This window comes from Microcoleus sp. bin48.metabat.b7b8b9.023 (assembly GCF_013299185.1).
Taxonomy (GTDB): Bacteria; Cyanobacteriota; Cyanobacteriia; order Cyanobacteriales; family Microcoleaceae; genus Microcoleus.
This window is the reverse complement of the sequence record NZ_JAAFKG010000002.1, coordinates 1-57671: the sequence shown is the minus strand read 5'-3', so window position 1 is coordinate 57671 and position 57671 is coordinate 1. Positions and strand designations below refer to the sequence as shown.

At 45.8% G+C, this 57671-nt stretch carries 45 protein-coding genes, 1 tRNA gene and 1 CRISPR repeat array; of the genes, 24 read left to right on the top strand and 22 right to left on the bottom strand.

Annotated elements, in window-relative coordinates:
* Positions 1–474 precede the first annotated feature (474 nt).
* From QZW82_RS01550 to QZW82_RS01540, 3 genes are all read right to left on the bottom strand, one after another.
* The gene (locus QZW82_RS01550; protein WP_293143474.1) at positions 475–1524 is read right to left on the bottom strand and encodes a folate-binding protein; all 1050 of its coding nucleotides are present in this window, start codon (positions 1522–1524) and stop codon (positions 475–477) included.
* Positions 1525–1749: 225 nt separating this feature from the next.
* On the bottom strand, positions 1750–2148 hold the full coding sequence (locus QZW82_RS01545) for a hypothetical protein (protein WP_293143471.1): 399 nt from the start codon (positions 2146–2148) through the stop codon (positions 1750–1752).
* A 271-nt stretch (positions 2149–2419) separates the two neighbouring features.
* Positions 2420–2491, bottom strand: a tRNA-Val gene (locus QZW82_RS01540).
* Positions 2492–2562: 71 nt separating this feature from the next.
* On the opposite strand from QZW82_RS01540, the gene QZW82_RS01535 reads away from it, so the two are divergent.
* The gene (locus QZW82_RS01535; protein ID WP_293143470.1) at positions 2563–3153 is read left to right on the top strand and encodes a metal-binding protein; all 591 of its coding nucleotides are present in this window, start codon (positions 2563–2565) and stop codon (positions 3151–3153) included.
* 209 nt (positions 3154–3362) lie between these two features.
* Positions 3363–4190 carry a nucleoside triphosphate pyrophosphohydrolase gene (gene mazG, locus QZW82_RS01530; RefSeq protein WP_293143469.1) on the top strand — a complete coding sequence of 276 codons (828 nt, stop codon included), beginning with the start codon at positions 3363–3365 and terminating at the stop codon, positions 4188–4190.
* A 123-nt stretch (positions 4191–4313) separates the two neighbouring features.
* Here the strand turns inward: mazG and QZW82_RS01525 are convergent, their stop codons facing one another.
* Positions 4314–4715, bottom strand: coding sequence for a helix-turn-helix transcriptional regulator (locus QZW82_RS01525; RefSeq protein ID WP_293143466.1), 402 nt, complete (start codon positions 4713–4715; stop codon positions 4314–4316).
* 58 nt (positions 4716–4773) lie between these two features.
* Positions 4774–5175: a helix-turn-helix transcriptional regulator gene (locus QZW82_RS01520; RefSeq protein ID WP_293143464.1), complete on the bottom strand. Its 402-nt coding sequence runs from the start codon at positions 5173–5175 to the stop codon at positions 4774–4776.
* 173 nt (positions 5176–5348) lie between these two features.
* On the opposite strand from QZW82_RS01520, the gene QZW82_RS01515 reads away from it, so the two are divergent.
* A complete protein-coding gene (locus QZW82_RS01515; protein ID WP_293143461.1) occupies positions 5349–5729 on the top strand; it encodes a hypothetical protein in 381 nt (126 codons plus the stop codon).
* A gap of 215 nt (positions 5730–5944) precedes the next feature.
* Here the strand turns inward: QZW82_RS01515 and apcD are convergent, their stop codons facing one another.
* A complete protein-coding gene (gene apcD / locus QZW82_RS01510) occupies positions 5945–6430 on the bottom strand; it encodes an allophycocyanin subunit alpha-B (protein WP_293143458.1) in 486 nt (161 codons plus the stop codon).
* A 469-nt stretch (positions 6431–6899) separates the two neighbouring features.
* On the opposite strand from apcD, the gene rlmD reads away from it, so the two are divergent.
* The 10 genes from rlmD (at position 6900) to QZW82_RS01460 (ending at position 21552) form a co-directional block, all read left to right on the top strand.
* The gene (gene rlmD, locus QZW82_RS01505) at positions 6900–8324 is read left to right on the top strand and encodes a 23S rRNA (uracil(1939)-C(5))-methyltransferase RlmD (protein WP_293143451.1); all 1425 of its coding nucleotides are present in this window, start codon (positions 6900–6902) and stop codon (positions 8322–8324) included.
* A 451-nt stretch (positions 8325–8775) separates the two neighbouring features.
* Positions 8776–9825 (top strand): aldo/keto reductase, encoded by a 1050-nt coding sequence (locus QZW82_RS01500; protein WP_293143448.1) that lies wholly within the window; start codon positions 8776–8778, stop codon positions 9823–9825.
* Positions 9826–10910: 1085 nt separating this feature from the next.
* Positions 10911–12212, top strand: a complete 1302-nt coding sequence (locus tag QZW82_RS01495) for a glycosyltransferase family 1 protein (RefSeq protein WP_293143445.1) — start codon at positions 10911–10913, stop codon at positions 12210–12212.
* 113 nt (positions 12213–12325) lie between these two features.
* Positions 12326–13567: a UDP-galactopyranose mutase gene (gene glf / locus QZW82_RS01490; protein ID WP_293143442.1), complete on the top strand. Its 1242-nt coding sequence runs from the start codon at positions 12326–12328 to the stop codon at positions 13565–13567.
* 233 nt (positions 13568–13800) lie between these two features.
* On the top strand, positions 13801–14157 hold the full coding sequence (locus QZW82_RS01485) for an STAS domain-containing protein (RefSeq protein WP_293143439.1): 357 nt from the start codon (positions 13801–13803) through the stop codon (positions 14155–14157).
* Positions 14158–14978: 821 nt separating this feature from the next.
* On the top strand, positions 14979–16859 hold the full coding sequence (locus tag QZW82_RS01480) for a glycoside hydrolase family 2 TIM barrel-domain containing protein (RefSeq protein ID WP_293143436.1): 1881 nt from the start codon (positions 14979–14981) through the stop codon (positions 16857–16859).
* Between the two features lie 194 nt (positions 16860–17053).
* Positions 17054–18172: a beta-glucosidase gene (locus QZW82_RS01475; protein ID WP_293143433.1), complete on the top strand. Its 1119-nt coding sequence runs from the start codon at positions 17054–17056 to the stop codon at positions 18170–18172.
* A gap of 631 nt (positions 18173–18803) precedes the next feature.
* Positions 18804–18992: a hypothetical protein gene (locus QZW82_RS01470; RefSeq protein WP_293143430.1), complete on the top strand. Its 189-nt coding sequence runs from the start codon at positions 18804–18806 to the stop codon at positions 18990–18992.
* A 175-nt stretch (positions 18993–19167) separates the two neighbouring features.
* Positions 19168–20253, top strand: coding sequence for a galactose-1-phosphate uridylyltransferase (galT, locus tag QZW82_RS01465; RefSeq protein WP_293143427.1), 1086 nt, complete (start codon positions 19168–19170; stop codon positions 20251–20253).
* A gap of 201 nt (positions 20254–20454) precedes the next feature.
* Positions 20455–21552 (top strand): M24 family metallopeptidase, encoded by a 1098-nt coding sequence (locus tag QZW82_RS01460; protein ID WP_293143425.1) that lies wholly within the window; start codon positions 20455–20457, stop codon positions 21550–21552.
* A 133-nt stretch (positions 21553–21685) separates the two neighbouring features.
* On the opposite strand, the gene QZW82_RS01455 is transcribed toward QZW82_RS01460, so the two are convergent.
* Both QZW82_RS01455 and pdhA read right to left on the bottom strand, forming a co-directional pair.
* The gene (locus QZW82_RS01455) at positions 21686–22132 is read right to left on the bottom strand and encodes a clan AA aspartic protease (RefSeq protein WP_293143422.1); all 447 of its coding nucleotides are present in this window, start codon (positions 22130–22132) and stop codon (positions 21686–21688) included.
* Positions 22133–22353: 221 nt separating this feature from the next.
* On the bottom strand, positions 22354–23382 hold the full coding sequence (gene pdhA / locus QZW82_RS01450) for a pyruvate dehydrogenase (acetyl-transferring) E1 component subunit alpha (RefSeq protein ID WP_293143419.1): 1029 nt from the start codon (positions 23380–23382) through the stop codon (positions 22354–22356).
* 422 nt (positions 23383–23804) lie between these two features.
* Between pdhA and QZW82_RS01445 the strand changes: the two genes are divergently transcribed.
* Entirely contained in the window at positions 23805–26129 is a 2325-nt protein-coding gene (locus tag QZW82_RS01445) for an IMS domain-containing protein (protein WP_293143416.1), read from the top strand.
* A gap of 308 nt (positions 26130–26437) precedes the next feature.
* A CRISPR array of direct repeats spans positions 26438–31356; the repeat unit is 37 nt; unit sequence GTTTCAATCCCTAGTAGGGGTTTAGTTTGATTGCGGC.
* Between the two features lie 253 nt (positions 31357–31609).
* Here the strand turns inward: QZW82_RS01445 and cas2 are convergent.
* The 8 genes from cas2 to cas3 all read right to left on the bottom strand — a co-directional run bounded on the left by cas2 (position 31610) and on the right by cas3 (position 42290).
* Positions 31610–31885 (bottom strand): CRISPR-associated endonuclease Cas2, encoded by a 276-nt coding sequence (cas2, locus tag QZW82_RS01440; protein ID WP_293143413.1) that lies wholly within the window; start codon positions 31883–31885, stop codon positions 31610–31612.
* A 2-nt stretch (positions 31886–31887) separates the two neighbouring features.
* Positions 31888–32889, bottom strand: a complete 1002-nt coding sequence (gene cas1d / locus QZW82_RS01435; protein ID WP_293143410.1) for a type I-D CRISPR-associated endonuclease Cas1d — start codon at positions 32887–32889, stop codon at positions 31888–31890.
* Between the two features lie 27 nt (positions 32890–32916).
* Positions 32917–33510, bottom strand: coding sequence for a CRISPR-associated protein Cas4 (gene cas4 / locus QZW82_RS01430; protein ID WP_293143407.1), 594 nt, complete (start codon positions 33508–33510; stop codon positions 32917–32919).
* Between the two features lie 367 nt (positions 33511–33877).
* Positions 33878–34717 carry a CRISPR-associated endoribonuclease Cas6 gene (gene cas6, locus QZW82_RS01425; protein WP_293143404.1) on the bottom strand — a complete coding sequence of 280 codons (840 nt, stop codon included), beginning with the start codon at positions 34715–34717 and terminating at the stop codon, positions 33878–33880.
* 159 nt (positions 34718–34876) lie between these two features.
* Positions 34877–35584 (bottom strand): type I-D CRISPR-associated protein Cas5/Csc1, encoded by a 708-nt coding sequence (cas5d, locus tag QZW82_RS01420; protein WP_293143401.1) that lies wholly within the window; start codon positions 35582–35584, stop codon positions 34877–34879.
* Positions 35585–35589: 5 nt separating this feature from the next.
* Positions 35590–36645, bottom strand: coding sequence for a type I-D CRISPR-associated protein Cas7/Csc2 (gene cas7d, locus QZW82_RS01415; protein WP_293143398.1), 1056 nt, complete (start codon positions 36643–36645; stop codon positions 35590–35592).
* Positions 36646–36666: 21 nt separating this feature from the next.
* Entirely contained in the window at positions 36667–40044 is a 3378-nt protein-coding gene (gene cas10d / locus QZW82_RS01410; RefSeq protein ID WP_293143395.1) for a type I-D CRISPR-associated protein Cas10d/Csc3, read from the bottom strand.
* A gap of 65 nt (positions 40045–40109) precedes the next feature.
* Positions 40110–42290 (bottom strand): type I-D CRISPR-associated helicase Cas3', encoded by a 2181-nt coding sequence (gene cas3, locus QZW82_RS01405; RefSeq protein WP_293143392.1) that lies wholly within the window; start codon positions 42288–42290, stop codon positions 40110–40112.
* A 97-nt stretch (positions 42291–42387) separates the two neighbouring features.
* Between cas3 and QZW82_RS01400 the strand changes: the two genes are divergently transcribed.
* Positions 42388–43254, top strand: coding sequence for a WYL domain-containing protein (locus QZW82_RS01400; RefSeq protein ID WP_293143389.1), 867 nt, complete (start codon positions 42388–42390; stop codon positions 43252–43254).
* Between the two features lie 379 nt (positions 43255–43633).
* Here the strand turns inward: QZW82_RS01400 and QZW82_RS01395 are convergent, their stop codons facing one another.
* Positions 43634–43843, bottom strand: a complete 210-nt coding sequence (locus QZW82_RS01395) for a hypothetical protein (protein WP_293143386.1) — start codon at positions 43841–43843, stop codon at positions 43634–43636.
* A gap of 256 nt (positions 43844–44099) precedes the next feature.
* On the opposite strand from QZW82_RS01395, the gene grxC reads away from it, so the two are divergent.
* Entirely contained in the window at positions 44100–44414 is a 315-nt protein-coding gene (gene grxC / locus QZW82_RS01390; protein WP_293143384.1) for a glutaredoxin 3, read from the top strand.
* 175 nt (positions 44415–44589) lie between these two features.
* Here grxC and menD read toward each other — a convergent pair whose 3' ends face one another.
* Positions 44590–46899, bottom strand: a complete 2310-nt coding sequence (menD, locus tag QZW82_RS01385; RefSeq protein ID WP_293143359.1) for a 2-succinyl-5-enolpyruvyl-6-hydroxy-3-cyclohexene-1-carboxylic-acid synthase — start codon at positions 46897–46899, stop codon at positions 44590–44592.
* Positions 46900–47171: 272 nt separating this feature from the next.
* Positions 47172–48602: an isochorismate synthase gene (locus tag QZW82_RS01380; protein WP_293144007.1), complete on the bottom strand. Its 1431-nt coding sequence runs from the start codon at positions 48600–48602 to the stop codon at positions 47172–47174.
* Positions 48603–49167: 565 nt separating this feature from the next.
* On the opposite strand from QZW82_RS01380, the gene menA reads away from it, so the two are divergent.
* The 5 genes from menA to QZW82_RS01355 all read left to right on the top strand — a co-directional run bounded on the left by menA (position 49168) and on the right by QZW82_RS01355 (position 54389).
* A complete protein-coding gene (gene menA, locus QZW82_RS01375) occupies positions 49168–50064 on the top strand; it encodes a 2-carboxy-1,4-naphthoquinone phytyltransferase (protein ID WP_293143356.1) in 897 nt (298 codons plus the stop codon).
* Positions 50065–50211: 147 nt separating this feature from the next.
* Positions 50212–50457 carry a hypothetical protein gene (locus QZW82_RS01370; RefSeq protein WP_293143353.1) on the top strand — a complete coding sequence of 82 codons (246 nt, stop codon included), beginning with the start codon at positions 50212–50214 and terminating at the stop codon, positions 50455–50457.
* Positions 50458–50482: 25 nt separating this feature from the next.
* Positions 50483–51283: a 2-succinyl-6-hydroxy-2,4-cyclohexadiene-1-carboxylate synthase gene (gene menH / locus QZW82_RS01365; RefSeq protein ID WP_293143350.1), complete on the top strand. Its 801-nt coding sequence runs from the start codon at positions 50483–50485 to the stop codon at positions 51281–51283.
* 200 nt (positions 51284–51483) lie between these two features.
* Positions 51484–52635 carry an o-succinylbenzoate synthase gene (menC, locus tag QZW82_RS01360; RefSeq protein WP_293143347.1) on the top strand — a complete coding sequence of 384 codons (1152 nt, stop codon included), beginning with the start codon at positions 51484–51486 and terminating at the stop codon, positions 52633–52635.
* A complete protein-coding gene (locus tag QZW82_RS01355; protein ID WP_293143344.1) occupies positions 52620–54389 on the top strand; it encodes an AMP-binding protein in 1770 nt (589 codons plus the stop codon). Before menC ends, QZW82_RS01355 begins: the two co-directional genes overlap by 16 nt.
* Positions 54390–54697: 308 nt before the next feature.
* Here the strand turns inward: QZW82_RS01355 and QZW82_RS01350 are convergent, their stop codons facing one another.
* Complete coding sequence (locus QZW82_RS01350; RefSeq protein ID WP_293143341.1) at positions 54698–55669, bottom strand: putative 2-dehydropantoate 2-reductase; 972 nt, start codon at positions 55667–55669, stop codon at positions 54698–54700.
* Between QZW82_RS01350 and QZW82_RS01345 the strand changes: the two genes are divergently transcribed.
* Entirely contained in the window at positions 55656–55841 is a 186-nt protein-coding gene (locus QZW82_RS01345) for a hypothetical protein (protein WP_293143338.1), read from the top strand. The two genes, QZW82_RS01350 and QZW82_RS01345, sit on opposite strands and share 14 nt — an antisense overlap.
* Positions 55842–56181: 340 nt before the next feature.
* On the opposite strand, the gene QZW82_RS01340 is transcribed toward QZW82_RS01345, so the two are convergent.
* Positions 56182–56595, bottom strand: a complete 414-nt coding sequence (locus QZW82_RS01340; protein ID WP_293143335.1) for a thioesterase family protein — start codon at positions 56593–56595, stop codon at positions 56182–56184.
* 52 nt (positions 56596–56647) lie between these two features.
* On the opposite strand from QZW82_RS01340, the gene QZW82_RS01335 reads away from it, so the two are divergent.
* Positions 56648–56782: a hypothetical protein gene (locus QZW82_RS01335; protein ID WP_293143332.1), complete on the top strand. Its 135-nt coding sequence runs from the start codon at positions 56648–56650 to the stop codon at positions 56780–56782.
* Between the two features lie 113 nt (positions 56783–56895).
* Here QZW82_RS01335 and QZW82_RS01330 read toward each other — a convergent pair whose 3' ends face one another.
* Positions 56896–57342: a tellurite resistance TerB family protein gene (locus tag QZW82_RS01330; protein ID WP_293144004.1), complete on the bottom strand. Its 447-nt coding sequence runs from the start codon at positions 57340–57342 to the stop codon at positions 56896–56898.
* Positions 57343–57373: 31 nt separating this feature from the next.
* Between QZW82_RS01330 and QZW82_RS01325 the strand changes: the two genes are divergently transcribed.
* Positions 57374–57550, top strand: a complete 177-nt coding sequence (locus QZW82_RS01325) for a hypothetical protein (protein WP_293143329.1) — start codon at positions 57374–57376, stop codon at positions 57548–57550.
* Positions 57551–57671 lie beyond the last annotated feature (121 nt).

Sequence of the window (57671 nt, the reverse complement as noted above, 5' to 3'; positions counted from 1 at the left end):
TATTTCAGCCTCCTCATTGTTCTGAAGTAAATCCAACAGAAAGAGTGTGGGAATACATCAAAGAATTTTAAGCGAAAGTTAGTTTTTAGTGATCTTGACAAACTCCGCGTAAAAGTTCAGGAAATCTTAGCATCTTTAACGAATCATGTCATTGGTTTTCTCACAGGATGGTCTTTGATTTTACATTATTTATCTCTAGTACATCTTTAAAAAAAAATCGTATTACGCGACAAAAAAGCAGGATATCTAAGCACTTGAATCACATCTGAAAGCTTATCGGGAAGGTTTTATTAAACATATTGACACTTATTACAGCGACCCTGTAGAGCCGGAACCGCAGGTTAGTGAAGCTGTTTTAAGGGAGGGATATGTCATTATTTAATGTCCACTAAAACAGGCGCTCTGGGTTCGTAGTGAGGATTTCAGTCCGCATAAATTCAGAGGACTGAAGTCCTCACTACGAACCTATGCTGATTAACTTAAATAAGGTAGGTTTACTACTTCTCCGGCAATTTCTCCTAGCTGCACTTTCAGTCCTTCGCCTCCGGCTTTGGTGCGGATGTAAGCAAGTCCAAAATAGCCGGATTCGGTTTTGACAAAACTGGTGAGTTTGCCGACTTTTTCTTCTCCAATTGTGATGACTGTTCCGGGTTCAACGGGGCCGCTCAATTGCACGCCCCAAAGTTCCTGTTTGACTCCTTGGTAGGTGTTCAACCGGGCAATTGTTTCTTGGCCGATGTAGCAGCCTTTGTCATAGGTAATTGTGTGTAAAAGGCGCGCTTCTAGGGGGTTGTAATCGTCTGTGAGTTCAAAATCGGGTGCGGGGCGTCCTTGTTCGATTCTCAGTTGTTCCCAAATTCGATCGCCCATTGGTACGGCCCCAGCTTTAACTAACTCAGTCCACAAGCGGGCTGCGTCGCTGGCTGGCGCAATTAACGTGTATCCAGGAGTTGCTAAACCGCTACCAACCGCAACTCGAACTTCTATACCTGCAAATTCGATTGATTTGTGAGTAGCGTAGGATTGATTGTCTAGTTCGGTAACTCCGAGTTTTTCTAGTAGTTGAGTGCTTTCGGGGCCGAGGAGACTGAAAGCAACGGTTGTATCGGTTATATCTGTTAATTCTACGCGATCCATTGGGAAAATATAGCGATCGAGCAATTCGAGCAATTGGTGGCGGCGGTTAGCTGAAACTAGCAATATTACGGCATCTTCTGTAGCATAGGCTGTCGCGAGGTCGATCGTCCGTGCGGTGGATGTGACGAACACGGTGTCGCAACCTTGACCGGGTTTGAGTATGTTAAAGTTATTGGTACTTTGATTGTGCAAGAACCGCAGGCGATCGCTATCGGAGATTTGAATGCGTCCCCAGTGAGTGCGATCGCACAAAGCCACACCTTTTTTAGTTGCTGCGATGGCGGCAGCGTCGTTACCAAAACTGATAGGGACTGTTTCTGTGGTTGCTAACTCTGCAAAAGTAGCGCCTGCTGCGGCTTGAATGTCGTGCAATTCTTGAATTAGCATAGGATTTGAGATTTGAGATTTAAGCTTTCAGCGTGTATTGAATTATTAATGCTTGGTTTTGAGTTTGCGATCGTACTCCGAGGCCGAGAAACCGGGTTTTTTACATAATCTTCTGCTGTAACGCGTTTTGTCATGAAAAAACCCGGTTTCTGACTACCCATGACAACTGTCAACTTACAACTAAGAGGGCTCTCCCGGGGGCACTGCCCCTACAACTGTCAACTGTCAACTGTCAACTGTCAACTGACTCAAATTAGCAAAAACTTCTTGTATTAATTGACTCGCTTTGGCATCAAGACGATTCCAGTCTACATCGCCAGTGTCCTCGTCTATTAAAAAAGTGTCAATTACAACTTCTTGGCTTTGCATTGGAGTGTGGGCTGGCTGGTAGTTGACAAAGCAGACTCGATAGCAAAGTTCCCAAATATCGACGGATCTGTGCTCGCCTTGATGCTCTAAAATTAGTTGATAGCCGGGAATCGGAACCTGTACTTCTTGATAAGTTCCTGTCCAGACTGACTCCTCTAGTTGTTTGCGGATGTTGTCTAGCACTCGGATCATCGCCGGCTGCATGAGAAGTTCAGCTTGTTTCCAGGCGATCGGGCTAGTTATTTTAGGCTTCATATATCTGACGATGTTAAAAAGGAAAATCAATCAATAGATTAATTTTCCAGCATTGAGTGCCTACTTGTGGGACATCCGCCACAAAATGTTAAGTTTGGTCGATCGCACATCTTGCACCATTCCCAATAAGTTTTTTAACAACAGGCTGTCCGGCCTGTTCCACAACAGATTTAATTTCTTGTGGAATAGGCATCTTGCCTGTTCCTAAGGAAAGGCCCAGAGCCAATGGTTTAAAAATTCAAGGCTTTGGTAATAGCTTTTCAATTGGATATGGGCGATGTAGGATTTGAACCTACGGCATCCTGCGTGTAAAGCAGGCGCTCTACCACTGAGCTAATCGCCCAATTGCGCTTACAGGGACTTATCATATCACAGTATCCCAGAAAGATCAACTAAAAAAATCATAAACTTTTAATGCCCTCTGGCCGCACGCACGATCGAATCACCCTATGGTGTTTGCCCCTGGTGGCAGGCGTCACCTTTGGCCATACTCAAAACAGCAACCTGACTTTGCTCGTTTCCGGCAGCTTCCTAGTCGGCGGACTGATGTTTGGCCCGGATTTAGATATTTACTCCTGTCAGTACCAGCGCTGGGGATGGTTCAAATTTATTTGGCTGCCCTACCAAAAAAGCCTGCGCCACCGCTCTTTTTTGTCCCACGGGCCTCTGATCGGCACAGCTTTGCGAATCTTGTACCTCGCTACCTGGATCGCCGTTATAGGAGTCTTGGGATTGACGATCGCCGAAAAAATTGGCAACTTAGCCGGAAATTGGCAGGAAGCGGTTTTGGGTTACGGTCGATCGCTCTTGGAACACTATATCGAATTTATAGCCATCTACGTCGGTCTGGAATTGGGCGCGATGAGCCACTATCTCAGCGATTGGGGCGGTTCGGCTTACAAACAGTTCAAAAAGAAAGGATTGAGCGGGTTACACCCTCCTAAGACTATTAAGAGGCGCAAAAGCAAATCTCCCCGCCGCACGTCTAGCAAATCTAAGAGGTGAACAAGTAAATCCACCTAATAAAATGTAAAATATCGCTCGCGATCGAGCTGGCTGTCTATGTATTCCTTCTTCCCTCTTCCTTCTTCCCTCTTCCTTCTTCCTTCTTCCTTCTTCCTTCTTCCTTAGGAGTGACATCCGTGACATCCGTTACATCCGTTACAGAATCCGTTGCCGAACTTCCTTCTTCCTTCTACTTAAGGTAAATTCTCATGTCTAATTCCCACAGTCGATCGCTCGTAGCACTCGAAAACCTGATAGAAGTTGTAGCATCATTGCGATCGCCCGACGGCGGATGTCCTTGGGATTTAGCCCAAACTCCCGAAACTCTGATTCCGCATATCATCGAAGAAGCCTATGAAACCGCCGACGCGATTCGTAAAGGAGACAAAAGTGCGATCGTTGAAGAATTGGGCGACTTATTATTACAGGTAATTTTGCAAGCTCAAATTGCCAGCGAATCCGAACAATTTACCTTCGCCGAAGTCGCTGCGGGAATCACGGAAAAACTGATTCGGCGCCATCCCCACGTCTTCGGAGATGTAGAAATTAACAGTGTCGATGAAGTTAACGAAAACTGGGAAAAAATCAAAGCAGCAGAAAAGGGCATAACTGCGGAAAAGCCACCAACTTTAGCCTCAAAAATGAGCCGTTATGCTAGCACTTTGCCGCCAATTACTGCCGCTGCAAAAATCTCTCAAAAAGCTGCGGAGGTGAGTTTTGATTGGGACAGTGTAGACGGCGTTTGGGATAAGTTTCACGAGGAAATGGCGGAATTTGAACACGCTCTCAAACACGAGGATAAGGCCGCCCAGCAGTCGGAATTGGGAGATATTATGTTTGTGTTGGTTCAATTGGCTCGCTGGTACGACTTAGATCCGTCGGCTGCTTTGCAGGGAACGAACGATCGCTTCGTGCAGCGGTTTGCTAAAGTTGAGGCTGCGTGCGATCGACCTTTGTCGGATTATCCGCCCGAAGAGTTAGACACTTTGTGGCAAAAAGCTAAGGCTTTACTGGCCAAGCAAAAGAGCGATGATTAACATCAAATCCGTTAGTATCAGAACGATCGCTCTCTCTCTTTTCTCCTCCTCTGCGCCCTCTGCGCTCTCTGCGGTTAAAAACTCCAAATCTAACTAATTTGGTTTAATAAGTTCAGATATCAACTACTCATAGAGCTTCGCATCGTTATACGGCGGATGTTCGCAGGCGATATAGAGAGCGTTTGTCGGTTCCAGGGGTTGACTTGTCACAGGATCGATCGGCTTTAGGACAAAGCATAACAGGGAGAGCGATCGCCAGTCTAGATTATCCAACTTCCCGCGTTCATAACGGTTGACTGTGGCTGCACTGAGACCCACATCTTTGGGTACGGGTTGATTTGTCGCGATGAACAGTGCCTCTTCGTATCCCCTGGTTTTGAACTGTGTTTCGCTAACAGACCAGCCTTTTGTCTGTCTTGCTGCTTTTAGCATCTTACCCAAACGCATCCGGCCCGTCTCCGTGAAGCGAACTGGACGCAACTCCTGCTCTTTGTCTGCCACAGCCTTGTTAGAGAGTTCTGACATTTTACGGCTAAACCTCAACGTTTGGTACAACCATCAGTCATCCCCTATTGCAAATAATCTAGTCATAGAGTTTGGCATTGTTGTACGGCGGATGTTCGCAAGCTATATAAAGGGCGTTTGTGGGTTCCAATGCTTCTCCTATTACCGGGTCGATCGGCTTTAGGACAAAGCATAACAGGGAGAGCGATCGCCAATCCAAACTTTCTAGCTTTCCCCGTTCGTAGCGACTGACAGTAGCATTACTAATGCCGACATCTTTTGGTACAGGCTCTCCTGCTGTCCGAAACAGAGCGGCCTCGTATTCTTTTGTGACCATTTCTGTTTCGATAATTGACCAGCCGCGAATCTCTCTAGCTGCTTTCAGAAGTTTGCCCAATCTATTGCGTCCCGTATCCGTGAATCGCACAGGGCGCAGTTTTTCCTGCTCGACGACAGCCTTAAAGTCAAGAAATCCCGGCATTTTGAAAGATCCAATTTAACTCTTAAGCTAGCTGTTGTGCTGCCTCGATCGAGGCAGCACACAGGATTTGAGCATTACACATTTAGAAACATTACTGCAACTTGTCTGCATTCGTGTAGAATGATATAATATAGGAATACACCAAATCACCCAAGTTCAGGAGTGACTCAGCCATGACTGCACTGTTTCGCCGCATCCAGCCCTCAAAAAAGCTCCGCATCACCGTCAGGTCGATCGCCAAATTCCTGAAAATAAGTCAAAATCTGATTAAGCGAGTCGAGTCCTGGGCTTATGTGGTGTTTGTCCACCATCACAAAGGCGGACAATTTATCTCGTACCGGAAGCTGGAAGAATGGCAAAATGCGATCGCCCATCAAATCCAAACCTGCCCCACACTTGGACAACTCTCGCAACTCAAAACATCTATTCAGTACGACAGTCGGAAATTCAAAAAACAATATCAATCAAAAACTCTTGACTTTTTAATTGAAATGTGCATAGAAAGACAAGACCTTTTAGAAATCTGGGAAAGTTCAAACTGCATTGCTTCATAGGAGAAATCAGGCAGATTTCCTAAATTTAAGAACCGCATCCGACGGTGAGAACGCTGTTAATTGCTCAACCCATTGCCTTCAATTCAGTCAACTGTCAACTGTCAACTGTCAACTGTCAATTGAAGCGAAACATTTGCGAGCAATTGCGAGATAAAATCACCCCAAAATCACCCGCGAATGCTCCGCCACATCCACAAAAGCGATCGCCTCTTCAATTAAGACATTGCTTGAGCGATATAATCAAAATAAGGAGCAGCTTCCCTAGCATCATCCTGATTGAGCAAAGCCAAAGAAGCTTCCTTCAAACAGCGAATAGCTTCAACCATGCCAGGAACAGGAACGCCCAGAGAATTGTACATTTCCCGAACGCCAATCAAACCGATGCTTTCGATCGGTTCCTTGTCACCGGCCAAGATACCGTAGGTAATCAGGCGCAAATACCAGCCGTAATCGCGCAGGCACAAAGCCCGTTCGCGCTGGCCGTAAGCATTGCCCCCTGGGGAGATAAAATCAGGGCGTTTTTTCCAAAGTTTTTTGCTAGCTTCTTCAACAATTTTTTTCTCACTGTCAGACAGCGCAGTAGCAATACGCACCCGCTGTTCTCCCGTCTTAAAAAAATCATTGATGCTTTGGAGTTCGCCGGTACTGGGATAACGAAGTTCGTCATCGGCTTGGAGAATAAATTGGCTAACTACGCTCATTGTTATTCAAAATTTGAGGATATTTGAGGAAAAGATTCATTGACATTCTCATCTGTTAAAGATGAGATTCTTGCTTTGGCGACTTACCTTGCTGCTAACATTAATCGATCTTAGAAGCAGGCGGTCAACCTCCGCAAGCGTTATGCTTAGTCACTAAGCCAGTTTCCTTGTGTCCCAAGGTACTCTGGGAAAAATTCAAAAACTGCGATCGAGAGTTTGGATGTCGGCAGACATTTAGACTGTTTCACGAGTTTTAGCCCATCAAGCCCCCATAGCATATCGCACAGGCTCGATCGAGGACAATGTTGTCTAACGCAAGCTTTGGCTGTAGCAGAAAGGGGTTCGGAAGCAGGAAGACTGCCTGCACTTGAGCTTGAGTGCGATGGCTTGCGCCTCGCTTCGCTACGACTCATCAGAAACAAGAGAGAGCGATATTGCATTACCATATTAAATCCTACCACGACTACTTGTGAGCAAATCTAAATTCCCCACCCGAAACTCGACGAAAGTGGCAAACCCTTGCCAGCAAGGTCAACTGATTGAGATAGAGATTACCGACTTGACAGACACCGGAGACGGAGTTGGTCGTTTTGGTGAGTTAGTGGTGTTTGTACCCGATACCGTCACGGGCGATCGCATCCTCGTGCGCCTCGTGCAAGTCAAATCCAGCTATGCTACAGGCAAGCTGGACACACTTCTGGAAGCCTCCGAACACCGCATCCGAGCCAACTGCATTGTCGCCGACAAGTGCGGTGGCTGTCAGTGGCAGCACGTAGATTATCAATACCAGCTTGCAGCCAAGCAAAATCAAATCATTCAAGCTTTAGAACGAATTGGCGGATTTAGCGATGTGCAAGTCGATGAAATCTTAACGGGAAAAATCGAAGGATTTCCCCAATTTTTGGGATACCGCAACAAAGCGACTTATCCGGTAGCAATTTCAGCTACTGGTCAAGTGCAAGCAGGTTACTATCAAAAAAGCACCCACAAATTAGTCAATCTAAATCAGTGTCCGGTGCAAGATCCGCGCCTCAATCCTTTGTTGAAAGAAGTCAAAGAAGATATTCACTGGCGGGATTGGCCAGTCTATGACGAAAAGAAACATACAGGAGAATTGCGTCATTTGTCCTTGCGAATCGGACGGCGCACAGGAGAAATGTTGCTAACTTTAATAGTTCGCACGGGAGAGTTGCCGGGAATTGAAGCACAAGCCGCTGAATGGCTGAAACAATATCCTCAACTTGTAGGTGTTTGTTTAAATGTGAATGCAGAGCAAACTAATGTAATTTTTGGTGCAGAAACTCGCTGCATTGCTGGCCAGTCTTATCTGCGAGAAAAGTTTGCAGGATTGAATTTTCAGCTAAGAGCAGATACTTTCTTCCAGGTAAACACAGAGGCTGCTGAGGCTTTGTTGCAGGTGATTGTCGGGGAGTTGAATTTGCACGGAAGCGAGGTTTTGGTTGACGCTTACTGCGGAATTGGGACTTTTACTTTACCGCTGGCAAAACAAGTCAAAATAGCGATCGGTTTAGAAGTGCAACCTGCGGCGATCGAGCAAGCCAAATTAAATGCTGAGTTAAATGATTTGAAAAATGTCGATTTTCAGGTGGGAACTGTAGAGAGTTTGCTGCCTGCTTTGGGATTGACACCGGATATTGTGCTGCTCGATCCGCCTAGGAAAGGGTGCGATCGCGCGGTGTTGGAAACAATCAAGGAAATCAAACCGAATCGCATTGTTTATGTTAGCTGCAAACCTGCGACTTTGGCTCGCGACTTGAAGATTTTGTGCGAAAATGGGGATTATAAGTTAGCGCGGGTGCAGCCGGCAGATTTCTTTCCTCAGACTTCTCATGTTGAGTGTGTGGCGTTTTTGGTGAAGCTATCCCCTGTATGATTCGGCGATTGACATCCTTGTCGCAAGTCAAACTCTCGTCCGCCGATATCGCGCTTAGCGCTGGCTGCGCCGATCTCGCGGACTAAGAGATCGAGGGTAATGTTTCACGGGGTGACAGACTTCGCATTTTACGCCGATCGAAAAGGTTAAAGAAGATTAATTATCTCGCAGTCCAGTTGCGTGCATCTGATTTTGCAGTGCCAGCATTAATTGCGATCGTCCAATCAGTAAGTTATATCATCTCCCCTCAATTACCATAACAATGAAAGTCCGCACTACGAACCGCAATCTGTATCGCTTCAGTTATTTAATTGCAATTCCTAAATTGACAAAAGATTCAAAATCCAACTGGGAACTCTTGGCACTCCCAAAACTCCTCACCTCCGACTGATGCGGACACAGCAAATTCAGATATATACTCTTAAGCGCAATGAACTAACAGATAGGTGACATGAGATACAAACTACTAGGTCACAGCGGACTTCGCGTTTCCGAAATCTGCCTCGGAACCATGACTTTTGGTGAAGAATGGGGTTGGGGCGGTTCCTACGACGAAAGCCGGAAGATGTTCGACGCCTTTGCAGAAGCGGGCGGCAATTTCATCGATACCGCGAATCTCTACACCAACGGTACCAGCGAAAAATATGTCGGTGACTTCATCGGGGGCGATCGCGAAAAATGGGTAGTTGCCACCAAATACAGTCTTAACATGAAAAATGGCGAAATCAACGGTTTCGGCAACCACCGCAAAAATATGGTGCAAGCAGTAGAAGCCAGTTTGAAGCGATTGCAAGTTGAATACATAGATTTGCTGTGGCTGCACGCTTGGGATTTTACGACACCCGTCGAAGAAGTAATGCGCGCCTTTGACGACTTGGTACGCGCCGGCAAAATTCTTTACATCGGCATTTCCGATACACCGGCTTGGATTATTTCTCAAGCAAATACGATCGCCAACCTGCGCGGCTGGACACCATTTATCGGCTTGCAAATCGAGTATTCTTTAAAAGAGCGAACTCCCGAACGCGATTTGCTCCCCATGGCAAAAGCCTTCGATATTGGCGTCACAGCTTGGAGCCCCCTAGCAGGCGGTTTGCTAACCGGAAAATACAACATTTCAGAAACCGCAGGCGAAGCTAAACGGCTTAATTCATCTGAATCTGGAAAAATTAGCGAACGAGACCTCAATATTGCGGCTGAAGTTAGTAAAATAGCAGCCAAAATTGGCAAACCTAGTTCTCAAGTAGCCCTGAATTGGTTGCGACAACAGTCAGTCGATGTGATTCCGATTGTTGGTTCCCGCAAACTCTCGCAACTTCAAGAAAATCTGGCTTGTTTGGAGTTTGAATTAACTGCCGAACAAATGCAGCAGCTAGACAAAGTAAGTGCCATTGAATTGGGTTTTCCCCACGATTTCTTAAAGAGTTCGATGGTGCAAGATTTTGCCTTTGGAGGGGGAATCGCCAAAATTGACAGCCGCCGACTTTCAGTTGACAGTTGACAGTTGACAGTTGACAGTTGACCAATTGAGGGCTACCTCTCCATAAAAGTCCGAGGATTGAAACAGTGAATAATTTTGTTTTATTTCCCTCTAGCTAGAAGGAGGAGGCTTTAAACCCATTCTTATTGGTAAATTTCCTGCTATCTTCTAGTCGCGGGTTTGCGTCGATATTTGGTGCGGGAATCGCAGATATCGGCAAACCCGCCCTTAGAGGGATGATTGAGATTTGTAGTCTGGGTGTCAGTTTAACCTCACATCTTGCACCAATCTCGTCACCTTGGTTTATTGTATCAGACTCGCGTAAAATCCTAGGTTTCTCGTCGCTGTTACCTGGTTTCTCTGGTATAGTTGAGAAGGGTACCAGATGTGGGTTGAACCCAAATACATAAACTGTCAATTGTTAATCTATCGGAAGTCATAAATGTCGGCAAAGCAATTGTATATGAAGATACAAATTTTGTAGGTGTGCGATCGCATAAGTTGAAAAAATGCGAAGTTTGTTAAAGCAAATAGCAACAAAAACTCGATGGCAAATTTTCTCTACTCTCCCAATAAAAACATAAAACTCCCTCAGTTTTAACACCTGTTTAAAAACACAATGCAACGGTAGGCAAGCTTCAAACCCTTAATTCATAAGTCATTCCCAATTATTCAATCTCAAACCTCAAATCTCAAATCTCAAATCCTAGAGCCCTGTACCTGCCAGTTAAGAGTCATTTTACAAGAGCGATCGCCATTTTAAACGCTTTTGAAAAGCGTGCAAGCTAGGCACAGCGCTCGAAGTCATCCTTCAGATAGAAGTAATCGCAGAAAAACTGAGTTAGATTTAACAACAATAGCAAGTCTAAGAATATTAACTTATCTCCAGTTTCACTTCTGAAAAAAGCAGATAAGCGTGTTTTTCCGCACCTAAGCAGTTGCTTTGTTTGAGCCAATAAATGCGGCGCTTGCTCGTCAACTAAAAATTCTCAGATTGATGCTTGCGAATTTCAGTAAGACACTGCTGAGAAGGATATTTTATTGACAAATTTTCACTAACCAATTTTCATTAACAAATTTTCATTGACAAATTCCAGAGGCTAATTATGTCCCCCCCAGAAAACTCAGCAAACAAAAATTATAGCAATAAAGGTCGAGCATGGGAGATCCGATTTACCTCGATAGATCCCGCAAAATCTCCCTCTCAATTCGCACCCTCACCCGCATTGCGCGCTAACTTATCAAAACCTGCTGCTTTAGATGCACCGGATTTAGTTTGCCTGTCTCATTTGCGGTGGAATTTCGTCTATCAGCGCCCGCAACATCTCTTGGGCCGCTGTGCCAAAAATCGCCGCGTATTTTTTGTAGAAGAACCTGTTTTTAGCTCGGCTACAGATTGGCGGCTTGATGTCAGCATTCACGAAACCGGAGTCTGGATAATAGTACCGCACCTGAGCGAAGGAATCAGCGAAGAAACTGCACAAACTGCTCAGCAAGCCATGCTTGATGATTTGTTTCAAGCAGCCGAAATTAGCCAGTACATCCTCTGGTATTACACACCAATGGCTGTCAGTTTCACAAACCACTTAAAGCCGCTAGCTGTAGTCTACGACTGCATGGATGAACTGTCAGCATTTCACGGCGCGCACCCGGATTTAAAAGCAAATGAAATCCAATTATTAAAGCGGGCAAACGTCGTATTTACAGGCGGGCACAGCCTCTACGAAGCAAAACAGCAGCAGCATCCAAACATTCATGCTTTCCCCAGCAGCATCGAAAAAGAACATTTTGCTATAGCGAGAAATCTTTCAGAAGAACCGACCGATCAAAAAGATATTCCTCACCCGCGTTTGGGATTTTTTGGGGTTATAGACGAACGCATGGATATCGAACTGCTGCGCGGCATTGCCGAAGCGAAGCCGGACTGGCATCTAGTCATAATTGGCCCGGTGGTGAAAATCGACCCGGCTACTCTCCCAACTCACCCAAACATACACTATCTCGGCGGCAAATCTTATCAAGAACTGCCAGCGTATCTGGGCGGATGGGATATAGCAATGCTGCCTTTTGCGATTAACGAATCGACTAAATTTATTAGTCCGACGAAAACTCCCGAATACCTCGCTGCCGGCAAACCGGTGATTTCTACTCCGATCCGCGACGTGGTGCGCCCCTACGGAGATAACGGCTTGGTTCGGATTGCGAGCAATGTTGCAGAATTCGTTGCTGCTGCTGAAGAAATCATGGGCGAAACTTCGGAAGCTCGGGCCAAGTGGGTGAGCGAAGTTGACGCCTTTTTAGCAGACAATTCTTGGGACAATACCTGGAGCGAAATGCTGGGGTTGATCGAAAGTGCGATCGAAAGTAAGAAGTCAGTTGGCAGTTGGCAGTTGGCAGTTGGCAGTTGACAGTTGATAGTTGGTAGTTTGGAGTTGCTACCAATAACTAATAACTAATAACTAATAACTAATAACTAATAACTAATAACTAATAACCATTCCCCATTACCAGAGGTGTTTTAATGTTTGACTATTTAATTGTCGGAGCCGGATTTGCAGGTAGCGTTATTGCCGAAAGACTAGCAACTCAGGCGGGAAAAACAGTCTTGATAATTGATACCCGCAACCACATAGGCGGCAACGCATACGACCATTACGACAATCACGGCATCCTCGTACACAAATACGGCCCCCACATTTTTCACACCAATTCGCGCCAAGTTTTCGAGTACCTTTCGCAGTTCACCGAGTGGCGGCCTTACGAACACCGCGTCCTTGCCAGTGTTGACGGTCAACTGCTGCCAATTCCGATAAATCTCAACACCGTCAACAAACTTTACGGACTGAATCTGACATCATTTGAAGTTGAAGATTTTTTCGCGAAGGTAGCGGAACCAAAGGATTACATTCGCACTTCCGAAGATGTTGTTGTCAGCAAAGTCGGCCGCGAACTTTACGAGAAATTCTTCCGCAACTACACTCGCAAACAGTGGGGAATGGATCCGTCGGAACTCGACAAATCAGTGATTGCGCGCGTGCCCACCCGCACTAACCGGGACGACAGGTATTTTACCGATACCTATCAAGCAATGCCACTCCACGGCTACACTCGGATGTTTGAAAAGATGCTGTCTCACCCAAACATCAAGGTGATGCTGAATACCGACTACCGCGAGATTGAGGGTTTTATTCCTTACGGGGAAATGATTTACACCGGGCCGGTGGATTCCTATTTCAATTATTGCTATGGAAAACTGCCTTACCGTTCCTTGGAATTCAAGCACGAGACGCTGAACGTACCCGTACACCAAGCTGCACCGGTGGTAAATTACCCGAACGAGCATTTATATACTCGCTGCACGGAGTTTAAATACCTCACCGGACAAGAGCATTCAAAAACGAGCATTGTCTACGAATATCCCCAAGCTGAGGGAGACCCTTACTACCCGGTTCCGCGTCCGGAAAATGCGGAAATTTACAAGAAATATAAGGCTTTGGCTGATGCGACTCCCGGAGTTTCTTTTGTGGGAAGGCTGGCGACTTACAGGTATTACAACATGGATCAAGTTGTCGCTCAAGCTTTGACAACTTATACTCAAATTACGACAAATCCGGTGATTGAATTGGCGGCAAATCTTAACGATGCTGCCTCTAATTTGAGTTCGTCGAACCCAGTTGCTGAACTCCCAGCCGCTGCTTCTCTAGAAGTTGCTGCGGTCAACGGCAATGGCAAATCTGCTAGCAAGTATAACAGTCCCAAATGAGTCTTCAACAGTTGACAGTTGACAGTTGACAGTTGACAGTTGACAGTTTGAGAGCGAACTCTACCCTTAAGTCCGAGGATTGGGGTAATGAATCGTCTGATTTTAATTTCTTGCGATCGGGCTTGGGGCTTTCAACTAATTTTTTTCTGGTAAAAATGTAAGGTGCGCGCTCCGCACTTTACTCTGCTTTTCTCAAAAGTTATTAAACAATTCAAACAAGGGTTAAGGTGAACATGAGCACTATCGTTAAAACTGTTTTGTCTCATCAGGTTTTGGAAGGTTCTCAATTTCCTCAGTTTCAGAAAGAAATAGAGCGCCTAATTGAAAGGGGTGGCAAAATTCTGATGCTCGATTTCTCAAATATCATTTTCCTTAAAAATTCGGAATTAATGGCTGTAGTGGCGATTATGAAATTAGTTAGAGACAGCGGATGTATACTTTTGATATCTGCCATGAGCGAACAAGTTAGAATGCTATTTGAACTCACGGGACTAGAACAGATATTTCAGTGTTTGCCACCTCCGGAAGAAGTTCCTTTCACAGGTGACCTAACTGAACCTTTAGAAGGTTTGCAAAGTGTTGCTAACTAGGAGAGAGTGGGAGTATTTCTAGGGTACATCGAAGCCAGACAATCCCTATGGCATTTTTCAGATATAGCCTTTCTCAAAAAGATGAGGTATGGCTGACAGCTTACATAACCGCTTAAATCAAGAGGGCTCTCTTCCCAACAACGTCCGCTAATCTTTGTGAGAACCGCTATAGATGAGGCACGCTTATGATAATTGGTAATTGGTGAGGGGCTTCTGGGCTTTTAAACCTGAAGCTTTTTTATAATTGCCGATTTTCTTTTAAATTGATTACTTGAAAAACAGGCATATAGCCTTTCTCAGATAGATGAGGTATGACTGTAAATGGAGTTGGGCGTTGCTGATTTACGGTATGAAAGGCTAAATAGGTCTGTCATAGAAACCAGTATCCACAAAGGTTTTGGATTTTAAACTTATTTTTTTCATACCATGATTAAGCAACGCCTGGAGTTGTTAGGTGCATATCTTGCTATACAACAAATTCAAAGAGGGCTGAAGCCCAACAACATACCTCATCTTTTTGAGAAAGGCTATACCTTATCTTTTTGATCGAGGCTATAATTGTGGGATTTTTTGGTACGAACTATTCAAGAAATCAGGTGCGTCGCTACTCGAAAAGTCGATTTTTTTTAGGGATTTTTAACGGATCCGCACCCTACGACTTAATAATTTGTTCGCTTAAGGTTCAGTTTGTTTGATTTAAAGTTCAGGCTGTTTGAAGTGAAAATTTTTAATTATTGAGGGATAAATTAGATTGCAAAAAACTTGTCAAAGTCGCGGGAATAGTCGCTAACCTATACATATAACTTCGGGTAGATGTGCCGATGAGTTGGTTAGGTAGAGAACTAGAAAATTGTGATATAGAAGAGTCTTCCACTCTAGACAATAAGGTGACTGTTCAAGGGCGGAAAACAGGTTATCCGCGCCCCCAATTGCGCCGCAGCAACTGGATTTGTCTGAACGGTAAGTGGAGGTTTGCTTATGATGACGCGGGACGCTGCGTGCAGCCGATCGACATTACGGACTGGAGTCACACTATAGAAGTGCCGTTTGCTCCAGAATCAATCAAAAGCGGGATCGGCGACACAAATTTTCACGCTAACTGTTGGTACGATCGCGAATTTGACGTGCCCCACACAGAAAGCAGAGTTCTCCTCCACTTCGGCGCCGTAGACTACCGCGCCCGCGTCTGGGTAAACGGTCAGTTTGTCATCGAACACGAAGGCGGGCACACTCCTTTCACGGCAGACATTACAGCAGTTTTAAACCCCGCGGGGCCGCAGCGAATTACCGTCTGGGCCCAGGACGACCCGCAAGATTTGGCAAAACCGCGGGGGAAGCAAGATTGGCAAGTTGAACCGCACAGCATTTGGTATCCGCGCACAACTGGCATTTGGCAGACGGTGTGGGTAGAATTGGTGCCTCATACTTATATCGATCGCATCCGCTGGACTCCGCAGTTTGAACGCTGGGAAATCGGTTTTGAGGCGTTTGTGGCGGGCGATCGCCAATCTGGGATTCAAATTAAGGTTAAACTGTCGATCGGCTGCTTACTGCTAGTCAACGACACCTACGAAGTCATCAACAGCGAAATCCACCGGCGCATCGCCCTCTCAGACCCTGGTATCGACGACTACCGCAACGAACTGCTGTGGAGTCCCGAAAAACCGACATTAATTAACGCTCAAGTGGAGTTGTGGGCGGACGGCAAATTGCTCGACGAGGTAAAATCTTATACCGCCATGCGGACTGTCAGCATTCAGCGCGATCGCTTCATTCTGAACGGCCGCCCCTACTACCTGAGACTGGTGCTCGACCAAGGTTACTGGCCCGATACCCTGATGACGGCGCCTTCGGACGAAGCCTTGCGCCGCGATGTCGAATTAGTCAAAGCAATGGGTTTCAACGGCGTCCGCAAACACCAGAAAATCGAAGATCCGCGCTTTTTGTACTGGGCCGACGTGCTGGGGCTGTTAGTTTGGGAAGAAATGCCCAGCGCCTACCGCTTCACTCCCAAGGCCGTTGACAGGTTGACGCGGGAGTGGACGGAAGCGATCGATCGCGACTCCAGCCATCCCTGTATCGTAGTCTGGGTGCCCTTCAACGAATCTTGGGGAGTTCCCAATTTAGTCGAAGCGCCCGCCCACCGCAACTACGTACAAGCCCTATATTTTTTGACCAAAACCCTCGATCCGACTCGCCCCGTCATCGGTAACGACGGCTGGGAAAGCACAGATACCGACATCCTCGCCATTCACGACTACGACAACAACCCGCAAACTGTAGCCAAGCGCTACGGGCCCGAAGTCCAGCTAGTCGATTTGTTCGATCGCGGGCGTCCCGGCGGGCGAGTCCTCACCCTCGACGGACACCCCCACCAAGGACAGCCCGTGATGCTGACAGAGTTCGGCGGCATCGCCTGCGCCGGCCGCGAAAACCCAGATTTTCAGAGGGTTTGGGGCTACGTGCGCGCCTCCGACACCTCTGAATTGCGACACCGCTACAGCGCGCTGCTGAAAGTGGTAAACCAAGTGGAAATGTTCAGCGGATTTTGCTATACACAGTTGACCGATACTTTCCAAGAAGCTAACGGTTTGCTGTATGCCGATCGCACTCCTAAATTTCCCATAGAGGCGATCGCGGCGGCAACTCTCGGCTGGGATATTCCGGAAGAAAGTGCACAGCAAACTGCAACTCAGTGCTAAATGGGCATCGGGCAATCAGGTTTGTAGTAAGGACTTCAGTCCTTTCTTAGATTAAGGACTAAAGTCCTTACTACAAACCTGATAGACTGCTTACAAAAATTCCGTTTGTAGTAAGGACTTTAGTCCTTTCTTACAGATATTTAAGGACTAAAGTCCTTACTACAAACCTTAATGCCCCATTACCCATTCGATTGATGTTTCAAAGTTTTTTCATGGGCGGTTTTGAATGTTCCACCCACAAATTGCGATCGGGAAAACGCCTCGATGTCACAGCCGCCACCGGCCACGATAAATTTGCAGCAGCCGACTACCAACGCTTGCAAGAACAGGGCATTTACACAGTCCGCGAAGGCCTCCGCTGGCATTTGATAGAACAGACTCCCGGAAAATACGATTTTTCCAGTTCCCTACCAATTATCCGCGCCGCCCGCGACACCAAAATGCAGGTAATTTGGGATTTGTTTCACTACGGCTGGCCCGAAGATATTGATATTTTCAGTCCTGAATTCGTGACCAGATTTGCAGATATGGTGCGCGCTTTTATGGAAGTGCTGACTGAGGAAACAGACCAAACACCTTTCGTGACACCTGTCAATGAAATTTCATTTATTGCTTGGGCTGGCGGCGATGTTGCTTATATCAATCCGTTTGCAAAAGGGCGGGGAGACGAACTGAAAATTCAGTTGATCAAAGCAGCGATCGCAGCGATAGAATCAGTTTGGGAAGTCAATCCCAGCACGCGCATCGTGCAAATCGACCCGGTAATTAACATTATTGCCGACCCCGACAAACCGGAGGATAAAGACGCGGCGGAAGGTTATCGTTTATCTCAATATCAAGCTTGGGATATGTTGGCGGGACGCTTTCGCCCCGAACTCGGCGGCCAGGAAAAGTATCTCGATATTATTGGGGTGAATTATTACGATCGCAATCAGTGGATTCACAATGAAGAACCGATGAAATACACCGATCCGCTGTACCGCCCGTTTCGCGAAATGCTGCGAGAAGTGTTCGATCGCTACGGCCGCCCCTTATTCATCGCAGAAACGGGCACTGAAGACGATTTTAGACCTGTCTGGTTTAATTATGTGTGCACTGAGGTAGCGGCGGCGCTGAAAGCAGGAGTTCCGATCGAGGGAATCTGCTTGTATCCGATCGTCAACCATCCGGGTTGGGATGATGACAGGCACTGCTACAATGGTCTGTGGGATTATTGCGATGAAAAGGGCGATCGGGAAATTTACCAGCCTTTGGCGGATGAATTGCAGTTTCAAAGGCAGCAGATTGAACCGTTGATGAAGTTGCAGGATTGACAATCTGGGCGATCGGCGATTTAAAAATAGGCGATTTCAATCGGCGATTGAAATCGCTTCTATACAAACGAAGTCCGCCTTCGCGGACTAAGAGATTGAGGGGGTATTTAAGCCGGATTTGGGATTAGATATAAAGGGGCGATCGCTCTTCTATTTTCGAGGGGGAGAGAAGGGCGATCGCAATTGCCAGCAAAACACGCCGATTATTTACCAGCCTGAACTTACGCAACTGGCCCAATTAGTAGGGTGCGTCAGTTGAGAAAACTCAAAGTTTTCGTAAAAAATTCAAGACTGACGCACCCTACAAGCTACTAGCAAGCATGAACAACATCGATCGAATTAGCTTTCAAATCCAAGGGAACATAAAAGATAATTTCTATAACCCTCCCGAAGACGAATTAGATGAATATTCTGAGTTTGAAATGAATTTAAAACGTTTTTTTTTGAACACAATCGTTATGTTATCATACAATTAGCTGGCAAAAAGATAGAACTACATTTATATCATGACATTCTTGATGCTTTTGAGGAACAATGGTGCTGGCAGATTTTAGAACTATCTGCTGGAAGGAAAGCGAGTATAACTTTTAACGATTTTCTATTAAAAATCGCACCAATCCTTAATAAAAATTTGGCAGATTGTGAATTTACAATTCTTGGGACAGGGGAATATAATTCCTGCACTTTGGATTTATCGCAGCTTTTAGATACAATGCATATTTTTGTTAATGAAATTCTTGGTAGTGCAGTAAAAGAAGGTTATATTAATGCCGAAGATATTGCTAAGCATTTAGGATGGCAACTAAATAGTGTTTCTTGATGTGTCTGTTTTTATTTCAAACTATCGACTTCGATCCGCTCGATCGGTGTATGTGCCAGTTGGGGGTGAAGAATGTGGGTTTTAAGATAATTTGCGACTTTAGGTAGGGGCGGATTCTCACAGCACGAAGTTATACTCCTAACATCTATTAAAAGCGATCGCCCGCCCGACAAAAATGCACTCCCAAACATTGCGAAAACCCGACGGCCGCCCACTGACACTCTACAGCCGCTACCCAATCCCAGAAGGTATCGCGGCCGTAAGTCCCAGCAATGAACCCGTACAAGCAAACCCGCACTTTCGCTGGCATCCTTTGCGCGGGGAATGGGTAGCATATGCCAGCCACCGTCAGGGAAGAACATTCATGCCGCCGCCGGAATACAACCCGCTGGCTGCGACAATTAATCCCAAATTTCCGACTGAATTGCCGCCGGGAGATTACGATGTGGCAGTGTTTGACAACCGCTTTCCATCGATGACTTTGCAGGCAAAAAACGCACCTCCAAATATTGTCGAAACTCTGCCAGCTAAGGGCATTTGCGAAGTCGTTGTTTTCACTCAAGATCCGCAGGCTTCCCTCGGTTCTTTGGAGTTAAATCATTTGGAATTGTTGTTAGAAGTATGGGCAGATCGCACTTCTGTTATCGGCAGCAATCCCGAAATTCAATATGTCTTGCCTTTTGAAAATCGCGGCGTCGAAGTTGGAGTGACTTTGCACCATCCCCACGGTCAAATTTACGCTTATCCGTTCGTGCCTCCGGTGCCCGCGCGGATGTTAGAATGTCAGTCGGTTTACTATCAAAAAAACAGTTCCGGTTTGCTGCAAGATTTGATTCAAAAAGAGATTGCTGACAAACAGCGAATTCTTTATTTGGATGAAGAGGCGATCGCCTTTGTGCCCGCTTGCGCCCGCTACCCCTACGAAGTGTGGATTGCGCCCGTAACTCCTGCTGCCACATTCATCGATCTTACCGAAAAACAACGTCAATCCCTCGCTAAAGCCTTAAAAACAGTCACCCTCAAATACGACGGTTTGTGGCACCGCCCGTTTCCTTATTTGATGGCTTGGTTTCAAGGCCCGACAGACGGGAAACCGCATCCCGAAGCGCATTTGCACGCTCAATTTTATCCGCCCTATCGATCGAGCGATCGGCTAAAATATCTAGCAGGAACCGAACTCGCCGCCGGAATGTTTGCCAACGACGCATTACCCGAAGAAAAAGCCAAAGAATTGCAAGCCGTAGCCGTAAATCTATTTTAATAAAACAGGTTCGTAGTAAGGACTTTAGTCCTTTCTTCAGAGAGGACTGAAGTCCTCACTACGAACCTTTTAGAGAGGACTGAAGTCCTCACTACGAACCTTTTAGGAAGGACTGAAGTCCTCACTACGAACCTTTTAGGAAGGACTGAAGTCCTCACTACGAACCTTTAGGAAGGACTGAAGTCCTCACTACTAACCTTTATGATAAACTCATTAAACCCAGAAGTCGATCGCAAACTCGAATTTATCCGCCAAACCTTAACAGAAACCGGATCGAGTTCCCTGCGCTTGCGCGGGACGGACTGGTTTGCTTGGGCAACTGCGGGCGCTTCCAACACAGTATTGCTAACCGCAGAAACTGGAGTTGCAGAAATATTAATTACCGCCGAAAACGCTTTTGTACTGACAGATGAAATCGAAGCCCAGCGCTTGCAAGACGAAGAAATTCCCAACAACTTTCAAATGCACATCTATCCTTGGGCGGATGTTGCACAGCGCGAGAGTTTTGTCAGAGAGATCGCTGGTGGCGGTAACGTGATGTGCGATCGACCAAATGCGGAAGAAAGGGCGATCGTCCCATCCTTAAAATCCCGCAAACAGACAATGATGTCAAGCGAATTAGAGCGCTACCGGCGAGTCGGGCGTTTAGCCAGCGAAGCGATGACAGAGGTACTTTCTGCCGCTAAACCTGAATGGACAGAATATCAGCTAGCGGGTGCCGGTGCAGAAGCTTTGTGGGCGAGAGGTTTGCATCCAGCCCTGACGTTAGTTGCTGGAGAAAGGCGTTTGCCGCTGTACCGCCACGCCACCGCTACCGCCGAACAAATCGGGAAGCAAGCAATGCTAGTATTTTGCGCTAGAGGCAACGGTTTGTATGCGAATTTAACCAGGTTTGTCTGTTTCGATTTCCTGGAACCAAAGGATGATGAATTGCACCAAACAGTCAGAGAAATTGAAGCCGCCGCGCTGAATTTTTGCCTGCCAGGAGTATCGCTGAATGCTGTTTATTATGCGCTGAAAACAGCTTACGAAAAGCACGGATATCCTCAAGCAATTCGGGAACACCATCAAGGCGGAACTACTGGATATTTGGCGCGAGAAGTGGTGGCGAATCCGGCTACTTCAGATGTTTTATCAGAAAATATGGTTGTGGCTTGGAATCCGAGTTTGTCGGGAGCAAAAATTGAGGATACGTTTGTAATTGGTAGCGATGGAACTTTGGAAAATTTGACTTTCGATCGCAATTGGCCGAGTGTAGAAGTAGAGGGAAGGTTGCGCCCGTTGCCACTGGAAATATAGCTGAAGGAAGAAGGAAGAAGGAAGAAGTAAGAAGTAAGAAGATAAATGCAATTCGCGCAATGATTGCAGCAATTAATCGGTTGTAAAAACCGAGAATGTTTCTATATCTGTAAACCCGCCCGGAATGTTTTTTTTAAACTCTCAATACAGGCCTTTCGGGATTTTCGGGATTGGGAACTAGACGCTGATTCTTGCAATCTACTAGCAAATCTAAAGTTTCTAACACGGTTTGACCGATTAGCACGATATCCCCTAAAACCATTGCCGCCTCGATCGTCTCGCGCCCTTCCATTTCAATAATCACAGGCCCACTCAATCCCACTGTTTCTTGTCTGCCATCAGCATACTTTGCTATTTCCTGACTCCGAATTCTTAAGCCGAGGTGTTCGCAAACTTCTACAGGAATTGCTGTGCGTACTGCACCAGTATTTATCACTGCTTCTGCTTCGGCAACGCGCACAAGATTCGGTTTGAGCAATCCTCGATTAACCAAGCCTTCATCAATTGCATTCGTAAGCTTGACTTTGACTCGAACTGCAACCTTATTTTTATTAATCTGAATTCGATCGCAATTTATCATAAAAATTGCCTCTTTTTTCGTCTCCAAAGTCTACCTTTAATTTTAGCTTTAAATTCGTGCAGCCACAAGTTAGAACCTGTGGCTGCAACCGCACCCCAAATATAGCCTTTCTCAAAAAGATGAGGTATAACTGACAGCTTATATAACCACTCTACTCAGAGGGCTAAAGCCCAACAACGTACCTCATATGAGAGCTCGATCGACTATATCTCTAAAAATTACTAATCTTCAGCATAGATATACCGATACAATTCGCTCGGATCTGGCTCGGGGCTTTTCTCCGCAAACTCTACTGCATCATCAATTACAGCTTCGATCTTTTTGTCGATCGCCTTTAATTCCTCAGCAGTGGCCAAAGTGCGATCGATCAAATCAGCAGCCAACTTCTTAATCGGATCGCGGGGGAACCAATATTCCTTCTCTTCCTTCGATCGCAATTCATCAGGATCTGCCAAGGAATGGCCGCGAAAACGATAAGTCAAAGCCTCGATCACAGTCGGCCCTTCGCCGGCCCGCGCCCGCGCTACAGCTTCCTTCGCGACTTCCCGCACCGCCAAAACATCCATCCCGTCAACCTCAAAACCGGCCATGCCAAAAGCATGAGCCTTCTTGTAAATCAGCGGGTCAGAAGTAGCTCGCTCGTGGGCCATGCCGATCGCCCATTTGTTGTTTTCGATAACATAAAGAATCGGCAATTTCCACAAAGCAGCCATGTTCAAACACTCGAAAAACTGCCCGTTATTCGCAGCACCATCGCCAAAGAAACAAGCAGTCACGCCATCGGAACTTTCATCCCCCAAAGCTTCGCGCCGGTACTTCGATTGAAAAGCCGCCCCCGTAGCTACAGGAATCCCCTCAGCCACAAAAGCATAGCCTCCCAAGAGCCGGTGTTCGGCTGAAAACATATGCATCGAACCGCCGCGGCCCTTCGAGCAACCAGTTTCCTTCCCGAACAACTCCGCCATTACTTCCCGCGCCGGTACGCCCGCGCTCAAAGCGTGAACGTGATCGCGGTAGGTGCTGCTGACGTAATCCGTACTATCCCGACGCATCGATCGAATTACGCCAGTCGAGACTGCTTCCTGCCCGTTGTACAAGTGGACAAAACCAAACATTTTGCCCCGGTAGTACATTTCAGCGCACTTGTCTTCAAAGTAGCGCCCCAAAACCATATCCTCGTAGAGCATTAAGCCCTCATCCCGAGAAATAGTTACGCTTTGTGCGTCAAAAACTGGTAAAGTCCGTTCCATAAAAAATTAATACCCGATCGGCGAACTAGACAGGTGGCATCTTGCCATACTCCAATCAATGTAAACCGAGAGTGGACAGAACCGCAGCAGAAAATAGTGGGACAGTTTTACCAGTAGCAGTTACAAGCATTGTTAAAATAAGCTTAGTATGGGAAATTTGCCAAAATTGGGAGAGCCAACTGCCACATCGACCGGCTGTGGTTGTGTCTAAAACTTAAGATCGGTCTTGTTCAAAGTGGGGCAGGATGCGAACCTCACTCTAAAACGCCGTAGAGGGAAACAGTCGGAGTACCTTGAAGGAAGTTCTCGATATCCTTGACAGGACTCAGAAGCTCACATCAAAATCAGATTTTTGAGATTTGATGTGAGAGCATCACCTAAGATAGGCTAATTCAGTTGCTAGCGCTTTGGGGAAGTGGACTGTGCTTATTCCACTAGATTACTACCGTATTTTGGGTCTACCGATTCAAGCTACTGCCGAACAGTTGCAGCAGGCTCACCGCGATCGAACTTTACAGCTTCCACGCCGGGAGTATTCCGAAGTTGCGATCGTCGCCCGCAAACAACTGATCGATGAAGCCTGCGCCGTTCTGTCAGACTCAGACGGGCGCAAAGCTTATGATGTCAGTTTTTTAGCCAAAACTTACGATCGAGAGTCGGAAGCAGCCATGGCGGCCAAGCAGAGGTCGAAAACCTCTACTGGGCCGGCCACAGTCCTGCAAGACGCAGGAGAAACCGTTGCGGCAGAGTCTAAGGCTTTAGACGCTGCTCCTGACCCCCACACTCCAAGTATTGAAATCGATGACAACCAATTCGTAGGAGCCCTGCTCGTACTGCAAGAACTGGGGGAATACGAACTCGTACAGAAGCTGGGGCGCCCGTATCTCAACAATGGCAGCATCGCGATCGACGAAGGCCGCTTCGGCGACCCGCAGCTCGTGCGGCCCGATATCGTTTTAACCGTAGCCCTGGCCTGCCTAGAACTCGGCCGCGAACAGTGGCAGCAAGGTCAATACCAAAATGCGGCAAAATCACTAGACGCAGGTCAAGAACTGCTGCTGCGCGAAAGCTTATTTCCAAGCGTGAGGGGTGAAATGCAAACCGATATATACAAACTCCGTCCGTACAACATTTTAGAATTACTATCGCTCCCCGAAGAAAAAGTCTCCGAGCGCCGCCAGGGACTGCAAATCCTGCGAGAAATGCTGGAGGAACGGGGTGGCATCGATGGCTCGGGGGACGATCGATCGGGTTTAGGAATAGAAGACTTCCTCCGCTTCGTCCAGCAACTCCGCAAACACCTAACCAGTAGCGAGCAGCAGACCCTATTTGAAGCTGAAGCCGGCCGCCCCTCCGCAGTGGCCACTTACCTCTCGGTCTACACCCTGTTAGCCCAAGGATTTGCCGCCAGACAGCCTTCGATGATCCGCCGCGCCAAGCTGATGCTGATGCAGCTCGGCCGCCGCCAAGACGTTCACCTCGAAAAAGCCGTGTGTTCGCTGCTGCTGGGCCAGACAGAAGAAGCCAGCAGATCTCTCGAACTCAGTTCGGAAAAAGAACCCCTCGCTTTCATTCGCGAACATTCCCAAGATTCTCCCGATTTGTTGCCGGGACTCTGCTTGTACGCCGAACACTGGCTGCAAGAAGAAGTGTTTCCTCACTTCCGCGACTTGGCAAACCAGTCAGTCTCTTTGAAAGATTATTTTGCCGATCCGAAAGTCCAAGCTTACCTAGAAGCTTTGCCATCGGATGCCGAAACTGCCAACGAATGGGTCGTCGTGCAACCGAGATCGGGCAAACCTCAGGGGAAACTGCAACCACCGGGCGATCGCCCGCCTGCACCTCCTCTGCCTCCGGCAGCCAAACAGGCAGCCAGTAGTCTCACCTTGACCCCCGTACCGACTGACAGCTCCAGCGCAGCTTCAGCGCCGAAATATCAGGCAACGGCGGCAGGAATCGGGGCGGGGGCGGCGGCGGTCTCTCTCCCGACAGCTACGGCGGGACGGCCTGCCGCCTCGACCTCAAAACCGCGCAGGAACCCGAGTTCGAGCCGGCGCAGCGGAGCGATCGGGCAGGGATTAACAGGTTCTTTTGCCGATCGGGCGCGCACCCTAGGAACCCAAATTTCCGCCCAAGTCAAGTCCCTGCCACCAAATAAACTGGCTCTGCTTGTCGTCGCAGCCGTCCTGAGCCTGTTAATTCTGTGGTTAATACTCAGTCTGTTTTTGAGTGCCTTGCAAGCCCTCTCAGGCCCATCTCTCGAAGGAGAACAAGCCCGCGTCAGCCTCGATGCACCGCCCATAGAAATCCCCGCACTAGCCCCGGCCCCAGAGCCTGGTGCCCCGGCCCCCGCGCCTGTGTCGGGAGCAATGACGGAAGAAGGGGCCAAACAAATAGTTCAAGACTGGCTGTCAGCGAAAGCAGCGGCCTTGGGCCCCAATCATGCTGTCGAAGAATTACAGAAAGTTCTCACAGAACCGGCTTTGTCTCGCTGGCAATTGATGGCAGATGCCCAACAGAAAAACAACGCCCACCAGCGTTACGTGCACAAGCTAGAAGTCAAAGGAGTTAAGACAAATCCGACTAATCCCGATCGCGCCGAAGTAGAAGCCCAAGTCAGCGAAAAAGCCGAAACCTTCGATCGCGATCAGCTAGTTACTTCCCGCGACGAAAACCTGCGAATCCGCTACGACTTAATCCGCCAAGACGGACAGTGGCGGATTATGGATTGGCAGGTGATGAAGTAAGGAATTGGTAATGGGTAATTGGTAGTGGGTAATTTGTGGTTGCTAGTTACCCGAGGATCTCAATGAATGTGAAAAGCATTTTTTTGTGAGTAGTGCGAGCGTCTTCGCTCGCTATACATACAAGATTTGCGATCGGCGAGGCTGGCACGACAAAAGCACTGATTGAGATACTCCCACTAATTGCCAATTACCAATTCCTATATATATTGAAAATATTAATTCTTAAAGCCGGAGTTGTGAATTGGAGATAATTGTTGAAGGCGATCGTTTTATTTATGATTCCTATGGGGTAGCCAATAAAGGTTGAGATTTTAATCCCTAGTAGGGGTTTAGTTGAATTGCGGCTCAAAGCCCCCAATTGAGCCTCTGGCTATCTCCAGCATATCAGTTTCAATCCCTAGTAGGGGTTTAGTTTAATTGCGGCGCTTTTGTCGATCGCAGACATCAACGGCAAGGTCAGTTTCAATCCCTAGTAGGGGTTTAGTTTAATTGCGGCCTGAATGGATCGAATTAGCAATCTTAGCTTTCGCGTTTCAATCCCTAGTAGGGGTTTAGTTTGATTGCGGCGTTACCAGTTCTATGCGAGTCGTCAAGCCATGCTTGGGTTTCAATCCCTAGTAGGGGTTTAGTTTGATTGCGGCGTAGATGATTCCTACAATGCTGGGAATGTCGCGGGTCAAACACTACAGCGCGTTTCAATCCCTAGTAGGGGTTTAGTTTGATTGCGGCGGAGACAATGTAGTCTGCGCGATTTGCTAAGTAGTTTCAATCCCTAGTAGGGGTTTAGTTTGATTGCGGCTTATGTCTCGAAAGCCAAAGCCTTTAAGAGAAGGTTTCAATCCCTAGTAGGGGTTTAGTTTGATTGCGGCATTAAATAGCGCGTCAGCGGGAGTAGCGCCCCGCGTTTTTTTCGTTTCAATCCCTAGTAGGGGTTTAGTTTGATTGCGGCATCGAGGGATACGGGCAGCGTCCTCGATGGGTGTTTCAATCCCTAGTAGGGGTTTAGTTTGATTGCGGCATCCAGCACAGAATCCCGAATAAAATGCCCCGATCAAAGTTTCAATCCCTAGTAGGGGTTTAGTTTGATTGCGGCGCTTTTGGGCAGATCTATCATTTTTCCGAAAAGCTGTTTCAATCCCTAGTAGGGGTTTAGTTTGATTGCGGCGGCTCCGGGATGTCCATCTCTACGGGCATATTTACGGTTTCAATCCCTAGTAGGGGTTTAGTTTGATTGCGGCTTGAAACAGTCGCATTTCGCGATAAATCGGTTTTGTTTCAATCCCTAGTAGGGGTTTAGTTTGATTGCGGCTTTTCCACCTCAGTTTCAGGTACTAGGATGCGGCCGTTTCAATCCCTAGTAGGGGTTTAGTTTGATTGCGGCTGGCCGAAGAAAGTTTTAGCGCACTAAAGAAATCTGTTTCAATCCCTAGTAGGGGTTTAGTTTGATTGCGGCGCAACCCGCTACGTTCTTTCAATAGGGAGAGTAAGGTTTCAATCCCTAGTAGGGGTTTAGTTTGATTGCGGCGAAGATGAAGCTAATGACAGCGAGCCTAATGGTGGTTTCAATCCCTAGTAGGGGTTTAGTTTGATTGCGGCTTTAGAGACTACCTTGTTTGACAAGAATGTCAAAAGTTTCAATCCCTAGTAGGGGTTTAGTTTGATTGCGGCCAATGCGAGCGGTTCTGCGCCGGGTGCAAGGCCAAGTTTCAATCCCTAGTAGGGGTTTAGTTTGATTGCGGCCCAGCAACACCAAACCAATTAACAACATGGAATACTTAGTTTCAATCCCTAGTAGGGGTTTAGTTTGATTGCGGCTGGACTTTCTCATGAATGCGATCGCGGAATTCACAAAGTTTCAATCCCTAGTAGGGGTTTAGTTTGATTGCGGCCCCAGGAAGCTTCTGAGCATTCTGCTATTTATGGATTGTTTCAATCCCTAGTAGGGGTTTAGTTTGATTGCGGCTGGACTTTCTCATGAATGCGATCGCGGAATTCACAAAGTTTCAATCCCTAGTAGGGGTTTAGTTTGATTGCGGCGGTAACGGACTCATTTATGTATTCGAGACAAATGTGGACACGTTTCAATCCCTAGTAGGGGTTTAGTTTGATTGCGGCTCACCATTTACTTCTTCTATTAGCGCGCGCTGGTTGTCTAGTTTCAATCCCTAGTAGGGGTTTAGTTTGATTGCGGCTTGATAAGGCCACGGCCGCCCAACAGGAAACGGCTGCCGTTTCAATCCCTAGTAGGGGTTTAGTTTGATTGCGGCTTTTTGTGGCATCGCTAGGGGCGATCGCTGCTTTTCGTTTCAATCCCTAGTAGGGGTTTAGTTTGATTGCGGCTCAATATGGAGGAGCGATCGTTTTTTGACGTTTACGGTTTCAATCCCTAGTAGGGGTTTAGTTTGATTGCGGCGTATCTTTTTGGGCTAGTTAGTGGCTCAAATTCAGGTTTCAATCCCTAGTAGGGGTTTAGTTTGATTGCGGCTTAAACAAGTATGGCGACACTATCGACCATGATGCTCAGTTTCAATCCCTAGTAGGGGTTTAGTTTGATTGCGGCTCGCCAGACACACACAGAAGCTTCAAGAAATTAGGTTTCAATCCCTAGTAGGGGTTTAGTTTGATTGCGGCGCGATCGGGAACATTCCATTTGGGGATGTCAAAATCGTTTCAATCCCTAGTAGGGGTTTAGTTTGATTGCGGCTTTTGCAAGTAATTCACAACACAAAACCATGAAACTTCAAGTTTCAATCCCTAGTAGGGGTTTAGTTTGATTGCGGCCGTTTCACCACTCTTCTTGGGAGCAAATCTTTCAAGTTTCAATCCCTAGTAGGGGTTTAGTTTGATTGCGGCTTGAATTTTGGCATTCGGATCGGGTTTAAATGCGGTGTTTCAATCCCTAGTAGGGGTTTAGTTTGATTGCGGCACCATAACGACGATTTAAGCGACGGAAATGTGCTAGGTTTCAATCCCTAGTAGGGGTTTAGTTTGATTGCGGCCGACAGTCAAGCGTTGCTTGAGTCGATAGAAAAGTTTCAATCCCTAGTAGGGGTTTAGTTTGATTGCGGCTAATTTTATTCGCCCATTTCTTGATATCAGTTGGCGTGTTTCAATCCCTAGTAGGGGTTTAGTTTGATTGCGGCGTGGTGGATTCCTGGTGCAGCAAGGATTCTAGTTGGTGGAGAGTTTCAATCCCTAGTAGGGGTTTAGTTTGATTGCGGCCCCATTTCGGTAGTGGGCGCTGGTCGATCGACTGTTGCGTTTCAATCCCTAGTAGGGGTTTAGTTTGATTGCGGCACAAAGAATTAAAAATAACCTAACTAGCCCGCTTTTGTTTCAATCCCTAGTAGGGGTTTAGTTTGATTGCGGCGCTCAGTTTGTGACTTTCTTGAGGGATTGTTGTGAAGTTTCAATCCCTAGTAGGGGTTTAGTTTGATTGCGGCACTTTGGAGGTGGAATGGAACTTCTGTTGAGGCAGGTTTCAATCCCTAGTAGGGGTTTAGTTTGATTGCGGCACAAACATTACGCTAACAGTGCGTGATCGTGCATTAGGTTTCAATCCCTAGTAGGGGTTTAGTTTGATTGCGGCGCGATTGCTACCAGGAAATCGCTGAGCTCGAAACCGAAATGTTTCAATCCCTAGTAGGGGTTTAGTTTGATTGCGGCTTTTGTGCGTTCCGCTCAACGATTGTGGTATCTCTGGCGGCGATGTTTCAATCCCTAGTAGGGGTTTAGTTTGATTGCGGCGGGGGGCGGCGACCCTTGCCAGAAGAAGAAAAGTTTCAATCCCTAGTAGGGGTTTAGTTTGATTGCGGCCCAGGAGCCCTGCTAATTGGCGTCGAACCAACCTGTTTCGTTTCAATCCCTAGTAGGGGTTTAGTTTGATTGCGGCTAAAAGTGAGATTGATTTTAAATCGGCTACCTACCAAGTTTCAATCCCTAGTAGGGGTTTAGTTTGATTGCGGCTTTTATACGCACTCTCAAAAAAAGTCAACTAGAAAAGTTTCAATCCCTAGTAGGGGTTTAGTTTGATTGCGGCATTACTTAAATCTCTCTGACCAAAAACTTTAAACAAGTTTCAATCCCTAGTAGGGGTTTAGTTTGATTGCGGCCAACGAGTGCGGTAGCTCGCTGTGCGGCACGCCGATCGAGGTTTCAATCCCTAGTAGGGGTTTAGTTTGATTGCGGCTTAATTTTCTCCAGTTGCGATCGCATCTGTGCCCACTCTCTAAGGTTTCAATCCCTAGTAGGGGTTTAGTTTGATTGCGGCATTGGTAATTAAAAACAATGAAAAATGGAAAATTGAACAGTTTCAATCCCTAGTAGGGGTTTAGTTTGATTGCGGCATAGGCGATCGCCCAGAAGATCAACAATGTGCGGTTTCAATCCCTAGTAGGGGTTTAGTTTGATTGCGGCCCTTTGAGCCAAGGAGTCCAGTCAAAATTCTCTCGCAGCGTTTCAATCCCTAGTAGGGGTTTAGTTTGATTGCGGCCTTTGATGGAACTTCCAAAACTAGAGTTAACGATTTGTTTCAATCCCTAGTAGGGGTTTAGTTTGATTGCGGCGAATAGGTCTGCGATTTACAGACACCTGTTGTTGTGTTTCAATCCCTAGTAGGGGTTTAGTTTGATTGCGGCTCTGGGCTAAGTCCTCGTCCGCTCTCCTCCTTGTAGTTTCAATCCCTAGTAGGGGTTTAGTTTGATTGCGGCCGAATTTTATCTGAGGTAACTGTTGATGGGGTTGAGTTTCAATCCCTAGTAGGGGTTTAGTTTGATTGCGGCTTTGAATGAACTCAGACAAACAATTGATGAGATGTTTCAATCCCTAGTAGGGGTTTAGTTTGATTGCGGCTCAAGCCACTTAAGCTTAAATGGATCCTCAGGAAAAGTTTCAATCCCTAGTAGGGGTTTAGTTTGATTGCGGCGGACGATCGCCCGGTCAGCAGCAAACCTGCAAGTCTGGGGGTTTCAATCCCTAGTAGGGGTTTAGTTTGATTGCGGCGTGGAATCTGTTTCACTTTTGAACGTTTTGAATCTCTTGCCAGGTTTCAATCCCTAGTAGGGGTTTAGTTTGATTGCGGCGCGATATCAAGCCCCTGTCATCTTTGACTAATTTGTTTCAATCCCTAGTAGGGGTTTAGTTTGATTGCGGCACAGTAGTTGTCAATGCTTGTGGTTTAGGAGTAGTAAAGTTTCAATCCCTAGTAGGGGTTTAGTTTGATTGCGGCCGCCGGTGTTTGAAACCGTTGCTGTATTTGGTTTTCAAGGTTCAGTTTCGCTAACCTCATCCAAAAGTACCATTTCAGGCTTCGACCTGTCAACCCCCGCTGATTCATTTTCCCTTAAAATCCTTACCACCTATGGATTGTAGCCATTTCGCTAACCTCTTTTGGAGAGAGTGGGCGTCAAACCCTTGCAGCATCTACATTATAGCCCAAAAATTTGACACCCTCATTTTTACACCTAGTGCCTAGCGAAATCTCACGCAAAAAATATAGTTCTATCGATCGGCACTATCCCACCAATCCGCTCAATTTTCCCCTGACAGCAAGCGCACAGCGGAAAAAACAGAATGCTGTCTTGCTCGGGTTTAATCACTTTAGCCAAGCGCGATCGCAACTTAGCATACTGCGTTTCCGTCAAATCCGTACACTCAAACACACTGTACTGCATCCACTGCCCGTAAGACTTGAGCATTTTGTGAATTTTCGTCCGGCGCTTGTCTTCCGGGATATCGTAAGAAATCAGAATGTGCATGATTATTTCAAAACTAAAGGTGGATATTGGTCGATTTCGCCCATCAAATATTTCGCCAACAATCGTGCTTGAATCTCAAAAGCCTCGCGATAATTGCACTTTTTCCTCAAAACCGGATGCGTGAACTCAGATTGCTTCTTCTTTTCGTAAAGCGTCAGAAATTCCCGCCGTCCAGTTTCCGACAATCGCATAACATTGCTGATCGGTTCCACAGTAAAATCGTTAGGCGTAAGTTTCCGATTGTTGATCGCATTCAAAATAGTGCTATCCACAACAGCCGATCGAAATTCCTCCATCAAATCGAAAGCCAGCCCCACGCGCCCATACCGCTGAACGTGCAGGTATCCCAAATAAGGGTCAAAACCGACAATATTAATCGCACTTTCCACATCACGGCGCAACAGAGTATAACCAAAATTCATCAAGGAATTAACCGGATCGGTCGCGGGGCGGTGTCGGGGTTTGAAGACAAAACCTTCAGCCCGAATTAGCTGATTGAAAACCCCAAAATAAGCCGCACTTCCGGCACCTTCTAAGCCACGCAAAGAATTGATATTGTCAGCGCGATCGAGTTTTGCGATCGCATTAGCAATTTGAGTCATTGCTGGTTCCAGTTTAAGTTCAGGATGATTCCCCTGAGTTTTGTACAAACCGTAGCGGTAATTTTTCAACTTACCTCGAATAAAACCCCTAACAACATGAATTGCCTGAGGAGTTTCGCCCGCTGCTTTCCACTGGGCGCTGCGGACAAAGATATTTTTCGTTAATTCCGGTTCGAGTTTTCCCAAATATTCTCCTTTTTCCGAGATAAAAGTCAAAGAAATTTTGTGTTGGAGAAGTTCTGTCAGCGCCGCGGGAGAAATTGTCGCCCGTCCCAAAATCACCACAGCCTCTAGATGAATCAAAGGTATATCCTGCAATTTTTTATCTTTGCTTTTGACATACAGCCGTTCGTCAGTTTTTCCGATAAAAGCATCTTCTTGATTGATGTAAAGTGTTCCCATGACAAACTCCTAAATTTGTAGTTTGGATTAACTTGCTTCTTGATAGCGCCGGACTTTCTCAGCAGCTTGCGGCAAGCATTGCTGATAAAGGCTGCAACCCTGACAGCGCTTGCTGTAATTAGCGGGAGGCATTTTGCCGGTTTGCAGTAAAATTTGGATAGCGTCAATAGTTGCGATCGCCTCCCGTCTCAACTCCTCAGAAATCTCCACCAATTGCCGCTGGTGCGACTGCGCGTAATACACGTATCCAGCCGCAATCCTTTTCCCAGTCATCTCCTCCAAACACAAAGCTTGCGCGCAAACCTGCAACTCGTCGTTATCCCATTCGCCCTTGCGCCCGCGCTTGTACTCGACGGGATACAACTCACCATCGGTTGATTCAATCAAGTCGGATTTCCCAATCAGCATATACTTTTCAGACTTCAGCCAAATCGCCCGCACCTGCCAAGTTTCATCGCGGTTGATTTCGCCCATCGTGTGAACGCGATCGTGCAAACTCGTCCCTTCGATGGTATACTGGTTGTCGGTGAACTCTCCCGCGCAAGACATCCGCCAGCAGCGGTGGGGACAGTAAGAGTATTGGTTCAGAAGTGCGATCGAAATGTAATCAAAATCGTTCATAATTTTGATGGTTTGTAGAAGATTGGTAATTTGAAATTAGGCCCCCGGCGATTGGAAATCGCGGCTACACAAACGATGTCCGCCTCCGCGGACGAAGAGGGTATTTGGAGATGAGAAATCATCGGTGAAATCTTCAACCCGCGGAGGCAGGTTTTGTGTGTGTACACGCGGTTTCAACCGCCGGGGAATCGATGAGAAATCATCGGGTGAAATCTTCAACCTGCGGAGGCAGGTTTTGTGTGTGTAGCCGCGGTTTCTAACCGCCGGGTAGAATCGATAAGGAATCATCGGTGAAATCTTCAACCCGCGGAGGCGGGTTTTGTTTGTATAGCCGCGGTTTCTAACCGCCGGGTCGAATCTATGAGTTTTACGTTAAACTCTTATTAACAGCAATCCGCCGAGTCATACCCATCCCCATCGGAGTTTTCCTCCCCACCCCGCAGTAAAGTGCAAAATCCGCCAAAGCATTAATTTGCTTGATAACCAAAGGCTCCACATCTCCCAAAATCCGATAACTAACCTCCCCAACCATCCCAACAAAATTGATTTCATAATTAGTCACTCTTTCGCTTTTGATATTGACAAATGTCGAAAAAAGTGCATCTAATGAAAGCTCAGGAATCTCAATCCCGCTGTACTTATTCCAGCGACTGAGAAGACTGTTAAAAACGCATTCCCTAGTCGGAATCACCGAATCGAACTTGCCCTGTCGAAAAGTAGTCGGAGTCGCAAAACTGAAGGCAATTAAGCGGTTTGTTTCCGAGGCTTGTTCGTAGAGTTGAGCATAAGTACAAGCATTAACCCAAGGGCGATCGGGTTGAGGCGTACCGAAGATATTGGCGATCGACAAATCAGCCGGCCCCAAATGCCACGGCTTGGAGGGATTGATGTTCAGCCAAAGGTGAGTTAATTTGCCGAATAAAGAGTCATCAAGCAGACTAATTCGCCACCAACAGGGAGTATATTCGGGAATCGATTCTGCGTGTTCCCATTGCAAGGAATGGTGTTTTTTGAAAGGGCATTTTTTAGTTTGCAAAGGACTGAGGGTGAAAGCTTTGTCTGCTGCTGCATCGTGGAGGCGATCGCCGAGTTGTTTGTCAACGGAGCTCGCGAGGGTGAGGAAGAGGGCGTGCAGGTGTCTTCCCGTCAGGTATCCGGGGGGAATTGGGGCCAGGGGAAGGATGTTGAGGATGAGGCTGTGCGGCATGATTGGATAGTAAAATTAATGTGCGATAGGTTCGTAGTGAGGACTTCAGTCCTCAGCAGGACTAAAGTCCTTACTACGAACCTAAGAGTTTGTTAGCAGGTTTGATCGTTCGGACTTCAGTCCTCAGCAGGACTAAAGTCCTCACTACGAACCTAATAGTTAGTTAGCGCGAAAGCGGTATTCCATAAAACCGGGAATTTTGAGTTTGTCAAACTCGTAATATCGCCCTCTCATTTTGATATTTTGGATGAGGCTAACTGGCGGCATATTAACGACATCGTAGCTAATCACTTGATGGGAAAACATCACATCTAAAGGATTGAGTAGATAGGGAAAGATTATGTCTGTTGCAGATTGCGATCGCCCTACTTCTTTCTGTTCTACAATTTCGACTGCTGCTTTACTCATCCACTTTCCCAAACGAATCCATTTTGCCAGTTTTAAAGCCTTTTCTGAGATAATGAAAAACTCAAATTTGCTTTCCGGCGCAATTTCCTTGGTTCTACCAAAACTTGGGATATTTTTCTGGGTTTTCTCCATCTCAACGTGATAGTTGTTGTTGGCGTATTTCCAAGTATTGAGAGTGGATGAGTGAAAGATCGATCGCGCCGGAGTAACGTAAATCCCCTGTTGGTTGAGCGCCGTTAAATGCTGCTCATATTTAGGGATTTGTTCGGGACAGAAATAGCGATAGGAATGTTCTTCAGCAACGGTGGTGGCATAGATGGCGCTATCCACCAAACCGAGGGCGTAACAAAGCGCGTAATTGTGAATTACCGGCTCAGTTTCGTAAAGTCTCCCTATCTCGCGAGTTGCAAAATAAAGGCTATCATGCAACTCAATTTGATAGCGGTAAATAAAGGCCATGATATTTACTCCGCTGCTGCTGTAGATCCTGCTTTACCCTTGATATGCTTCTTCGCGTAAGCTTTAGCTTCATCATCAGCTTTTTTCAACATCTTTTTGAGTTCATCTTCATTGCCAATAATCGCTTTCACCTCTGTCACTAATGGCGTAAACTTATCCCCAATCAAGTCTTCATGCACGATAAATTCCTCAGACATTAATGTTTGAATAGCAGCACTAGCAGCCATAACCACATCATCTTCATTGAGAGGATTGTTGGAATTCAGCTTATCGTCAAGCTGCAATTTGTCGTAAATTGCTTGCGTCCAGCGCAGGTTACTGGTAATTTCGCCGTCGGCAAATACCACACCAATTAACTCATTTCTGACTCGACCTGTACGGGTGGTTTGAGCGCCATAATGCCGCGTTCTGAGGATGTTGTTAAAAACATACAAAAAACTAGCTTCTGTAGGGTCTTTGAGGGTGACAATGCTAGGAAAGAAAATCTGGGGTTTGATGTGGTCTTGCTGATTGATACGACTGGTAACTTCGCCCACTTTTGAACCTGGTTCACCTTTGGATGCCATTGTGCCATTCTCAAAGGGAGCATTGAGAGTAAAACTCTCGTGAGATTCATCAAAAGCGGTAATTGAAAATGCTGTATCAACTACTACTTTTGATTTTTCTGAACCAGAGTCACCGATCGCAAATCCGTAGATAATGCAATCAGGGTTATTCATGGCAAACTTGACATTGTATTCGCACTCTTCAGCGGTCATAAAACCGTAGTTACGCAGCAACTCGCGACCGACTAAACGTTCTGGTGTAGATTGCTTGCGCTTAAACATTGTCAAGCGGCTGATTGGTTTTTGGTCTTGAATTCCTGACCTCACCCGCGCTTTATTCAGTTCTCCATCTGTCTGAAATAGGGGATAAGATTCCGTCACCCGCACAGTCAGGAAGTGTACATATTTACCCATTGGTTTGTAGGGGATGTTAGCGTGGAAAAATTTAGAGTCAACTGTTTTCAAGAAAGGCATAATTGGTGTCCTATGTAAAAATGTGAGTTTTGTAGTTGTCATGTAGCTTGTCAAACAAAAGCGTCAGCTTTGATTGTCAGCTTCTTCTTGTGAATCTTCAGGAGATTGACCCTCTATAGGGCGATTTTCTTGGTCATTCTCTAAACGGTAAAGGAATTCGCAAGTATCTCGGATTAAGTTGATTTGGCGGCCGGCTAAACGAGCGCGATCGCCCGCAAATGATTTCTCAAATACCTCCTCAACAAAGTAGCGAGCAAACTCTAAAACTGCCTGTCTTTCTTCCTCACGCTTGCTGAAAATCCAGCGCCCTTCAGCAGTAGAAGAGTGCACGCGATCCATGAGCTTTGAAACTTCAGCAGCAACGGCCAACACTAAAGATTCGCATTGAAAACTGCGATCGGCTTCCAGGATTGTTTTAGAGGCAATATCAATCGGTTTCAGTACAGCATTTGCCTTGGGATTGTATCGCTTATTTGCACGGTAAAATCTGCGGTACAAATCCGTCAATTTTTGGGGGTGGTTTAAACTTGATGCGGTTGTCACAGTCAATCGTTCCTCTTCATGATTGTAAAGGGCATAGGAGTCAAAGCAAGGGTAAAAATGATAAGCATAAAGCTTGATTTTTTGAATTGATGCCGTTTCATTTTTCTGTTTGCGAACCCACTTATTTAGGTAGCTAAACACATAAAGCGGGCTGGTTTCAAAATCAGTGGCGAGTTCAGTTAGTTTCCCCCAGTTGGAGTCATAACCGGACTTCCCTTGTTTTGCATTAACATCAAGGTGAATCGCATAAGCAGCGGTTAATACATTCAAAGGTGCTGGATAAGATTTGCCGTTTTCTTCCCATCCTTCTAAGATATAGTCTAGGCGAAAGCGATCGCGCTTCGTCAACACCCTAAAAGCTTGGGGTACACTGTCAAGAAATACGGTTTCTTCAAATTCCGCACCGTCGTTAAAAGGCGGAATTGGCGACTCGGAAACTACGGTTTTGACATCCAGAATCATCGGGAAGGCAAAAGCTAACCAAGTTGGCATTACCCAGGATTCGGTATCAGTCGCATCTCGGCCGGGGGGAAGTGCCATGAAGTAAAATGTTAGGGGTTGGTCTTCGGGATAGGAAAGTTTGAAGGTGCGGTCTTTTCCTGGTTCGATGTTTTCATCTATTAGGAAACTATCGATGCTTTGGTAGCGATCGCGTCCAAAATTGGCTTGCAAATCCTTGCTGATAAAATGATTGCGTATGCTAGTATCAAAGCGGGTTTGGAAAATGCTAGTGTAGGCTTTTTGCAGAAACTTATTTGTTTCTGGGGTGAAGTAATATGTGGGATAAAAATAGAGATAGCGATATTTGCCATCTTCAAATTTTTTGCCCACAGCTTGAGTTTGATTCATCAAAATTTGCCTCAGCATCATTTCCAAACCTGCAATACTAGAAATATTGCGTTTGGCGTTAGAACCTCCCAACATTTGTTTGTTTGTATAAACTTGAGGGGTGAACAAAACGGCTGATTCCATTTGTTCTGTCACCGTGTAAGCTGAATGGGAAATCGAACAGATTAACTGTCTTCCTCTACCTTGTTTCTTAGCGAGTTGGTAGCGTTCCAATTCATCTAAAAATACGTCACTTGATGCTATGTCTAATGGTGTATTTCCGGGTAACATGACAATCCGCGTTACCCACAGTCGCAAATCGTCCCAACCGTCGGGCAATTTGTACTGTGAAAGAATGGGTTTAATCATTTGGGAAATGTGGGCGATCGCCTGTTCGCAAACTTGCCGCACATCCTCAATTCCTGGGTTGTTTTCTAGGTACTTTGCTGCTAAATAGTACCATTCGTAAGGAACGCCGCCTGTATTGCCTTTTAGCTTAAGTTCTTTGAGGCGTTCATTAATCCGTTGAATTTCTCTCAGGGCTGGCAGATAGTCGGACAGGTTCCAAAACCTAGCAATTTCATCGACAATATCTAGATGAGGTAGTGCGGGTAGTTTTTTGTCTTTCTTGCGTGCAGTTTCGATGGTATTAACCTGTTCTCCCCAAATCTTACGGCTCACTAAGTCGCCAAGTTCAGCAATTTGGTCAATCCGAATATCGTCGTCAAAATTGAATTTATAATCAGCAGACAAAACATCCTGACGCTGAAATTTTATCAGATTATCGCTGCGACTTTTGGCGACAGAGTTTTTCCCTATTTTGAGAATGCGTAAAGTAGCATCAACAGCAACTAGCATCAACTCTGACGTATCAAAAAACAGGTTATAATACTCAGCATATTTCATGCCTTTACCATCTCTGCCAAATCCAGTTTGTCGCCGTTGCAGTTGTCCGGCGCAGAGTTGCTTAATCTTGCTAACTACCCGTTCGGGTAAATCTGCAATTGAAATAGCAGGAGCATCCGATCGCGCTAGATAAATTACACCTGTTGGTAGGTAAAGCAATGGTTCATAGTAGGTATAATCGTCGGTATTCAGCGCCGTATGCACCTCCATTAAAGCGTTATTGACGACGTTAGTAAGTACGCCTCTGTTTTCAGCGATGCTGTGATAAGTGAATTTTAATTGCCCGTCGCTAAGGCTGTGGATTAACTCATTTAGTCTTGTATTTTCTGCATCTTGGGGATGTTTGATAATAGATGCTAGGGAATCTGCTAAACAGGTTAAGTCTGAGAGACTGCGGAGTATGCGATCGCGCAAAACTGGATTTAACCCAAATTCGGAAAAGTTCCAGTTAGTATCCCAACGCCGCTGAGCGTTGTAAGCAAGGCAGAGCAAATCGTCAATGTATTCTCGATAAGCATCTTGATCGTCGGGATTGATGAAGCTATCTAGTCCTAACTGTCGCACTTTTTCATCAATAATTTGACGGTGCTGTTCTAGTGGTAACTTGCGACAATCGTTGGGGACATCGGGGAATTTTTCAAAGTCGTGGAGGATAAATCCAGCAATTACTAACCGCCGTTCTTTTTCTCCTACGGATCGCCGCACGGTGGTGTCGAGTTTTTCTAACCGCTGTTCAATTAAATTAGCGGGAAATAATCCATTTAGCAGGTGAGTATTTAGGGACTGATCGCCTGCATTATGCCGTCTCACATTCTCTTTTCCTTGCTTGCGATCGAGTTCGTCAAAAAATTTGCCGCCTTTGGCTGTGACGCCGATCGCAACTCGCAGCAGATTTGGCAAGACATATTCTGCGAAATCTCCCATGACGCGATCGCCTGGATTTTGACTCTGAATGGCTTCTCGCAAGAGTTTGAGGGTTAGTAAGTCGCGAGTTTGAGGTTCGATTGTGCGATCGGACGTTTGAAAGCTTGACCCTAATTCTTCATCTTGCAACCAGTCATCATCTGCATCATCCGATCGTTCTGAGTTCAAATCAACTGGGATATCAAATAATGAGAGTTGTTGGTACTCTTCGTCGTCTGGTTTTTGACGTTTTTTAGCCATTTTAGGCCTCTAATTTATTTAAGTAAACTGTGATTTACTGGATGTAAAGGGGATATTGCTGGAAACTACGCAATCCATACTTCATCCCCCTTGCTTTTGAGCCAGTGGGCCAGCGTGTCCACCAACAGCGCCGACTGTCCAAAGGCGATCGAATAAGGTGCAGTCGCATCGTGGATACTGTACCGATCGCAAATCGGATAAATCTGAAAGTGTACCGGTAGTCGCAGGCGCGATCGCACTTCAGCTACCGGATAACGCAGCACATAACAAACCAATGCTTGCTTCTTCAAACGCTTGTTGATTTCCCCGATCCAATAATTCTCAGGTTGCACAACCTCAATCCCCGTCAAAACCTGAACCTTCCAAGCAGCAGCATTTTCCTCTAAATTTCCTGAATAAATAAATTTCCAATTCAGTCTTTCCTCCCGATAACTACGCAACTTCAAAAAAGCCAGACAGTGTTTAAATCGACCTTTGGCAATTGGTTGCCCAAGGCGTTCAGATGTCTCCTTCAACATTTGCATAAATGCAAATTCGGTCATCGGTTCGATTTCCAAGTTGCTCAAAATTCCTGGTAAATCGTAAGTTTTAAATTTGTCTGCCTCGTGGGAATCGGTTAAATCGCAGATGCCACATTGCAGGGGACTAGAACCTCGAAAACTGCTAGCATCTTCAACTATCGGATTTCCTGTCTTATTTCCCGATCGCTCTTGCCACTCTTTGCCCCACTGTTTAATATTACCGGCCACTTTCCCTAAGCTAGTTTTAAATACTTTTTGAGCAGCTTCCTGAAAAGCTTTGTGACTTGATGCGTACTGCTGTTTAATTGTCCTGTGCTCTAATGTCCAACAAATTTGAACAGACTGCACCGCACCCCACCGCGAATAATATCCCTCAAAATTGTTGATTTGGCGGTAGTTTTCGCGAATTTGTTGATAGAAAAAAGGACGATCGTAAATTCCGTTAGCCTCTAAAGTGGCAGTATCACCCGCAAACAAGCGTTCGACTAAGAAATTAGGGGTGAGTGCGATGGCTGTGAAATTTTGAAACTGAATAAACTCTCCATTGCGATCGCAGCCATCGTGTCGCCCCAACCTTCCTAATCTTTGGATGAAGTTGCCGGCATCGGCGGATTCAAAAATCAGCAAATTGATTTTGAAGTCTACCCCGACATCAATTGTGCTAGTACCGAGAACTAAGTCTGACGAGAGCGATCGCTCTTTTTCCGTCTTTCCCGACAACCCAGTATTTTCGCCAACAACTAAACCGTGAGGCTCGAACAATTTCCGAAAAAATGGTGTCAGTCGCTTGACGGCAGCAATCGAATTCAGGATAATCGCTCCTTTACTCCCCGGATTGTTTTGAAAGTGAGTCAGGATGAGATTTGCGCTGTCTTTCAGCCAAGTTTCAGAAACTTTTGAAGTTGGTTCTAGGGAAATGAAAGTCAGCGTGCTTTCCCTCAATATCTGCCGCCAGGAGTCTGTTTTCAACTGTTCTATTTCGGCAGGGCGATCTGGAAACTGATATTTTTCTGCTTTTAAAGGATCGATAGTTTGACAGCGAAACCCGGCTGTTTCTAGTCTGCTAATTAATTGCTCGTCTGGAGTTGCTGACAAAAATAAAAACTTTTTCCGGCGGTTTGTATGACGAATTAATAACAGGGTATTGATGACGCTGGCAATCTGAGGAGCCGCAAAAACATGAAATTCATCAAAAATGAATAGGTCAAAATCTTTGTCGATGCGACCCCATAGTTTATCAGGGCTATCTTCAGAGCTTAAATACGCTCCTCGGTGGAGATAGTGCAAGATATCAGGGTTAGTTAATAAAATCTCTGATTGACCTGTGCGAGATGCGATCGCGGCTGCTTTTCTCAGTTTTTCATTTTCTGCATAGATTTCTAATTCCGAGCCGCTGAGTCGCACAACGCGGGGTTGATGTTCGGGTTGGAATTGTTCGATATAGCGCTTAATTTGAGTCTCCTGATCTCGCGCCAGTTCATTGGTTGGATATAGCGCCACTGCACAACAATTTGTCTGCAATGTTTCTAAAAAACTGGCTAAACTTTTGCCATCGCTAGTGATAGCAAAGTTGGTAATGACATCAATATTCGGATCGCGAATTGCCTTTAAAGTTTCAAGTTGATGCCAAGAAAGCGTCCAACCTTCGGGTAATTTGACTTTCTTGGGAATTTCCGCAGCGGGACAGGAGTAAACGGATTTGAGAGTAATTTGGTAATCGGACATATGCTGAATCTGTGTCCGTAGAAAGTGGATATTCCTCATATTGACACCGATAATTGAGATTATCAAGCCCGTACAATGAAGAAGTGTCCGTACATTTATGAGTCGCAAAGGTCAATCGATCACCCTATCGGTTTCTGAACGAGATAAAGCGCAGTTGGAAGCCTTAGCCCAAGAATTCGGGAAGACGTGGGGCGATCGCCCGAACATATCCAAACTGATAGAAGCGATCGCCCGCCGCCAACTGACGATCGCCCCGAACCACGACTGGCCCCAAACCCGCATCCAAGCCCTAGACATCGCCCGACAGCAATTGGTTGACTTGGGCAAAATCGACGAAGCGCTGGAAATTGCCGAATTATTGAGCTCTCGCAGCGAACTAACTCTCCCCTTCCGGGCAGAAATCGAGGCGTTTTTGAGCAACCCTTTACCCGCTTGGCGGCAAAAAATCGATAACTTTAGGCACAGACAGCAACCATTTCGCCTTTCCTATCGAGATGCAGCCGATCGACTTTGGAACTACACAGTTTTGCACGCTAGGATTGTCCCCATAGAAAAGCGACAGTATTTAATGTGTCGCTGCGAGGAATCTGAGGGAAATCAAGACGTACCGGGACTCGAACACAACTGGACACTGTTGCTCGATCGCATTGAAGATGCTGCGGTGATTTCGGTCGATCGACCTTGGCTGCCAGATTTAGCCAGAATTCCCGTAGAATTTCACTTATCCGGCAGACTTGCCTTTAACTACAGGCGCAAGCAAGGTGATGTGGAAGTCAGCGACTTAGAAGGCGATCCGCCAATTAGACGAGTGATTCGGAATATCTCAAATACCTTCTGGTTTTTTCGCGAAATTACCCCCTATTGGGAAGATTGCGCGATCGTCTCTCCAGACAGTGTGCGATCGCGCTTCCAGCAAAAACTGATGGCCCTCTGCCGCCAGTACAACCTGGAAATCCGCGATTAGAGGACTTGGAAGTACCGAAACACACACAGAGACTCAAGAAACCGTAATATCGTGTCCCGTCGATTGACAACGATCTGATCGGTTCGTAGTGTGGACTTTAGTCCGCTGATGATTGCGGACTAAAGTCCACACTACGAACGAACTGTTTTTGTTACGACGATCGATCGGACATGATATAAATCCAAAAAAAAGCAGCCCGTAACAGGCTGCACATCGAAAAAACCGTTGTTTAGTTGGAGGAGAAAACTTTTAAATCGAATTCTAATTGCCGTTATATCAAGTCTCTGGGACTCCGGCGGGCGATCGGCTGCCAACCGATTTCGCCATCTTTATCTACCGCTGACTCACCTTACCATCAGAACAAAACTGCAAATCCTCGTTACGCTGAAAGTTCGTTGACCATTTTCACCCGGCCTCTGATTACTGCCCGCAGCAGGCGGTTGACACAGCATCTATCTTCGTCATTCAGCGACTCGTCTAAGGTGGCTGCCATCAAACCGTAGCGATCGGCTAAAGTCAAAACGCCTGTGTCGGTTACAGAAGCGAGGATTTCAGAGATAGCGCCGGGGAGGAGTTGTAAAGCGTTCATGGCAGTGCGGTTGAATTCGATATATTCATAATCCCTCGGTTTCCTCAAAAGATCAGTGATATTAAGGAGGTTCCGCAGGTGATTATTTTGGATGAAAGCAAGTGATCCGAGTAGAGTAAATGTGTGACGCGAATCACGGCGCTACAGGTGCGGCGAATTGCATCCCAGCCTAACCTTTGGTAGGACGCGGGATTGATGGCGTTTCGCTAAAATGATTTAATCTCTCAACCAGTTCAATTTTTACCCTGTACCGAAAATGCTTGATTTTCTCAATCCCATTTTGGGCCGCAAGCCCGATCGCATCAAAGCCCATGTTGAAATTTATACTTGGCAAACCTGTCCGTACTGTATCCGCGCCAAAACTTTGCTGTGGTGGAAAGGCGTCAATTACACGGAATACAAAATTGACGGCGACGAAGCTGCTAGAAATGCCATGGCCGATCGCGCTAACGGCAAGCGCAGCGTGCCCCAAATATTTATTAACAACCAACACGTCGGTGGCTGCGATGACATTCACAAACTTGATGGAGAAGGACAATTAGATTCGCTGCTAGCTCAAGCAGCCGTTTAAATACTCTTTGTATTAGGTTCGTATTAGGTTCGTAGTGAGGACTTTAGTCCTTAAATTTCCCAAGAAAGGACTGAAGTCCTTACTACGAACCTTGGGAAGGACTGAAGTCCTTACTACGAACCTTGGGAAGGACTGAAGTCCTTACTACGAACCTTGGGAAGGACTGAAGTCCTTACTACGAACCTTGGGCAAATTTACTTAGGTTATCTTGCCGCCATTTAGCATCTGTACGCCTGTTTGTTTGCAGTTCTAAGACCCGAATCCTGTTATTTGCTAGAAAACTTAATTTTTCTTTGAACTGCTCCCAATCGTCGATTATCTCGTGTTCCACGCCGTAAGTTGCACACAATTGAGCAAAATTGATATCCTGCGGCGTAGCAAAAAACTCTTCAAATGGCGGGTCAAATTTAGCAACTGGCAACATTTCAAAAATCCCGCCACCGTTGTTATTAATTAAAATAATTGTCAGATGACCGACAAATTTATTTTTAATTAAAAAACCGTTTGTATCGTGCAAAAGTGTTAAATCGCCTGTTAACAAAATGCTGCTTTGATTGCGGTGGGCGACTCCTAAAGCTGTTGACAATGTGCCGTCTATGCCGTTGGCGCCGCGATTGAAAAATGGTTTTATTTCTAAGTTGTTTGGCTTCCAGAAAAATTCTACATCTCTAACGGGCATACTGTTGGAAATAAATATTGGTGTGGCTGGTGGCAATATTTGGGAAAGCAGCCAGGAAACTTTGGGCTCGATGATGTTGTGAATTGCTGCAAAGTTTCGATCTATTGTTAGTCTGATTTGGGTTTCTGTGTTGTGCCACAGTTGGATGTATTCGTGGGATGGAGAGATAAGAACCCCCCCTAGCCCCCCCTTGGTAAGGGGGGGGACATGAGGGGAGTTCCCCTTGGTAAGGGGGAGGATTTGAGGGGAGATATTATTAGTGGTAGCAGAGGTTTGAACCCCCCCTAGCCCCCCCTTGGTAAGGGGGGGGACAAGAGGGGAGTTTCCCTTGGTAAGGGGGGGGATTTGAGGGGAGATATTATTAGTGGTAGCAGAGGTTTGAACCCCCCCTAGCCCCCCCTTGGTAAGGGGGGGGACAAGAGTTAATAGAGTTGCGAGGTTTTCTATGGAGGTTCGTAGGTGAATTGTTGGGCCGTGTAGGGGATCTAAGTTGTGGTGGCTGGGGTCGATTATGTAGCGTTTGGGTTGGGTTTTTTCTAGCCAGTTTCGGAGTTCTTTACTTGTGGGTAAGTCTCCGATTTGAATGGCGATTTCTGGGGTTAATTTTTCTGCTAGTTCGCGGTTTCGCAGGATTAAGTCGTAGGTGGAAATTAGATGAGGGTTAAGTTGGGCGCGGTTTCTTAAGGGCGATAGTCCTTCTGCTAATACTGGCCAGTTTAATAGTTGGGAAATTTTGCCGATCGCACTACAATACTTTTCTGCATTTTCAGGCTGGGCTACACCTGCAATAATTATCCCCCTGCTGCACTTCTGCCATTGTTCTATTGCACTTCTTTCTCCCCCCCTTAGCAAGGGGGGGCTGGGGGGGGTAGAAGTTTCTGCTGCAACAATAGATTCTATTGCACTTCTTTCTCCCCCCCTTAGCAAGGGGGGGCTGGGGGGGGTAGAAGTTTCTGCTGCAACAATAGATTCTATTGCACTTCTTTCTCCCCCCCTTAGCAAGGGGGGGCTGGGGGGGGTAGAAGTTTCTGCTGCAACAATAGATTCTATTGCACTTCTTTCTCCCCCCCTTAGCAAGGGGGGGCTGGGGGGGGTAGAAGTTTCTGCTGCAACAATAGATTCTACTGCACTTCTTTCTCCCCCCCTTAGCAAGGGGGGGCTGGGGGGGGTAGAAGTTTCTGCCGCAAAAAAGGGTTCTAATCCTGCAAAGAAATCTGCGATATCGAATTGTGTTTCTAATGATTCTACAGCAATATCTGAAACGGGTACCAGGGGATCGCGCAGGGGGATGTTGAGGTGCACGGGGCCGGGTGTCGGAAAGGTCGATCGCTCGATCGCATACACGATCGTCTGTCGCACATAGTCTAGCATCCCAATGGACGCAGCAGGGATGGCTAATTCCGCTTGCCAGTTCGGATAATTGCCGTATAGTTTAATTTGGTCGATCGCTTGTCCGGCATGACAGTCGCGCAATTCGGGGGGTCTATCTGCTGTGAGAATTAGCAGCGGAATTCGACTTTCACGGGCTTCGATAATCGCCGGATAAAAGTTGGCTGCGGCGGTTCCAGAGGTACAAATGAGGGCGGTTGGTACACCGGATTTTTTGGCGATTCCTAAGGCGAAAAAACTTGCAGATCTCTCGTCAAGTATAGGGATAGTTTCTATTAACTTATTCTGGGCGAAGGCTATGGTTAGCGGGGCCGATCGCGAACCGGGACAAATTACGGCTGTGGTTAGTCCCAGTCGCTGCAATGTCTCGGCTATTATGGAAGCCCAGAGGGTGTTTGTGTTCCGAAAGTCAAGCATTTTGTTGTTTTGGCGATCGCTAATATTTTATGATATATAACGGTTCTCAATCAAAGCTCAAGAAACCAGGTTTTTTCGAGATTGAGGGTTTTTGGCTAGTATTGGCTGAAAAACCCGGTTTCTGGCTACCCATATCTAAATCTTAAGTTACCAAATTTGTCGCTACATAGTTATGAGATATAGCAGTTATCGCAAAAGTAAGGTATGCCCTATGCCCTATGCCCTATGCCCTATGTCTTATCTCATTTTTCGCTCGAAAGGCTATATTATTCTTAAACTAAAGCATTTAAAAGTGCTTGCAGTTTCAGTTGAATTTCTGCTAGTTCTTTCTCTGGTTCGGAACCTGCCACAATTCCAACACCAGCATGAAGTATAGCCCGAGATCCGTCGATTAAAGCCGATCGAATGCCGACAGCAAATTCGCCGTTACCAGTGCGATCGATCCAGCCCAGGGGTGCTGCATACAAAGAGCGATCGCAGCTTTCGCCGCCCCGAATTTGCTGTAGGGCAATATCCCTCGGTACGCCCGCCACGGCTGGCGTTGGATGCAGTTGGGCTAAAATTTTCAACAAGTGAATATCTGGGGGAATTCTAGCCCTGATTGGTGTCCACAAATGTTGAATGTTGGATAGTTGCAGCAGTCTCGGTAGCGAGGAAAAGTCGGGATGGATGCCGAGATGCAACAGGCGATCGACTATAAAGTCAATCACAGCTTGATGTTCTCGAATATCCTTTTCGCTGTTGAGTAAATCTTTGCCTAAATTACCATCTTCTGCTTCAGTTTTTCCCCTCGGTGCAGAACCGGCTAAAGCATCTGCGATTAACTGATTGTTGTGAATGCTAATTAAGCGTTCTGGACTGGCACCGATAAATTGCTGACCTTTGCCGTTACTGGTAGAAAACACGTAGCAACCTGGATAGGTGAGGCGCAAGTTATTTAAGGAATCTATTACGCTAAAAGGTGTTTGGCAAATGACATTTATAGCTTGGGATAACACAATTTTACTGAAATATTTAGACTCGATTAATTCTAAAGCGGACTTGACAGATTTTTTAAATTGAGCGGCATCATTCACAGGAATTTGTTTTAATGGAAGTGAGTTTTGGCTGTTAATTAATTTGATGTATTTTTGAGAGGCAATTTTATCAAATTGTTTGCTAATGGTTTCAGTAATAATTTTAACATTTATATCTCTATCTATTTTGGCATTGGCGACAATTGTACAGCTATCGTTGAGGCGAGTAATCTGCCATTTTGGTAAAAATATGGTGCCGGGGGGAAAGTAAGAATTGGTTGCGACATTCTCATCAAAAAAAGCAAAGCTACAAAAAAAGTGCGGCCCGCTAAAGGGCAAACGTTCCGTACCGATGGTAATTGTCCGGGCTAGACAAGATTGAATAAAATTTTGAGCGAGGGCAAATCGATCGCTTCCTGCTACTGTGAGATGGATTGCCGAATCTAGGGCGGCGATCGCAAAACTGTTGCCGGCAATGGGGTCTCTTTTTTCAAAATAAAAGTGTCTGTCATCGGGTGTGGCAATTTCTTGCAGTACCGCTAGCGGATCGACGGGGGAAAATTCCTGAGAAATACTAACTATTTTTGTTTGATCTTTTTCGGTTAAAGACTGCTGGCAATCTAACAGCAACTGATGCAGTTGATTGCGGTCTTGCAAAAGATTGGCGCGGTGCGGTATTACTGTCATGAAATCGAGAATAGCAGATTTGTCAGAAAGAGTGCGGTTTTGTCCCGCTATAATCGAATACGCGATTGATAAGTCGGCGGTTGAAACCGCCACTACACAAACGAAGTCCGCCTCCGCGGACTGAAGAAGATAGCGTAATTTTAACCGCCCACTCTTCAACCCGCGGAGGCGGGTTTTGTTTGTATAGACGCGGTTTCAACCGCCGGGTCTTCTTATCCCAAGCGTATTGCGCTATAATCCCTATTTCGATCTAACCACGCTCGGGCGATCGCCAAACATGACCTTTCGAGTTTCCCGACTGTTTGGGCGCGCTGGAGGGAGAAAACAGACGATCGCGCGATTCATCGAAACATTTAGACATAAAACTTAAGATTGAGAGGGCGACTCTCGCTAAAAGGCGATCGACCCCGCAGAGGTTTGCAGGTGGGCATTACCGGGCGTGCGAGAGCCCGCAAAGGCTATCAACGGATGCCGGAGGCGCACTCAAGCGGAGACTTAGCAGACATTCTTCACCAATAAAATTGTAAAATTACCAAGCTGCTATCAATTGCATCAAGTTTGTGTAATGACAACAAAGATAATTGAGCGTTCAAATAGTAAATTGTGGCTGGCGGCAATCAAGCCGCCCATGTACAGCGTTGCTGTTATTCCTATTTCAGTAGGAACTGCAATTGCTTTTGCCGAAACTCAAACGATTAATGCGTCAATTTTTTCGACATTTTTAATTTCAGCCATTTTAATTATAGCATGGCTGAATCTCACCAATGATGTATTTGACTCGGAAACAGGGATAGATAAAAATAAAGCACATTCCTTGGTCAACTTAACCGGAAATAAAGCTTTAATTTTCTGGCTTGCCAATCTATTTTTAGCAATCGGAGTGTCGGGAATCTGCGGTATTTCCTGGTGGCAAAAAGATCCAACAGTAATTTTGCTAGTAGTTTTGTGCTGCGCCCTCGGCTACACTTATCAAGGGCCGCCGTTTCGTTTGGGCTATCAGGGTTTAGGCGAAATTATTTGCTTTTTTACCTTCGGCCCGCTAGCTTTAGCTGCTGCTTATTACAGTCAAACTCAAACTTGGTCGGCTACTAATTTCGCAGGTTCGGCAATAGTGGGAATTACTACGAGTATCATCTTATTTTGTTCTCACTTCCATCAAGTTGAGGACGATTTGGCGGCGGGCAAAAAATCGCCTATCGTGCGACTTGGTACGCAGAAAGGCGCGCAGTTGTTGCAGTGGTTGTGCGGCAGCGTTTATGCTTTGACTGTGCTGTTTGTGGCGCTGCGAATCTTCCCAATTTGGACGCTGTTGATTTTTGGAAGTTTGTTTTTTGCGATCGACCTTTGCCGCCATGTCACAGAATATCACGACCAACCCGCAAAGGTCAGCAACTCTAAGTTTATCGCAGTGACACTGCATTTTACGAGCGGTTTGCTGCTAGCGCTGGGGTTTGTGCTGTAGTTTGGGCGATTATCGATAATTTCGGTAAAATAGAACTATGGTTCGTAGTCAGGACTTTAGTCCTCTCTCCAAGATTTTAGTCGATAAGGACTAAAGTCCTTACTACAAACAGTTTGATATTGAATCGAAAACAAGGAGAAGCAAATCATGAGTACGCCAGTAGAAACTAGCCCAATCCTCACCCTAGAAGAAATTTATAGTCTGTATCCTGATGAGTGGGTACTTATTGTCAATCCTGAATTAGATGAAGAATTAAGTGTGATTCGAGGTGAAGTTTTAGCCCATGCAACAGAACGCGATGAAATTTATAGTAAGCTGTCATTAAGAAATGGAAAATCGGTGGCAATAGAATACACTGGCGCTATCCCTGATAACATAGTAATGATATTGTAATAAAAATAGGAGCTTAACGGTGTAGATGAACAAATCTAAAAAATATCAATTTCACTATTCGTTAACTGGCAACAAAAATCAGCCACTAATTTTATTACTCCACGGATTCACGGGCAACAGTCAAGACTTTAGCAGCGTGATTTCCTTACTATCTAAAAATTATTGCTGTCTCGCCGTTGACCTTCCCGGTCACGGACAAACCAGAGTCAGCGGCGACGAAAGTTGCTACAATATGTCAAATACAGCCCAAGCATTGATCCACTTATTAGATGATTTACAAATAGACAAATGTTTGTTGTTGGGCTACTCAATGGGCGGGCGACTGGCGCTGTACATGACATTACATTTTCCTGAAAGATTCGAGAAAGTCGTGTTAGAGTCAGCTTCTGCGGGATTGAAGACGGAAAAAGATCGATCGCACAGACGGCAAGCCGATTCACAAACAGCACAAAACCTCGAAAATAGCAATATCAAAGATTTTATCTTAAGCTGGTACGATCGCCCTTTATTCAAATCATTACAAAAATCCCCCAAATTCCACCAACTCATAGAAAGCCGCTTAACCAACAATCCCTTAGAATTAGCCAAATCTCTGCGTAACATGGGAACCGGCAACCAGCCTTCTCTATGGGAAAAACTCGCCCAAATTCAAATCCCCATTCTCTTGCTAGCGGGAGAAGATGATGATAAATTTCAACGTATCAATGCAGAAATTGCCAGCTTGTGTCCGGCTGCTACTCTCAAGATTGTACCAAATGCCGGTCACAATATCCATTTTGAAAGTATTGATAAGTTTGGAGAAGTTGTGAGACAATTTTATGATTAACGAGTATTCAGAAACCAGGTTTTTTACTAAAATCATTCGTTGTTACCGACAAATTAGCTAAAAACCCGGTTTCTTTCGTCTTAGTGATGATTAACGGGTAGTCAGAAACCGGGTTTTTTACGAAAATTCTTCGTTGTTACCGACAAATTAGGTAAAAAACCCGGTTTCTTTGGCCTTGGTGACAATCGACTAAAAAACAAATGCTATATAAATTTGAGTTTCGCACCTATCAGCGAAAATTTAAGCGCCCGCTACAAACAAGTCACGGCATCTGGGATATGCGAGAAGGAATTATCCTCCGATTTATTGACGAAAATAATCGTATTGGCTGGGGAGAAATTGCCCCGCTGAGTTGGTTTGGTTCGGAAACTTTTGAGGAAGCATTAGATTTTTGTCAACAGTTACCTGCTAATATTGATTCTGAAATAATCTTCGCGATTTCCGCTGAATTACCAGCCTGTCAATTTGGCTTTGAGTCAGCTTGGGAAAATCTGGGCCAAGCAATCGAAAATACACCTCTTCAAGACAAAATTCCGAAATATCAGTGTAGCGGTTTATTACCCGCAGGTGAAACAGCTTTGCAGGTTTTACCAATGCTTTGGTTGGAAGGATATCGCACGTTTAAATGGAAAATTGGCGTTTCTGCAATTGAGGAAGAATTAACTATTTTTCAGCAGCTAATCGCAGCAATGGATGATTTGGGTCAATACGCTTGGGATAAAAAGACCCGGCGGTTGAAACCGCGTCTATACAAGCAAAACCCGCCGACGCGGGTTGAAGAACAAGCAGTTAAAATTACCTTGTCTTCTTCAGTCCGCGTCGGTGGACATCGTTTGACAAGACGCGGTTTCAACCGCCGTCTTATCCTTTTGCGCTTAGATGCTAATGGGGGACTCACCTACTCCCAGGCTGAAAAATGGCTGGAAGCTTGCGATAGCGTCACAGCAACACCAGACTTGGCCGTCGAGATTGAATTTTTGGAACAACCGCTGGCGATCGCACAGTTCCCAGAAATGGTACGATTGAATGCTACTTATACAACGGCGATCGCCCTAGACGAATCCGCAGCCAATCTCGATCGCATCCAAGAATGCTACACCCAAGGCTGGCGAGGAATTTTCGTCATCAAACCTGCGATTAGCGGTTCCCCATCCCAACTCCGCAAATTTTGTCAAACTCACAATATAGACGCAGTTTTCTCATCCGTATTTGAAACCAAAATTGGCAGACAAGCCGCCTTAAACTTAGCAACAAAATTATCTGTAAATAATCGAGCCCTAGGCTTTGGTACCGATAGCTGGTTCGACAACAATCAAGACACCTGGTTACAGCATCTATGGCAGAAAATATAACAGTAAATATTCACGATATCCCGTTAGAATTGCCCGACAATTGGCTAATCGGTGGTGACAGCGGCGAATTTGCTCGAATTGTCGATCGGCAATTGCAACAAATTACCCAAAATCAAACAGGAGAAACACCCCTAAAAATTTGCCTAGCCGAACCAGAACCCCTGCAATTTCTTGCCAGTTTCATCGCCGCCCGCACCACCAAATGCCAAATTTTTCTCTGCAATCCCAACTGGGTAAAAGAAGAATGGGAACAAGTCTTTGATTTAGTCCAACCCGACCTAATTTTAAAACAAGATACTGACATAAAAAACACATTTCCCCCTCTCCCAGTCCGCGGAGGCGGACTTCGTTTGTGTAGCCGCGAATTCCATTCGCCGGGATTCAATCATTCACCCGAATTCCATTCGCCGGGATTCAATCATTCACCCGAATTCCATTCGCCGGGATTCAATCATTCACCCGAATTCCATTCGCCGGGATTCAATCATTCACCCGAATTCCATTCGCCGGGATTCCATCATTCACCCGAATTCCATTCGCCGGGATTCCATCATTCACCCGAATTCCATTCGCCGGGATTCCATCATTCACCCGAATTCCATCATTCACCCGAATTCCATCATTCACCCGAATTCCATCATTCACCAGAATTCGATTCACCCGAATTCCATCATTCACGACAATTACCTTCACCCGAAATTGACGAATTAGCTACAATAATGATTCCCACGGGCGGTTCCTCGGGAAAAATCCGTTTTGCCATCCACACTTGGGAAACCCTCACAGCCTCAGTCCAAGGTTTTCAAGAATATTTTCAACTTGACAAAATTAACTCATTCTGCGTCTTACCATTATACCACGTCAGCGGTTTCATGCAATTTGTGCGATCGTTCACAACCGGAGGAAAACTGGCAATTGCATCATTCAAAACACTAGAAGCAGGCGAAAAATGCGATGTCAAACCAGAAGAATTTTTCATTTCCTTAGTACCAACTCAACTGCAACGGCTGCTGCAAAAACCAGATACAACTAATTGGCTATCCCAATTTCGTGCCGTACTTTTGGGCGGTGCTCCCGCTTGGCCGGAACTTTTAGCCACAGCTAGAAAGCATCAAATCAAATTAGCGCCGACTTACGGCATGACAGAAACCGCCTCGCAAATCGCCACACTCAAACCCGAGGATTTTCTCGCGGGGAATAACACTTCCGGTCAAACTTTACCCCACGCGAAAATAACTATTTGCAGTGCTAGCGGCGAGATTTTGTGCTACAATCAAATTGGCAATATTAGAGTTAATGCTAAATCTTTAGCCTTGGGCTATTATCCTGAACGATTTGACGATTCCCCCTATTTCCAATTAGATGACTTAGGATTTTTCGATAAAAATAACTGCTTAAATATCGTCGGGCGCAGCAGCGACAAGATTATCACGGGCGGAGAAAACGTATTTCCTGCCCAAGTCGAAGCTGCCATTAAGAATACTAATTTAGTGGCAGATGTTGCTATAATTGGCTTACCAGACAAAGATTGGGGGCAAGTCGTTACGGCTGTTTGGGTTCCCGCTAATTCCGAAGTTACTGTCAAAAACTTGCAAGCAGCAATAGAAGATAAGTTGAGCAAATTTAAACGACCAAAAAATTGGGTTGTCGTCACACAATTGCCCAGAAATGCTCAAGGCAAACTCAATCGAGAACAATTACAAGAACTAGCACTCAAAAAGGTTCGTAGTGAGGACTTTAGTCCGCATAAATAAAAAAACTAAAAGGTTGGTTCGTAGTGAGGACTTTAGTCCGCATAAATCAAAGGACTAAAAGGTTCGTAGTGAGGACTTTAGTCCGCATAAATTAAAGAACTAAAAGGTTCGTAGTGAGGACTTTAGTCCGCATAAATCAAAGAACTAAAAGGTTCGTAGTGAGGACTTTAGTCCGCATAAATCAAAGAACTAAAAGGTTCGTAGTGAGGACTTTAGTCCGCATAAATAAAAAAACTAAAAGGTTCGTAGTGAGGACTTTAGTCCGCATAAATCAAAGGACTAAAGTCCTCACTACGAACCTATATCTATTAATCTACACCTAACAGCCTTCTAGTCTTCTCAGCTTCTTGCCTTTGAAAGTCCACAAACTTCAACATTTGGTAAAGTACCTCTATTTGCGGCAACTTAATACCTGCTTTTTGGGCTACCCGCATGGGATTGCCAAAAATTGCCTCAACCTCCAGAGGACGCGATTCATCGTAATCAATTTTCATGCTGGTGCGGTAAGGCTTCATTTTATGAGTGTATTCCAGCATATGCGGGATAAAATCATCGGGAATAATGCGATCGCAACTTTTGGCCCCTGCTACCACTTCCCTCATGATATGCTCAACTAAAATCAGAGTATTCGGATTCGCCATCAGTTCGTCGGTTCTCGCATCCAAAATCACAGACAGTCCGTTATAAGGAATATTCCAAACCAGCTTTTTCCACCTAGATAACAGCAAATCTTCGCTCATTTTAATGGGAATGTGAGCGCGTTTAAAATCCCTAGCAATATGGTGCAATCTATCAGTAATACCGATGGGTTTGTAGTCTTTGGCATATTCGCCTAGCGTGATCGTACCGTAATCTAGGTGGCAGATATGACCGGGGCTGACTTTATAAGAACAGAGAAAACACAGCCCGCCCACCACTCGTTCTGCACCGACAATTTTAGCTACTTCCGGTTCGGTATTCAGTCCGTTTTGCAATACTAAAACCGCGCCGTTATCCTTTAATAGAGGAGGCAAAAGTTTTGGCAACAAGTGATTTTGAGTTGTTTTCAACGCGACAATTACTACGTCGCACTTAGGCATTTTGTTCGCGTCGCGGTAGGCGCGGACTTGCGGGAGGGTGAAGTCGCCTTCGGGAGACTCGACAATCAAACCATGTTTTTTGACGCGCTCGTAATCGCTACGCAGCAAAAAATTAACTTCTAAACCAGCTTTTTGCAGTCGAGCACCGTAGAATCCGCCTAAAGCTCCCGTGCCGACTATGGCATAATTGCGATTTGTCATAAGAAGAAGGAAGAAGGAAGAAGAAAGAAGGAAGAAGAAAGAAGGAAGAAGAAAGAAGGAAGAAGGAAGAAGAAAGAAGGAAGAAGAAAGAAGGAAGAAGGAAGAAGGAAGAAGAAAGAAGGAAGAATGCTTATACCAGCTCGTTTTTGATTCTTCTGTATTTTACGTTTAATTAAGTGGAAATACTTAATATATCGCCTTTCTCAAAAAGATGAGGTATGGCTGGCAGCCCACACAACCTTTAGACTAAGAGGGCCCAAGCCCAACAACGTACCTCGTCTTTCTGAGAACCGCTATAAATAAGTCAGAAGAACTTTTAAACTGGGAGCATCTCAGTTTTTGTAAAAAGCATTTTTTTTATTGTAGTGCGAGCTTAAGAGCTCGCGTATTGTACAATATGCGAGCTCTTAAGCTCGCATTATAAATGCAAAACAGAGATGCTCCCTTTAAACTAAACAGAAATTTGACTGTCATTCCCTGCGATTATTTAAATATTGAAGTTATCTAAAATCTCAACTCTCAAATTGCCTCATCCACTGCATTAAGTCTTCAGATAGCTGTTTTTTGGTTCGGCTAACTGCATCGATGCAGACGTGCTTAGTCAGAGCTTTAGCCGAGCTTCTTCCTGCAACTTCCCCTGAAAATACTTGATAGGCAATTTCAAATTCATCGCCTCCAACTTGTGTGGGCGTCAATTGAATCGTCAGCCGATCGCCCGCAAACAGTGGACGATAGAAATCTACACTAGCATGAATTATCGGAAACGCAACCTCTCGATCGCCAAAAAATGCTCTGAGATTGACTCCCGATGCTGCTAGAGATGCCTCGTAAGCTTCGTGGCACATCGCCAAAACGTTTGCAAAGTAAACGACTCCAGCAGCATCGGTATCTTGAAAGCGCACAGTGCGGGTGTAAGTAAAAGGCATTTGAGGTAGTCGCGGGCGATCGCAAATTAAAGCTGAATTTTACCAGAAAGAATTGGTTGAAAGCCCCAAGTCTTTGAGGGAGAAATTAAAATCAGAGTATTCATTACTCCAATACCCGGACTTAAGGGTAGAGGTGGCTCTCCAACTGTCAACTGTCAACTGTCAACTGTCAACTGTCAACTGTTGAACAACCATCATATAGGTAAACCAGCACTTTTGCAGCGATCGCCTGACTCAGAAGGCGCTAATTTTGATATTCTCAAACTCACCCTCCTCACTCCTGCCCCTGCCCCTGCTTTCTTAACCTTTGTTTTTAATCAACATCACGTCTATAATCTTGAGGGCAACTTCTTCGGAAAGATCCAATGCACAGTAAAGATCGTTCAAAAGTTGTTCTTCTTCTTCTGAAACCTCGCCATCTGCTAAAGCGATATCAGTTGTCACAGCAAAAACTGTTTCTTTAAGTTCGTCGGGAAGTGTTGCCAAAGCCGCATTAAACAGTACCTGAACTCCTTGCCGTTGCAGAATGTTCAGCAGCCGATCGAGCATTTTTCGCATCACATCATCTGGATAGCTGCGGAAAAGTTGCATCCGAGATAGTGTCATGCTAATCGCTTTACTTTCGCTGTCATTGATGTAACCGTCGGCTGCTACGGCAATTAGCGCGATCGCCGCAAATGCTTCGGCAGGCCCTAACGTGACATCAGTTTGTTGGCGAGTCTGCGATACTTTGTCAAATAAACCCATAATACTTTCCTCATTCTTTAGTAGTGGATTCATGGAGTCCCTATGGGCTCTGGCTTTGGAAGCTTCCTTGGCTTGGCATTTAGATGATTATATCAAATCTGCTGAGTTATTTATTATTACTAAAATTATGAAAAAGTTAAGATTTTTAATTTTTGTCTTCAGTGCTGTAAGGGCGGGTGACAGTTGGCGGTTCACAGTTGACAGGTAATTGCTCAACTAGGGGAAAAAATGGAGCCATCAATAGAGAGAGCTTGTTGAATAGATTGATAAGCAGTTAAACCCTGACGCTTGCCAGTATTAACAACCGAACGAACTGCTGCAAACAAATC

Excerpts from the sequence above, each read along its gene's own strand:
- QZW82_RS01550 (WP_293143474.1), bottom strand. The coding sequence starts at position 1,524 with ATGCTAATTCAAGAATTGCACGACATTCAAGCCGCAGCAGGCGCTACT.
- QZW82_RS01545 (WP_293143471.1), bottom strand. The coding sequence starts at position 2,148 with ATGAAGCCTAAAATAACTAGCCCGATCGCCTGGAAACAAGCTGAACTT.
- QZW82_RS01535 (WP_293143470.1), top strand. The coding sequence starts at position 2,563 with ATGCCCTCTGGCCGCACGCACGATCGAATCACCCTATGGTGTTTGCCC.
- mazG (WP_293143469.1), top strand. The coding sequence starts at position 3,363 with ATGTCTAATTCCCACAGTCGATCGCTCGTAGCACTCGAAAACCTGATA.
- QZW82_RS01525 (WP_293143466.1), bottom strand. The coding sequence starts at position 4,715 with ATGTCAGAACTCTCTAACAAGGCTGTGGCAGACAAAGAGCAGGAGTTG.
- QZW82_RS01520 (WP_293143464.1), bottom strand. The coding sequence starts at position 5,175 with ATGCCGGGATTTCTTGACTTTAAGGCTGTCGTCGAGCAGGAAAAACTG.
- QZW82_RS01515 (WP_293143461.1), top strand. The coding sequence starts at position 5,349 with ATGACTGCACTGTTTCGCCGCATCCAGCCCTCAAAAAAGCTCCGCATC.
- apcD (WP_293143458.1), bottom strand. The coding sequence starts at position 6,430 with ATGAGCGTAGTTAGCCAATTTATTCTCCAAGCCGATGACGAACTTCGT.
- QZW82_RS01500 (WP_293143448.1), top strand. The coding sequence starts at position 8,776 with ATGAGATACAAACTACTAGGTCACAGCGGACTTCGCGTTTCCGAAATC.
- QZW82_RS01495 (WP_293143445.1), top strand. The coding sequence starts at position 10,911 with ATGTCCCCCCCAGAAAACTCAGCAAACAAAAATTATAGCAATAAAGGT.
- glf (WP_293143442.1), top strand. The coding sequence starts at position 12,326 with ATGTTTGACTATTTAATTGTCGGAGCCGGATTTGCAGGTAGCGTTATT.
- QZW82_RS01485 (WP_293143439.1), top strand. The coding sequence starts at position 13,801 with ATGAGCACTATCGTTAAAACTGTTTTGTCTCATCAGGTTTTGGAAGGT.
- QZW82_RS01480 (WP_293143436.1), top strand. The coding sequence starts at position 14,979 with ATGAGTTGGTTAGGTAGAGAACTAGAAAATTGTGATATAGAAGAGTCT.
- QZW82_RS01475 (WP_293143433.1), top strand. The coding sequence starts at position 17,054 with ATGTTTCAAAGTTTTTTCATGGGCGGTTTTGAATGTTCCACCCACAAA.
- galT (WP_293143427.1), top strand. The coding sequence starts at position 19,168 with ATGCACTCCCAAACATTGCGAAAACCCGACGGCCGCCCACTGACACTC.
- QZW82_RS01460 (WP_293143425.1), top strand. The coding sequence starts at position 20,455 with ATGATAAACTCATTAAACCCAGAAGTCGATCGCAAACTCGAATTTATC.
- QZW82_RS01455 (WP_293143422.1), bottom strand. The coding sequence starts at position 22,132 with ATGATAAATTGCGATCGAATTCAGATTAATAAAAATAAGGTTGCAGTT.
- pdhA (WP_293143419.1), bottom strand. The coding sequence starts at position 23,382 with ATGGAACGGACTTTACCAGTTTTTGACGCACAAAGCGTAACTATTTCT.
- cas2 (WP_293143413.1), bottom strand. The coding sequence starts at position 31,885 with ATGCACATTCTGATTTCTTACGATATCCCGGAAGACAAGCGCCGGACG.
- cas1d (WP_293143410.1), bottom strand. The coding sequence starts at position 32,889 with ATGGGAACACTTTACATCAATCAAGAAGATGCTTTTATCGGAAAAACT.
- cas4 (WP_293143407.1), bottom strand. The coding sequence starts at position 33,510 with ATGAACGATTTTGATTACATTTCGATCGCACTTCTGAACCAATACTCT.
- cas6 (WP_293143404.1), bottom strand. The coding sequence starts at position 34,717 with ATGCCGCACAGCCTCATCCTCAACATCCTTCCCCTGGCCCCAATTCCC.
- cas5d (WP_293143401.1), bottom strand. The coding sequence starts at position 35,584 with ATGGCCTTTATTTACCGCTATCAAATTGAGTTGCATGATAGCCTTTAT.
- cas7d (WP_293143398.1), bottom strand. The coding sequence starts at position 36,645 with ATGACAACTACAAAACTCACATTTTTACATAGGACACCAATTATGCCT.
- cas10d (WP_293143395.1), bottom strand. The coding sequence starts at position 40,044 with ATGGCTAAAAAACGTCAAAAACCAGACGACGAAGAGTACCAACAACTC.
- cas3 (WP_293143392.1), bottom strand. The coding sequence starts at position 42,290 with ATGTCCGATTACCAAATTACTCTCAAATCCGTTTACTCCTGTCCCGCT.
- QZW82_RS01400 (WP_293143389.1), top strand. The coding sequence starts at position 42,388 with ATGAGTCGCAAAGGTCAATCGATCACCCTATCGGTTTCTGAACGAGAT.
- QZW82_RS01395 (WP_293143386.1), bottom strand. The coding sequence starts at position 43,843 with ATGAACGCTTTACAACTCCTCCCCGGCGCTATCTCTGAAATCCTCGCT.
- grxC (WP_293143384.1), top strand. The coding sequence starts at position 44,100 with ATGCTTGATTTTCTCAATCCCATTTTGGGCCGCAAGCCCGATCGCATC.
- menD (WP_293143359.1), bottom strand. The coding sequence starts at position 46,899 with ATGCTTGACTTTCGGAACACAAACACCCTCTGGGCTTCCATAATAGCC.
- QZW82_RS01380 (WP_293144007.1), bottom strand. The coding sequence starts at position 48,602 with ATGACAGTAATACCGCACCGCGCCAATCTTTTGCAAGACCGCAATCAA.
- menA (WP_293143356.1), top strand. The coding sequence starts at position 49,168 with ATGACAACAAAGATAATTGAGCGTTCAAATAGTAAATTGTGGCTGGCG.
- QZW82_RS01370 (WP_293143353.1), top strand. The coding sequence starts at position 50,212 with ATGAGTACGCCAGTAGAAACTAGCCCAATCCTCACCCTAGAAGAAATT.
- menH (WP_293143350.1), top strand. The coding sequence starts at position 50,483 with ATGAACAAATCTAAAAAATATCAATTTCACTATTCGTTAACTGGCAAC.
- menC (WP_293143347.1), top strand. The coding sequence starts at position 51,484 with ATGCTATATAAATTTGAGTTTCGCACCTATCAGCGAAAATTTAAGCGC.
- QZW82_RS01355 (WP_293143344.1), top strand. The coding sequence starts at position 52,620 with ATGGCAGAAAATATAACAGTAAATATTCACGATATCCCGTTAGAATTG.
- QZW82_RS01350 (WP_293143341.1), bottom strand. The coding sequence starts at position 55,669 with ATGACAAATCGCAATTATGCCATAGTCGGCACGGGAGCTTTAGGCGGA.
- QZW82_RS01340 (WP_293143335.1), bottom strand. The coding sequence starts at position 56,595 with ATGCCTTTTACTTACACCCGCACTGTGCGCTTTCAAGATACCGATGCT.
- QZW82_RS01330 (WP_293144004.1), bottom strand. The coding sequence starts at position 57,342 with ATGGGTTTATTTGACAAAGTATCGCAGACTCGCCAACAAACTGATGTC.
- QZW82_RS01325 (WP_293143329.1), top strand. The coding sequence starts at position 57,374 with ATGGAGTCCCTATGGGCTCTGGCTTTGGAAGCTTCCTTGGCTTGGCAT.